Source organism: Patescibacteria group bacterium, from assembly GCA_034520665.1.
Classification (GTDB): domain Bacteria; phylum Patescibacteriota; class Patescibacteriia; order JAXHNJ01; family JAXHNJ01; genus JAXHNJ01.
The window spans coordinates 287,065-344,735 of the sequence record JAXHNJ010000001.1; the positions used below are offsets into that span (position 1 = coordinate 287,065).

A 57,671-nucleotide genomic window follows, 5' to 3' on the forward strand; every position below is an offset into this window, starting at 1 on the left:
CCCCTAAAAGAAAACACGGCTATTTTTGAATGGTTTCTTAATTTAAGCCGTCAGCCAATTTTGTTAGTCTTGATTGGAGCCGCTTTTACCGGTCTAATTCAAAGTTCTAGCGCTACTACCGGCTTGGTTATAGTTTTTGCTAAAGAGGGTTTGATTGGCTTGGAGGGCGCTATACCTTTAATTTTAGGGGCTAATATTGGCACTTGTATTACCGTACTTTTAGCTTCGATTGGTTCGACCAAGAACGCCAAGCGTATGGCCTTGGTTCATTTAGCTTTTAATGTCTCAGGGGCTTTAATTTTTTACCTGATTTTAAGCTGGTTTATACCGCTGGTGGAAATGACGGCTTCTACCTTAGCTCGTCAGGTAGCCAACGCCCATACTATTTTTAATATAGTTTCCACTTTAATATTAATCCCCCTGATTCCCTTGTTAATTAAGTTAGTCAAAAAAGTTATTCCGGGCCAGGAAATAAAAATGGATCATCGGACTAAATTTATTAGTAAATATTTGCTGGATACACCAAGCATTGCTTTAGGCGAAGCTTTTAAAGAAACCATGCGCATGGCAGATATTTCTCAGGATATGATGGAAAATAGCTACCAGGCTTTTTTGGATAACCAGCCTAAAAAAGTGGAAATGATAAAAAAGCAAGAAGAAGCGATTGATCATTTTTATGACAAGATAAATAATTATTGCCGCCAGCTTTCGGAAAGAAATCTTTCCCATGAAGAAACTGAAAAGCTTTCCATGATTGTCCATAATCTTACTGATATTGAGCGGGTGGCTGACCATGTTAATAACATTATCCATATTACCAAACACAAATACAAAGGCGAAGTTAATTTTACCGCCACTTCAGTTAAAGAATTAAACGAAATGTTTGAAAAAGCCATTGAGATTTATCAAGACGCTATTTGTTCCTGGAAAAATAGTGATCAGGAACTGGCCAAAAAAGTTTTGCATGAAGAAGGGGAAATTGACGCTATGGAAAAAAGATTTCGTTTGGCTCATATTGCCCGACTGGAAAAAGGCGAGGCTGATCCGGCTTCGGGGGTTTCCTTTGAAAGTTTATTGGAAAATTTGGAAAGAATTGGCGATCATTCGGACAATATTGCTTATTCAGTTATTCACGGCTTTTAAATTTTATTTAATAAGTGTTATTATAAATTAGTAATCATTAAATAATAATTTTATGACTATTGATTTTAACGACGATATTGTCGATCAAGACGGTTACATGAAACATTTTAGCTATAGTGAGCGTATGAAAAAACTTTATCCGATTATGAAAGAGGCTAAGCAAAAACACAAAAAAATGAAGGAAACTTTTAAGATTAACGGACGAACTATTCAGTTTATTGTGGATAAGGATGGCACTGGTGTGCTGCGCAAAAAACCAATGACGGGCTGGTTTTAGGAGAATCTTAAAAGCCGTAATAGCCGTAGAGCCATAAAAGCCTTAAAACCTTATTGAATAGGGGATAGCCTCTTATTTTTAGGCTGTTTTTATTATTTTTTTTGCCACTTGTTTAACTTTATTCATAATAAACTTATTTACAAGCCGAAGCTCCGAGCAAAGTGAGGAGCGAAGACTTGACGTTCGCCCGTTCGACCAGGCTCAGGACGATTTAAATATTAGACATTTGTATTTATTTAATTAATTTGGCTGTAAAATAGGTATTTTTTTAATATCTATTGACGTTCGCTTTTTGTTCGTGTATAATGAATATGGTTGTGGATAATTATTAATTTTTAAATCTATGGCGGAATTAACCAAAAAACAGCAAGATATACTAAATTACGTAGTCAATTATATTCAAGACCATGAATACAGTCCTTCTTTTCAGGAAATTGGCCAGAATTTTGGCCTGTCTTCCAAAGCCACGGTTTCAGCCCATGTTCACGCCTTGATAAAAAAAGGTTATTTAAGAAAGGTCAAGGGCTTAGCTCGGTCTTTAAACCTGACTAAAAAAGTTTATCAGCAGGGCCAGGCCGTGCAGCTGCCGCTTTTGGGCTTGATCGCCGCGGGTGAGCCAATTGAAGCTATTGAAGATAATGAAATGGTTTCTGTACCGGCCGGGGTGGTGCAGGACGCCAACTCTTATGTTTTAAAAGTAAAAGGGCAGTCCATGATTGAAGAAGGTATACTGGATGGTGATTATGTGGTAGTGGAAAGGAATTTTTATCCGCAAAACGGAGACGTGGTAGTGGCTTTGCTGGATAATGAATATGCCACCTTGAAAAAATATTTTCGTGAGAAAAACCGCATTCGCCTGCAGCCGGCTAATAAAACCATGAAACCAATTTTTGCCAAGAATCCGGCTATCCAGGGCATTGTCCGGGGCATTTACCGGGTCTTTTCTCATGCGTAAAGGAAATATAAAGGAAACAGGAAGTGGCAAGACTGAAAAGTATTATTAATAATCTTTCATGAAAAAATATAATCTTAAGAACCAAGTTCATTTCATCACTATTAATACATATAAAAAATACTGGCTTTTTAAGAAAGAAAATCTTTGCCAAATAGTAATTGATAATCTAAATTTTTACCGCCGTAAATTTAGTTTTAAATTATTGGGTTACGTAATTATGCCTAATCATCTACATTTATTAATCCAATTAAATAAAAAATATAATGATATTTCAAAGGTAATGAGGGATTTTAAGAAATTTACAAGTGTTCAAATTATAAAGCAGTTAATAAAAGAAAATGAAAAAGATTTACTTAAGAAATTTTCTATGACTGGAAAAATTTTTAATTATCCCTCTACTCTGGGTACTGCCCGATCCTCAGATCGGGCCGGCTTTCCAGCTGAAGGCCGAATCTGAGGATTCGGCCTACCCGACTAGTTTTAGAAAGAAGAGAAAATATTCAGTCTGGATGAATGATTTTTACGACTTTAACATCTATTCCGAGAATCTTCTACTCTGGGTACTGCCCGATCCTCAGATCGGGCCGGCTTTCCAGCCGAATCTGAGGATTCGGCTTACCCGACTAGTTTTAGAAGGAAGAGAAAATATTCAGTCTGGATGAATGATTTTTACGATTTTAATATCTATTCCGAGAATTTTCTACTCTGGGTACTGCCCGATCCTCAGATCGGGCTAGTCTCTCGGCCGAATCTGAGGATTCGGACTACCCGACTAGTTTTAGAAAGAAAAGAAAATATTCAGTCTGGATGAATAATTTTTACGACTTTAATATCTATTCCGAGAATAAACTAGAGCAAAAACTTAATTATATTCATAATAATCCAGTCAAAGCCAAGATAGTTAAAAAACCTGAGGATTATAAATGGTCTTCTTACAGAAATTATTATTTGGATGATGATTCAATAATAGAAATTAATCAGTTATTTTAAATAATTTAAATTCTTAAAATATGGTATTACTAAATATTATTTCTGGGTAGGCGAAAGCCCTCGCTTTTGCCATACTTTGATGCTTAAAACATTTTCTATGACTGGCAAAATTTTTAATTATCTCTCTACTCTGGGTACTGCCCGATCCTCAGATTGGGCCGGCTTTCCAGCCGAATCTGAGGATTCGGCCTACCCGACTAGTTTTAGAAAGAAAAGAAAATATTCAGTCTGGATGAATGATTTTTACGATTTTAATATCTATTCCGAGCATAAATTTAATAATAGAAATTAATAGACTATAAAAAAAACATGCACGAAAAAATTAACGAGCCAATAAAAGTTCTAGCTTCTTTTTTAAAAGGGCAGGTTAGTCCGCTTTCTTTTGTTTGGCAGGGCCGGCGCTATAATCCGACTAAAATTAATTTGGTTCATTCAGAGAGAAAAGGTAAAGGAAAAATTTATTATTTTTCGGTTTCCGATAATTCTAATTTTTACCGGCTGGCTTTTAATAATGAAAATCTTAACTGGCGCTTGATGGAAATATATTCGCAAAATTAAATTTTTTAGATAAAAAAAGACCCGGACAACAAACAGGTCTCATAATAATGAAAAGATTTGTCGTCCGGGTTCCCCACATCAAGAAAGAGAAAATATGAGGGGCAAATTTCCCGTGCCCAGCAGTTTATAGCTCGGCGAACGCCGGCTAAACACGGACGAAAATTCGCCCCCTAGCTCTCTTTCAATAAAAATTATTTTAAAAAGGGCAAAGTAATTTTATACAAAATAATAATTTTGTCAAGTATTTTTTGGCTACCAAGCTTATTTTTGGCTAATATTAGTTTATTAATATCTAAATTCTAAACAAATTTTAAATTACAATATTTTAAACTATAAATTATTTTGATTTTTCGAGAATAGAACCAAATACTTTCATAAGTTTTGTAGATTCGTTGATTAGTATATTTTTTTTCTCCCACTTGTTGATTTATAGGATTAGTTAACCTTTTTATTATCAACAAAAAGATATCTCAAAAATTATCTTACACATTGATATGAATAGCTATTTTGCTTCTTGTGAACAGCCCCGCACCACTTCTCTTCGGCGCTCAGAGTTGGATGCGGGACGAAGTTTAATTAATTTTATATTTTTATGACTTCGATTATCTTACATATTGACATGAACAGCTATTTTGCTTCCTGTGAGCAGCCCCGCACCAATTCCTCGTTTTACTCGGAACGATGCGGGACGAAGTTTAATTAATTTTATATTTTCATGACTTCGATTATCTTACACATTGATATGAACAGCTATTTTGCTTCTTGTGAACAGCAAGCTAATCCTTTTTTACGGGGTAGACCGGTCGGAGTTTGCGCTTATTTGTCAGAGCAGGGTTGTATTATTGCTTCGTCCATTGAAGCTAAAAAAAAAGGAGTGAAAACTGGCTGTCGCGTCAAGGAAGCCAAGCAGCTTTGTCCAGATATTTTTTTAATGGAAAACGAGCCGGCTAAATACCGCAGTATTACTAAAAAAATTTTCTCTATTCTAGCCGAATATACCGATAAACTAGAGCCTTACAGTATTGACGAGGCTTTTTTAGATCTCACTGGTTGGTCTAAAAACTTTAAACAAGCTAAAGAAAAAGCTAAAGAAATTAAAGATCGAATAAAGAACGAAGTCGGGGACTGGCTCAAAGCCTCGGTCGGTCTTTCTTACACCCGCTGGCTGGCCAAATTTGCTTCAGACCAGGCCGATAAAGATAGTATTTTAATAATAAAGAAAGATAATTTAGATAAATTTTTAAAAAGACCCTTAACCAGTGCTTGGGGTATTAATTACCGACTGGAGAGTAGACTAAAATCTTTGGGTATTTTTAATTTGCTCGATTTAAAAAAATATCCAGTAGCTAATCTAATGCAAGTTCTGGGTCGGCCTGGCTATTATCTCTGGGCTAATGTTAACGGTCTACCGACAGAAAAAGTAAAAAAACAAAAAGAGCCTAAATCAGTCGGTCATAGCTATTGTTTATACCAAAAATCAAAGGATATCGATTATTTATCTTCAGTTTTGCTCAAGCTTTGCGAAAAAACCGGCCGCCGCCTGCGGCTTTTGGAAAAAGAGGCTCACTCAATCAGCTTTGGCTTAAGATTTAAAAACGGCGGCGGCCTTCATCAGGTAAAGAGAATTAAAAATGGTCTTTTTACCACCAAAAGTATTTTTCGAACTGCTTTAAAGATTATGTCAAAAATTCATCTTTATGAAGAAGTTTCTTTTCTAGCCATATCAGTTTCGCACCTGTGGTCAATCAGCCGGCAAATGTCTCTTTTTAAAGATAATCTTAAAGAAAAAGAGATAAGCTTGGCTATGGACAAAATTAATGATCAATACGGCCAGTACTTGGTTTACTGGGGGAGTATGCACGGCACTGATAAAGTGGCCCGCGACCGCATTGGCTTTCGTAAAACTGTTAATACAAATTAAGAAGCGGGTAAACTTTAAATTAAAAAACTATCAAATAGGACATTTCTAAATAATTCAAAGTAGGACATTTCTAGCTCACCTTTACATGAGTATTATTTTTTCTTGACAAAAAACAAGGGAGTGATATAATTAAGTGGTAATCAAGCCGTCGGTAACACAATAGCCGTCGGATAAAAATAAAAAGAAAAATCAAAACATAAAAATTTGTCCATTAAAATCGGAGGAAAGAGAAAATTAGCTTAGCGCCGTCGGAATTAAGCGCCGTCGTGATAAAGTGTGGATAAATTTACTTATTATTAAAAATATTATGAATAACTTAAAAAAATTTATTATTTATATAATCACTGGTCTTATTAAAGACATTATATTTATTAACCAAACACCTCTTAATTTATAAAAGAGGTGTTTTTGTTTTTTAAAACAAAGTTGGTGGCTTAGCAAAAAGGAAAAAAATATGGATGTAAACAAAGTAACCTTGCTGGGTAATCTAACCAAAGATCCCGGCGCCAAGAAACTTTCATCTGGTCAAACAATTTCATTTTTTGACCTGGCCACTAACTATTCCTGGAAAGACGTTAAAACTAAGCAGAAAAAGGATTCTGTGGAGTATCATCATGTCTTAGCCTGGGGTAAACTAGCTGAAATTATTAAAAAGTATCTGAAAAAAGGCTCTCGAGTCTATTTAGAAGGCCGTTTGCAGCATAAGTCCTGGAAAGACAAAAAAGGTAATTTTCAAAACAAGACTAATGTGGTGACTGATAACCTGATTATGCTCGGTCATAACGGCAAGAAAGGAGCTGAAATGACTAAAGAAGACATTGATGTTGATGAAATAAAAGTGGATGAAGATTAAATTTATACGGGTCTGATGATTTATCATCGGACCTCCACTTCTGCACACATTGGGGCGATAAGCATTTTGCTCTTAAAAAATTAACAAATTAAGTTTAAGCCACCAAAATTTGTCTATAAAAATGTTTATTTGATTTTCCGTGTGTGCGGAGGTGGGGGGACGTTAGAGACATTATACATAATCTAAAAAATAATTAGCCGGCCTATGTTTGGCCACAAATCGCTCTTTAAACCTTATAAGGAGGTGTAAAATGGGAAAGAAGATAAAGCATGTTCCTGAAAATCTACTCGAGCAGGCAACTAATGATACCATGGGTGTTTCCAAAGATAACCGCGGTTATTGGAAGGGAACAAACACTGATACTGGTAAGACTGCCACTGGTAAATCAGCTGAAGAGATTAGCGATAAACTCGATGATTAATTCATTTCCTAGTTCCGGGCAGTTATTATTTTTTTAATTGCTGCTCGGACATTTTTTTAAAATAGTAATTTTAGTATTTTGTAGATTAACGTTTTTTATGCGTAATCTCTATCTTTTTTAAAAATATGACTAAAATACTATACGAACCCAAAAAAGACTTAAAAAATTGGCTAAGAATAAAAGATAAATATCCAGAAAGTTTTACAATTACAAAGCATTATCCTTTTGATAAAGATATTATTTTAAAAAAAGAAAATTTTAGGAAAATTTTATCTTCCATTAGCAAAACTAAAACAAAGTACTTTAATATTCAGGCAAAAATAATAAAAAAAACTTGGCAGACTAGAGAAGATAAAATTATTAATAAAATTACTGATTATTTAAGTTTTCCTTTTAGTAAAATTGATTTTAAAGCTAATTTAACCACAGCTTATTTAATGCCTTATGATTATAAAGATAAATGGTTTATGATTCCCACTCACAAAGGCATTGAAGATCAGATTCTATGTTTAATTCACGAACTTTTTCATTTATATCAGGTTAAAAAAAATCCAAATATGAACGAGGTAAAAAAAGAAAAAGAAGTAAAAGATTTTTTAAAAAATATTAGAAAAAGTGATCATTTCAAAAAATAAAAAAGAGGAAAGTGGCTATACAATCCTCAGCCTTTACGGCTCCACAATTCCTCAGGGGTTATGAGCCCCTACTATTCGAGTTTTTCTCCTTATAGGAATTGTTTTAGGTGGTTAAAAATACCTATTGGGTGAGTTAGAAAGCTGTCTGCACCTTTCTAATCTAACAAAGATTTATAAGCCACTTTCCATCTGGTTGTTCAAAGTGCCATTATTAATTTATATTTTTTGACTTATGTTGTCAAGTATAATTGAGGAGGTGATATCTTTGAACAAAAAAGACTATCTTATATTGATAGTCAATAAATTTCCTAGCTTGGGTAAGTATCTGTCTATTTACCCAAGCCAAATCATGAACCTTAGCTCTTTGAAAAGGAGGTGAAAAAAGATGAGACGCTTTATTTCACTTCTCATGGTTGGCTTGTTGTCATTTACTATGATGGCTAGTATCAGTTGCGAGCGGAGCGAGACGTCGGTGGAGGCGAAGTCAGATAAAGAGAGAAAAAAAGTTTCCATCCACTATGTAGGTAATGAAAGCCATGAAGATGTTTTAGCCAGTATTAGGAAAACAGAAAAATTGACTGGACATACTTTTTCCGATGAACAAAAAACTAAAATGCTGCAAGATTTCAGAGATTTTCAGTCAAAAAATAATCCTCAATCTTCTAAGCTTGCTACCAGTGTTATTACAGCCTACACTTGTTATTATGTCTATAATGGAGATAAAGATCTCAAACTTGAATTCAAGTGGTGGGCCGGACATCCTCGTTCTTATTACTTTACTACACCGAACTGGACTCTTTACTGGCTAATTAAAGTCTGTTATGGAGGAAATATTTTGAGCTGGACTTGGATGGAAGGTGGATACCAGAGAGTATCAGCTATTGTTGGGTCTTGCGTCTATCTTCCTTTAGGTTCTTCTTTTGTCCGTTCTTATCTATGGCTTGTTTATTATTAGCCTTTGTGTTAGGTAGCTTCTACTTTTACAAAAGTCAGGAGCTACCTAAATTATAATTACTCTATTATGTATATTATCAATATATCTCTTAAAAAATTTATAATAATAATTGGATCGTACATTCTTATTGGTATAATATTAAGTTTTATTTTTAAAGATGATCAGGCCAATAATTATTTTGATTTGTTAATTAACCAATTGCCATCAAGTTTACCAACTCTTTTAGTATATTTATTAGCTCGCTTTTTATACATATTATTTTGGCCAATAGGTATTTTGAGTTTTATATAAAGAATAAATCCGCGGTTTGGGTAATTTTCTGTCTATTTACCCAAGCCAAATCATGAACCTTAGCTCTTTGAAAAGGAGGTGAAAAAAGATGAGACGCTTTATTTCACTTCTCATGGTTGGCTTGTTAGTTTTTATAACTACGGCCAGTGTAAGTTGTGATCGGACGGAAACTCCAGTGAAGGCAAAAAATGATAAGACTGATATTTATCAGGACGAAGATTTTGTCTCACAGCTTGAAGAAATTCAGCTCTACATGAGTTGGGTGGATAAAGTAGAGCCTTATGTTACGCGCCATCAGGATATGACTTATTCAGTGGATTGGTCCGGATTTTACACCAGTATTAATAAAAATAACCTGACTAGTCAGGATAAAAAAATACTGGAAGATCTTGAAAAATCTGTGCCTATTGCCAATGAAAATATTCTGAATAGCAGTAATAAAGCCCTGCCAAATTCTACGCAGTCTATTTACGAAGTTTGGTACTGGTGGGGTAAAAAGCTCTGCTTTACTGGTGATGATGCTGTTTACTGGAGTACTGGCTTTGCTAATGCCGGCTGGGTTATTAATAAACTCGGTGTGCCTGGTGTAGTATTAGGCGCTTATATTGGCTGGGCCCAAATATTAACCTACCAGTGTGGTGGTTTTTGTCTGGTTAGTTCTTGGCTTTATCCGGCTGCTGTCTGGGTTTATTGCCCGTAAAACAACACGGGGGGAGAAAAAGAAAATTATTTTTCTTCCCCCAATTTTTTAAAATTTATTATTTAGATATAATAAAATTATGGATTATAAAATAATTTCTCTTATTAGCTTTCTATTTATTGCCTTAGCTTCAATTTTTTATGGTTTCTATAAAATTAAAAAGGAAAAAGTTTTAAAGAAACCAGTTTTAGCCTTTTTATATTTAATACAAATTATAATTTTTGTTGTTTTTATCTATATAGTGACTAAGAGGTATTTGGGTGGCTCGAATTTAACTAATAATAATTTTTTCTTTAAATTTGGACCTTTATTAATAATTATTCCAGCCGGGCTTTTTGATTTATACAAAGCTTTTAGCAAGAGTAAAAAAATATTTTATTGGCATCTGTTGGCTTATTTAGTCCTATTAGTTTTTATGTCACTGCTTTATTTAAACTTTAATTTAGCTATCTGGCAGGTACAGGTGATGTTTTGTATTACTTTAGTTTTAATTGTTTTTGTGGCTTATAAAGCTAATAAGGCTGAACAAGAACACAAAAAAAAGTCAAGAAAATAAATAAATTGTTCTTTTAACTTCCAAAAAAAGGAGGTCGCCTATGAAACAAAATAGGTTTGTCTGGACCACGTTAGTCGTGGCCAATTAATTCGTTTCGGTATTAAGTACAGCTCATCTTAAGTTTTTACATCTGTCTGCCTGTACTTAGTTACCGAAAAACTTGTTTGTTCTTTGAAAGAAAGAAGGTAACAAAAATGTTAGGCAAGATTTCGGTTTTTACGGTATTAATTCTTTTTGCCAGTTTCTTTTTCCTGCCTGCCTGCGATACCTTTGATGGGGATTCCGAGAATCCAGTGGGGGTAAATGAGGAAGAAGGTTCTTCTGAAAATCCAAAACCAGAAACCCTGGATTTTCCGGCAAGCCAATGGAATGAAAATGTAACTCATTCTGATGGTGACTCCATTACTGTTGAAGGGTCAAAAATGGCTGAGCAAAGAAAAATGCTTACTGGAGTCGGCCAGTATAATTCTTTTCCTTGGAGTTGGCACCTGCCTTTCAGAGGTTGTTGGTATATGACCTGTGGTTATGGTTGTGGCTATCACCAAGGTAATGATTATTATTCAACAGATTGGGCTGTAGGAGGAAATCCTTGCGGCTATGAAGTTCTGGCTCCCGGGGCTGGTTGGGTGCTTTGGGCTGGATATAAATCCGGTTATGGATATACGGTTTTAATTGAAGCTGGTCCAACAGGCCAGAGTAACGGAAATCGTTATATCTATCGTGTAGCCCACTTGAGTCGCATTGAAGTAGTGCCTGGCTGGTGGCTTCCCCGAGGATGGAGAATTGGAAGACATGGAAATACTGGAAATTCTACAAATTGTCATATTCATTGGACTGTTTATCGCGGACGTTATGCTGGGTATGGCAATGTTTATGGGTCCAGTTTTCCGCCCAGTTGGAGTTCAGGAGTTGATGGCTTTAATGGAAATTATGGAAGGTGGTGTTCAAAACAGTAGAGGACATTTTTGGGTGGAAAGAATACTTAATAAGTATTCTTTCCACCCTTTCTATTTTTTTTAATTAATTAATAAATTATATATAAATCCTATGAAAAAAACATCTATTATCTATCTAATTATTATTTTATTAGTAGCCACTATTTTTGGATACTTATTTTTTATTCGAAGTAAAACTAGTGTAAATGATGACAAAATTATTATTACGAATAAATCAAATAATAATAATATTAATAAAGTTTTAACAAATCAAAATACATATTTTAATAAAAAACTTGGTTTTAGGGTAGCGCTTCCGAGCTCTATAAATTTTTGGCAAGAGCAAGAAGGAACTCTTTCTCATCGAAATACTCAAAAAGAAGACCGAGTTACATTTTTATTAAATAATACATCCGGGGATGATTATTTTCTTGAGGATCCTTTTTGGGTTGTAGTTCATGTATTAAATTCTCAAGATAAAAATGCTGTTCAATGGGCTGAGTCTGGTATTGATGCTCCGAGAATATTAGAAGGATATGGTGAGCTTTCAAAAATTGTTGAAAGTAAAACTATTAAAATAAATAGTATAGAATGTATTGAACAAATTGAAAAAAGCGGAGAAGAAGCAACTACTTCCGCCTATCAGAAAATAATTTATTGCGTTAATAATAGCAGAATTTATGTAATTGAGGGTTATTCAAAATCAAAAGATGATTTTATGCTTTATAATGAAATATTTGCTAAATTTGTAGAAAATTTTGAATTTATATAAATATATGATTCTTCGGATATTATAAAAAGGAGGTGGCCTATGAAACAAAATAGGTTAACACGAGCCATGATAAACATGGCCGATTAATTCATTTCGGTATTAAGTACAGCTCATCTTAAGTTTTTACATCTGTCTGCCTGTATTTAGTTACCGAAAAACTTGTTTGTTCTTTGAAAGAAAGAAGGTAACTAAAATGTTAGGCAAGATTTCGGTTTTTACGGTATTAATTCTTTTTGCCAGTTTCTTTTTCCTGCCTGCCTGCGATACCTTTGATGGCGATTCGGAGAATCCGGTGGGGGTGACTTCACAGGACACGGAGATTTCCCATCAAGACGATCCTGGAATCAGTGATTCTGGGGAAGAGACGGGAGAATAAGAAGTTCTTATCTCCCTCAATTTTTTTACTAAAATTATGCCTTATCCCCATCTTAAATTTCGTAAGAATGCTAAAAAAGATTTTGAGAGTCTTTGTCTTTTTGTGGATGAAGCGAAATATAGTGAGGGTAGAAACTTAAACTGGGCTGTATTTGAAAAATATCCTCACTTAAAAAAATATTTTAATATAAATAAAGACTATAAAATAAAGAATCAGAAAATGTTGCAAAATTTTATTAAACAGAATTATCAAAGTAGAGGCAAGGGTATGGATAAAGCTTTGAAAAAACATAAAAGAAACTGGCAAAAAGTAGCCCCTAATTTTTTCTTTTTGGTTGATGAGATTTTTAAAAAACGCGAATGGCCTCAAGGAAAATATATTGCTTATGGTACCATCTGGCATCTCTATCCTCGTTATTTAGAAGATAAAACTTTCCAAATTCCTTTTTGGCATTCTAAAGCTAAATATATCTTAGTAGTAATAGCTCATGAATTGTTGCATTTTATGTTTTATGATTATTTTTATAAGAGGTTAGCAAAATATCATTCTCGTCGATATAATTTTTTTGTTTGGCATATTTCTGAAGTTTTTAATAATCTAATACAAAATTCATCAGCCTGGCTGAATTGTTTTAAAATGAGGTCGCTAATTTATCCCCAGCACAAGAAAATCGTAAACCATATTAAGTCTACTTTAGACAAAAAAAGTGAATGGAATCTTGATGATTTGGTAGATCTAATTATTAAGGAAGTAAAAAAAGAATTTAATAAAAAAAACATAAATTAGTCAAAACCCCACAACTTCGTCCAAAAACCAAACAATTTACCCGACCCAACCACCAAAAACCTTCACCTATTGACCAAAAACCAAACAATCAACCCAACCTAACCACCCCCACCTCTTCCATTGTCTTTTTTCCCAATATATGCTATAATAAAGACACAAAATAAAAATAAATAAACAATATTGTGTTTTTAGTTATTAAGCTAAATTTTAATATAATTAACAGGGGCGCTTTTCATTATACCTAGCGCTTTTTTTGTTATAAATATAATTTGGAAAAAATGAGTATACATATTTTATCTTTAATTTAAAATTATTAACAGTAGGCTAGAGTTAAATTTTAGTTTGTATATCTTCTCTTATCTAATAGAGAAGTTAAATAAATCATCATTTTTTTTGGCTGGGGTTTACTAGTTATATTGTTTTTAAGAAATAAATAATGATAGATGACATATAAATTATTACATTTTTTATTATCTCCGATATTTAAAAATTGGATTAAATCTGTAAAGGGTATAGAAAATATTCCGAAAAGAGGTGGAGTTATAATTGCTCTAAATCATAAAAGTTTTTTTGATTTTTTGTGTTTTACTGCTATTTGTCCTAGGGAAATAAATTTTCTGGCGGCTGAAAAGTTTTTTAAAAGTAAACTATGGTTTCCTTTAATGAAATTAACCAATCAGATAAGAGTCAACCGGGATCAAAAGGATAAAGCCGATGTTTACAAAAAAGTTCTTAGGGTTTTGGAAGAAGGAAAAATATTAGGAATATTTCCAGAAGGAACAAGATCCCGTAGTGGTAAAATTCAAAAAGCATATCCTGGAGTTGCTAAAATAGCTTTTTTGTCAAAGGTTCCCGTCATTCCAGTTGGTATAAAAGGTACTTTTAATATTTTACCTCCACATAGAAAAATTCCCAGATTGAAAAAATGTACGATTAAAATTGGTGAGCCAGTATACTTCAATAAGTTCTATAATAGAATAAAAACTGGCTCTTTATTTAGAAATATTTCGCATTTTTTGATGCATAATATAAGTGATTTGAGTAAAGAAGATTACAATCATTTTATTAGAAGAAATTTTTCTTTTTTAAAAAAAAGCTCATCTAAAAACGTAGTTTTCTTTGATGTAGATAATGTCTTAATAAAAGGCCAAAGTTATAGGCTATTTATAAATTATTTATTTAAAAATAAATTTATTTCTTTTGCGGATTATATTTATACAAATTTTTTATTTTTTATTTATGATTTAGGTATTATAAAAAATTCTGATTGGTTTAGGGAGAAACAATTTTTCGTACTAAAAAAAATTCATATAAAAAAAATTAAAAAAAATTTAAAAAATTATTTAAAAATAATTAAAGATAGAATATTTAAAGAAGCTTTGAAAGAAATTAAGGTACACAAAAAAAATGGCGATATTATAGTGTTGTTTTCTACAAACGTTAAGGATATTATTAAGCCATTAGTGGAGATGGTAGATGCGGATTTATTAGTTGCTACGGAGTTAAGTCTAAGGGGCGGCTATTATACAGGGAAAATTATTGGCTATTCGCCTCATGGTGACAGAAAAGTTTCAGTGGTACAAAATTTTATTAAAAAACATGATTTTGATCTAAGAAATATTTATGCTTATGCGGATCATATTACGGATTTAGATTTATTAGAATTTGTCAGATATCCAAATGTAGTAAATCCTGATAAAAGATTAAAAAGAATAGCTAAAAAAAGAGATTGGAATATACATAATTGGTTTAATTAAAATATTATGAATAAAAATAGAATTTTTCCGAAAAAATTAGTGGTTCTTTTTGATGTCGATAAAACATTATTTGATGAACAAACACAAAAGCTTTTTATTAAATTTTTATATAAAAAAGGTAAAATTAGTCCATTTAAATTAATAAAATTATTATTAACCTTCTTTCTTTACAAATTACATCTTTTGCCTTTTGTGGGTAATATTAGAGAAAAAGCTTTTGAAATTACAAAAGGATGGAATATTCAAGAAATTGAAAATTTATCAAAAGAATTTTTTAATAAAATATTACTTGATCATTTAATTAATAAATCTAAGGAAGAGATTATAAAACATAAAAAAAAGGGTAATATCGTTGTATTATTTTCTACATCCTGGGATATGATTATTAAACCGATTAAAGAATATTTAAAAACAGATTACCAAATTTCAACGGAAATTGAATGCAAAGAAAATATTTTTACCGGTAAGATAAAAGGTAAGGCTGTATATGGTTTAGATAAAGTAAAAATAATTAAAAAGTTTTTAAAAAATAATAATTTAGATAAAAATAAAATTATAGCATACGCCGATCATATATCTGATTATAATTTGCTCAGATTTGTTGATGTCCCTATAGTAGTTAATCCCGACTATAAATTAAAGAAAATTGCAGAAAAAAATAATTGGTTAATAAATAATTGGAAATAAATAATGAATCTTAATTTATTTGCAATCTCAACTCTTCTAACTGGTATTCTAAGTTTAGTATTAATTATATTTATTTTTGTTTCGAGAAAACGTTCTAAATTAACGAACATATGGATTCTAGTTAGTGCATGTGTATGTTTATGGAGTTTAGGGCTATTTGTTGTTTCTTCGGTTGAGAATGAACTAATAGCAGAAATTGCTCAAATAGTATTAGATTTTTCAGCTATTTTTATACCTGTCTTCTTTTTATATTTTGTTATACATCTTGTTGGTTGGGGTGATAAATACCGAAAGTTATTTAGAATTCTATTTGTTTTTTTTACATTTTTTGGTTTATTTAGTTTAACCCCTTGGTTTAAAATTGGGGTAGAAAACAAGCCCCCTTTTCAATATTGGGTAAAAGTTGGAGATTTCTATTTATTATTTCCAATATTTTTTATTATAATGGCTGCTATATCTATAATAATATTATTAAAATCATATAAAAAGACCTCGGGTTTAAAGAGACAGCAAATTAAATATGTATTAATCTGTGCTCTAATAGGTTTTGTGGGTGGTGCTACTAATTTTTTACCGCAATATTTGCCATTGTATCCTTATGGAAATTTTCTGGTAGTTTCATATGTTTTCATAATTGCCTATTCTATAATACGTCATAGGCTCCTCGATCTTCGTCTAGTTGTCTCCCGCTCCATTATCTACTTTTTCTTGGTTCTATTTGTAGCGGCTATGTTTACTGGTGTTACTTTTTTAACTGGTCACTTATTTGAAGAAGTCTTGGGGGTTAATACCTTTTTAGTTACTTTGGGCGTTTCTATTTTTATTGTTGCTTTTCTTGATCCGATTAAGCGCTGGCTGTCTAAGGCCACTGACCGGGTCTTTTTTAAGGCTAAGATTGAATATCCTGAACTTACCCGCAAACTTTCCCAGATTTTGGCGACTGAGATTGAAATTGATGATTTAATTGAAAAGTTTTCCAAGAAATTGGCCCAGGGACTGAAAATAGAAAAGTCTGTTTTGGTTTTAGAGGATAAAGGAATTTTTCATGTCCGAAAAATCGGTCATCCTCATACTAAACCCCTGGAGATGGATCAGAATAATCCTCTTATTAAATATCTAAGCCGGCACGACGAGATTATTATAACTGAAGAATTGCAAAGAAAAACCGAAGACGAAGCAAAAGTTAAAAAGAAAAAAGAGCTGAAAAAATCTCTAAATGAACTGAAAAAAATTAAAGCGGCGGCTGTGGTACCGATTAAAACTCAGGAAAAGCTGAACGCGGTTTTAGTGTTGGGAGCCAAGCTCTCGGGCGATGTCTTTAACCGCGAGGAAATAAGCTTGATTGAAGTGCTTTCGCCGCAGGTAGCCAGCGCTATTGAAAAGTCAAAGCTGTATGAAGAAGTTAAGTCTTTTTCTGAAACTTTGCAGCAGAAAGTGGAAGAGGCTACTCAGGAACTTTCCGAGCGTAACCGCTTTTTAATCTCTTTGCAAAAAGTGACTAATATGATTACCCGCTCGCTAGACTTGAAAAAAGTAACTCAGAATATTGTTAATTCTATCTCTGAAGAGCTGGGTTATATTGGCGGGCTCTTACTCTTTTTAGACCAAAAGAAAAAAGTGATTTATCCGGCGGCCATTACCGAAGCTAAACTGACCAATCAGGCCTTAAAGCTTTTACCAAAAAAAATGCAAGCATACTCAACCCCGATTAATAAAGACAAAACTCTGGATGGAATGGCTATTAAAGAGGCTCAGATAAAGTTTGGGTCCGGTTTTCAAGAATTTATCTCCCCGCCAGTGCCTAAAGCTGCCTGTCTGGGCATGAATAAACTTTTGGGCGTAAAAACTATTGTGGCTGTGCCGATTTTTTCGGAAGATGACGTCATCGGTGTCATTGATTTTGTTACCAAAAAAAAGAGAGAAGATATTTCTAAAAAGGAATTAGAAGCCATGAGATCTCTGGCTGACCAGACCGGTATTGTTTCCCGTAATTTACGGCTATTTGAGCAAATTCAAAAAACTAATAAAGAGCTGGAAGAAGCTAATGAACGGCTTAAGCAGTTGGATGAAGCCAAGACCGAATTTGTTTCTATTGCTTCCCACCAACTGCGCACGCCCATGACCAGTATCAAGGGTTATTTATCTATGTTAACGGCTGGTGACTTTGGCAAACTTAAACCTGAACATAATAAGCTTTTAAAACAGCTTCTGGATGAGTCCGAGCGAATGATTCGTCTGATTAATCAGTTTTTAAATGTTTCTAAAATTGAAGCCGGTAAGTTTGAATTATCCAAAAACAAAATTAAGCTTGAGGAGATGGTGGCTAAATTAGTTGATGAACTAAAAAAGCCAGCTGAGGAAAAAGGTCTTAAACTTATTTACAAAAAACCCAAGAAAAAAATGCCTCAGGTAATGGCTGATTCAGATAAAATAAGCGAAATAATTTTAAATCTAATTGATAACGCTATAAAATATACTGAAAAAGGTAAAATAGTGGTCAATCTGGAAAAAGAAAAAGATAATATTAAGTTTTCAGTTAAAGACACTGGCGTTGGTATTGCTCCGAAAGAGGCTAAAAATCTTTTTGGCAAGTTTTCGCGGGGGCCGGGAATTGCTAAGATTCAGCCGGACGGTTCAGGCTTGGGTTTATTTATTTCTAAAAATGTGGTCGAAGGTCATCACGGGAAAATTTGGGTGGAAAGTGAAGGCAAAGGTAAAGGCAGTCAATTTTGCTTTCTGTTGCCGATTAAGTAATAAGGACATTGGACCATGGACATAAGGACAATGAGGCTGAGGACTAATGAAATTAAAACTTCTTTATGTCAGATGTCTATGGTCTAAGGTCTTTAGATCAAAAAAAATGAAACAAACCAAAAAATTCCTGTTGGTTGAGGACGAAGATTTAACCAGGCAAATGTATGAAGATGCTTTTAAAAAGAAGTACTATTATTTATATTCAGTTAAAAATAAAAAAAAAGCTTTAAAAAAAATCAAAGAAATTAAACCGGGGGTGGTTATTTTGGATCTTTTGATTCCAGAAGAAAAAGAAAAGCTGGGTCCGCTGGATCTGCGCACACCAGTCGGGTTGGATATTTTAAAAACGATTAGAAAAGATAAGGATTTACCAAAAACCAAAGTAGTCGTTTTAACGGCTCTGGATAATGAGCAAATCAAAATGACTGCTCAGGCGGCCGGAGCTGACGGTTATTTTATCAAAACTGCTATGACTCCGGACGAATTTGCTGATAAAGTAATTAAACTGGCGGAAGCTGAAAATTAGGTGTCTAATTGATAATTTTTAAATAAAAAATAACTAGTATCTTTTTTTAGGATTGCTTTTATTTCACCATTTCGACCGAGGACGCTAGGACGAGTGGAGAAATCCTTTTATATTCTATAATTAAAGGATCTCTCGATTTTGCTCGAGATGGTAATAATTTGTAAAACCGGGCAAAATATTGTATAATAAGTTTAATATGAAGCTACAAGATATATACCGGCTTATCAAGGGATTAGAGAAAAAATACCAGATTTTTGCCCCGCAGGAAATTGATAACCGTCTTTTATTTGAAGAGCTAAAAAACCCTAAAGATTTTGATTACTCCGGCAAAATTCCGGAGAATTCTTTTAAACATATTCTTTTTCCAGATGGTCATGTTTTGTATGAATATGAGGGTACTAAAATAAAGCCAGTTAAATACAAATCACCAGACCTGGCTTTATTAGGTATGACTATTTTTGATATGAAGGCACTGGATTTTCTTAAACACGCCCTGGAAAAAGACCCTTATTTTCAGGCCCGAATCAGAAAAATGGTTGTTATTGGCCAGTCATACGTGCCTGAGAAAGGAGATTTTGCTGACGAAATTGAAAAAAATTACGAAGATAATGTTTTAGAGCACATTCAGTTTGATATTTTTATAAAGAGAGTGAATAAAGACAGATTCAAGCTTTACACCGGTTCGCAGAAGGGTCAGAAAATATTGGAATTTTTAGGGCTTGAGGACTATGAACATATTCAGTATCGCAGTCTGCTTTGTCATCTTGAGCCGGCCCAAACTAATAAAGAAAATATTATTAAAACTAAAGGTAAAAAAGTTTGGCAGACATGGGGCGACAAATGCCTTGGCTGTACCAAGTGTACGGTTAGTTGCCCGACCTGTTATTGTTATCAGCTTGAGCACGTGCCGACCGGTGAAAATAAAGGCAAAGTAGTGCGCCGCTGGTCCAGTTGTTTTATGGAAGAGTTTTCTGAAATTGCCGGCGGCCAGGTTTTCTTAGAAACCACCGGCGATAAAATTTATAACTGGTATTATCATAAACATGTACGTAATCATGATGAGCTTTGTATTGTCGGCTGCACAGGCTGCGGCCGTTGTGATAAGGTCTGCCCGGCTGGTATTAAACGCCTGGATGTTTTAAATTCATTGAAAAAAAATGAATAATATTGCCGGTGTAATAATTAAAAAGAATAATAAATATTTATTAGTTCAAGAAAAAAAGAAGAAAGTTTACGGTTTATGGAATTGGCCAGCGGGGCACATTGAAGAAGGAGAGACTCCGCAAGAAACGGCTATTCGTGAAACTAAAGAGGAAACCGGATATAAAGTAAAATTGATAAAAGAGATTAAAGATATTAAAACCAAAAAGAATATTAAAGCTTATCTCTATCAAGGAAAAATAACTGGAGGAAAAGAAGATTATCCAAAAAATGAAATATTGAAAATTAAATGGTTAGACAAAAAGGATATTGAAGAGATGAAAGATAAGCTAAGGCACTCGTGGGTATTAGAAGGCCTCAATAAATTAGAAAAATCTATTGGTAATTAAAAATAATTGTTTACAAACAAATAATTAATATGAAGAATTTATTTATACCCCAAGAAGTGAAAGTTCTAAAAGTAGAAAAAGATTCTATTGATACTAAGTTATTTACACTAGCTTTCGCTGATAAAAAGCAGCCAAAAGACTTTTCTTTTGAGCACGGTCAGTTTATGATGTTTGGTTTGCCTGGGTCTGGCGAGGCCGCTTTTGATATTTGCTCGGGTTCCAAAAATAATGAAAAGTTTTTTCAGCTCAACGTACGTCTAGTCGGTAAAGTAACTAAAAAATTACATGAACTAAAAAAGGGTGATCGGGCTTGGGTCCGGGGACCGTTTGGTCGGGGCTTTCCGCTCAATAAAATTAAAAATAGGAATTTACTGCTCATTGGCGGCGGCTGCGGCAGTGTCACTTTGCGCTCCCTTATTTTAGACCATCTGGACGGCCGGTTAAATCCGAAAAATAAAGTACAGGTTTTTTACGGCTGTCAGAATCAAAAGACTTTGCAGTTTACCGATGAATATAAGGATTGGCAAAAGAAAGTTGATTTAAATATTATTTTGGAAAAACCGAAAAAATCATGGTCTGGCGATAAAGGTTTGATAACCAACCTTTTTAAGAAAAAAGAGGTGGTGCCTGTTCCGGTGGCCATAATTTGTGGACCGCCGGTTATGTATAAGTTTGTTATTGCTGAGTTAAAGAAGCTGAATATTAAAGACGAAGATATTTATGTTTCTCTAGAACGGCGTATGTCCTGCGGCACCGGCACTTGTCAGCATTGCGCTATTGGCTCTAAGTATGTTTGCCAGGACGGACCGGTCTTTTCTTTGTCAGAAATTGGTGACAATTATATGATGGACGCTTATTAGAGAATGTATAATGTAAAATCTATAATTTATAATTTTCAGAATGATAAAGATCATTATTAATTATACATTTTAAATTGTAAATTAAAAATCGTGTGCTTTTCAATCCCCGGAAAAATTAAATCAAAAAAAGGAAAAAATATTTTTATTGAATACGATTTTGGTTTGAAAAAAGTAAAAAATTCTCTATGCCCGGTAAAAAAAGGGGACTGGGTCTTAGTCCAGTCAGATATCATTGTCAAAAAAATAAAAGCTGATCAAGCTAAAGAAATATTATCTTTAATTGGCTTATCAAATTAATCGAGAGGCCAAGCAATCAATATATTAAGTTATTAAGAAAATAATTAATTTAAAATAATTTTATGAAAAAAGGATATTTATTAGTCAGTTTAACCGCTTTAATTTCCGGATTTTCAATTTATTTGAGCAAATTCGGACTGAGTGTGGTAAACCCTTATATTTTTACCACTTTTAAAAATGTAGTGGTGGCTTTTTTCCTGCTTAGTTTAATTTTACTTTTTAGAAAATGGTCAAAAATAAAGGCTTTGAATAGAAAGCAAGTATTTAAACTTATATTAGTCGGTTTGATAGGCGGTAGTTTGCCTTTTCTTTTGTTCTTTAAAGGATTGACTCTTACTTCAGCCGTTCACGGCTCTTTTATTCATAAAACTATGTTTGTCTGGGCCGGTCTTTTAGCCGTGATATTTTTAAAAGAAAAGATCAACAAAAAATTATTTTTTGGCATTATCTTTTTGCTTTTAGGTACTGCTCTGGTGATGCAAATAAATCCCAGCCCCTTAAATCTGGGTGACGCTATGATTGGCCTGGCAGTATTATTCTGGGCTGGCGAGCAAGTTTTAGCCAAGCATTTATTAAAAAATATTTCTTCACTAATTGTTGGATGGGGCCGGATGTTTTTTGGCTCACTTTTACTCATTTTATTTTTATGGGGAAGAGGAGAAATTTCTTACTTAACCCAGATAAATTCTAGTCAATTAATCTGGACTTTAGTAACTGCTGGCTTGCTTTTGTTTTATGTTTTAAGTTGGTACGCCGGCCTAAAAAGACTGCCGGTTAGCACTGCTTGTTGCTTTTTAGCTTTGGGGGCTCCGGTGACTTTATTGCTTTCACTTATTTTTGAACAAAAAGTAATCAGTTTAGAACAAATCTTTGGACTGTCTTTAATCTTTTTAGCCTTTATATTAATTATTGATATTAGAAAAATAATTAGTTCATCAAAAATAAAAAATGTCTCAAAAAGGATTGAAACTAGCGGTTAAATATTCATATCGGCCCTTTATCCTCGGCTTTTGCGGCCCGCAAAAAAATCAGTATCATAAAATTCTCACTAATTATCTTTTAGGTGCGAAAGTTAAAAATGAGGCTATTGAAGCCATATTGCATCAATTTGTCGGCGCCTTTCCTTATTATGTTTTAATTGCCTGGAAAAATAATATTAAAGATGTTTTTGATCATCGGGTAGTTGAAGCTTATTGGCTGGGTAATTCACTCTTGTATAAGGTAAAACGGCAGGATATTGGAGTCATGATAATTACTTATTTTCTGCGCCTGGGCTGGATAGATATGAAACGAGCTAAAGAAATTATTAGCTCTATGCCCCAAGGAGTTAAACCGCATCACACTTTTCACGTCTTTTTTATGGGTTCGGTCACTGACACGATCCAAATAAAAGGTCGGGCGATTGACCGATGCCGTATTGGCTGGGGAGAAGTGACACAAGTAAAAAAGGAAAAATTAATGATCAAAGCTAATTCTTTAAGTAGTAAATCAAAACTGCGCCTGCAAGCTAAAGAAAAATTTCAATTACCTTATGAAACTAATTTTACCCAAAAAATTAAAAAAGGAGATAGAGTGACTTATCACTGGGGTATGGTCGTAGATAAAATTAATAAGCGTCAGAAAAAAAATTTAGAAAAATACACTAAACTTAATTTAAAACTTTATAATGCCAGTCAAAAAAAATAAAAAAATATTATCCATAATTTCTTTAACCTGCTGTGAAGGCTGTCAGTTTGCTATTTTAGATCTAGGTGAGAAAATGTTGAAGCTTTTTAAGCACTATGATGTCAGAGAATTTCATTTGATACAAGATGATAAAAAAGCCAAAGCAGTTGATGTGATTATAGTCGAAGGCACGCCGATCACTAAAGAAAATTTTAAGAAATTAAAAAAAGCCCGTCAGAAAGCCAAGTATTTAATTGCTCTGGGCTCCTGCGCTCATTTGGGTGGTATCCAGCAGATAAAAAATTACGGGGATAAAAAAAAGCACCTGGATTACGTTTATGATAAGCCGGCCGGTATTAATAATCCTGAGATAAAGCCGATTAGTCATTTTGTGAAGGTTGATTTTACTATACCGGGCTGTCCGATTAACAATAAAGAATTTTTAAGAGTGATGTATGACTTAGCTCAGGACAAAATCCCTCACATTGAAGACAAGGCGGTTTGCTGGGAGTGTCAGCTGCGCGGCAATGAATGTCTCTTGCAAAAAGGCCTGCCTTGCTATGGTCCGGTTTCTCTGGGCGGCTGCCAAGCGGTTTGCCCGACACACGGCTTTCCCTGTTACGCCTGTAGAGGTCCCATTAAAAAGCCTAATGTTAAGTCTTTGCGCCAAATATTTAAAAAACACGGATTGGAAAAAGATTTTGAAATTTTGATGCAGGAGTTTGGCGCGGCCGATGAAATATTAAAAAAAGAAAAATAATTGATATAATTTATTATTAAATTTAAAATTATGGAAAAAAAATCACATCAGGAAATTATAAATTTCCTTAAAAGTCAAAAAAATCTTTATCTTATGTGGATGATTGTACTGGTAGCTGAAATAGCCGCTTTGCTTTACACTGTCATCAATCTGATAGCTGTATTATCGGCTGGATCAGGCGAATTTAGTCAATCAGCTATTGGTTTTTCTATGGTCATCATTTCTTTTGCTTTGGTTATTCTGCTTTCAATAGTTATAATCTGGGGGATTTATAAAGTAGAGAAGTGGGTAATTTGGCTTTGGGTAGTTTCTCTAATAATTAGTTTAGGCTCTTTTGACTGGACTTGGGTTATACATTTAGCTTTGTTTCTAATTTATTATAAAGTGGTAAAAGAAGTTAATAAATTTAAAGAAACAGAAAAAAGTCCCACATATAAAGAGTCAGCTGTTGAATAGACATTTTTTTAAAGATTAATTTATGCGTATAAAAATAAATCACATATCAAAAATAGAAGGACACGCCGGATTTGAAGCTGAGCTTTATTCCGGCCGGATCAAAAATGCTTTAGTCGAAACTAAAGAAGGAGCCCGTCTGGTGGAAAGTATATTGCGAGGGCGGGACTATCACGAAGCTTTTGTGGTCACGCAGAGAATCTGCGGGGTTTGTCCAGTGGTTCATAATCTGACCGCTATTAAAGCCATGGAAAATGCTTTAGGTGTGAAAATATCTGCCCCTAACAAACTTTTAAGAAAAGTGTTGGAAAACGGACAGATTATTCAAAGCCACGCCTTGCACGCTTATTTTATGGCCGTTGGCGATTATTTTGGTTTAGACAGTGCTTTGGATCTGGTTAAAAAATTTCCGGAAATTTCTCAAAAAGCTTTAAAAGTTAGAGAGTTGGGCAATAAAAGCATTGATTATATTGGCGGACGGACCATTCATCCTTTAAGGACTAAAGTTGGCGGTTTTACTAAGTTGCCGGATCAGGAAAAACTTGAGTGGATTATTGATAATACCAGTCAAGCTATTGAAACTGCTTTAAAAATTGTTGAGCTTTATAAAAAAATAAAATTTCCAGAATTTGAAAGAAAGACAGAATTTCTTGCTTTAAAAAACTCCGAGGAATACGCTATTTATGAGGGTCATATTGCCACTACTGATGGCCTAAATATTCCAGTTGAAAAGTTTGAGCATAATATTAAAGAAATACAAATTCCTTATCAGATGGCTAAGCGGGCTCAGTATAAAGGAAAGCCGTACATGGTTGGAGCCATAGCCCGGATGCATTTGTCAAAAAATAAACTGCGGCCAAAAGCTAAAAAATTAATTAAAGAATTACCTAAATTTCCCATTTATAATAATTTTTACAATCTTTTTTGCCAGGCCATTGAAATGGTACATTTGCTTGAAGATAGCCAAATTCGTCTGAAAAAATATTTGAAAATGAAATCAGGTAAAGCTTCGGTTGATTTTAAAGTAAAAAACGGCCAGGGAGTCGGTTCAGTAGAAGCTCCGCGCGGTACTTTATACCATTATTATGAATTAGATAAGCAGGGTAAGATAAAGAATTGTAACATTATTACCCCGACCGTACAGATGCTATCTAACCTGGAAGCGGACTTGGCTCAATGGATACCGGCCATGAAATATAAAAAGATTGAAAAAGAAGAAAAAATAAAAATGCTAATCAGAGCCTATGATCCCTGTATTACCTGCGCTACTCATTAATCGTCGCTATCGCTAACGCTAGTTTGATCGCTTAGCTCGTTTAAATCGTTAAAAGCGTAAATTTTTAAAAAAATAATTATAAATTATAAATTAAACATTATAGACACATGCATGATTTAATGGTGGCTAAACAAATTTACGAACTTATTGTTCGCTATTCTCACCGCAATAAGTTTACTCAGGTCAAGAAGGTGGATATTGAAGTCGGTCAGGTCAAGCACGAAGATCATTTTGATGATATTGAACCGAAGAACTTAAAAAAGAATATTAAAATGATGGCAGAAGACCCGGAAACTAAAGGTATGGAAATTGAAGTTAAAAAAGTTAAGGGCCGTGGATACCGACTGGTCTCTATTGAAGGCGATAAATAGTATTTGACAAATAGTTAATTATTATTTAAGTTAAAATACTTAAAATTAATTTTTTGTTCTTTTAAGTTTCAGCACGAGGAGGTGTCTGATGAAACGCTGTTTTGTGATAATGTTGGCGGTGATAATTTTAGTACCGCTTTCAGTGAAAGCTGAAAAACCGGCTATGGGTCAGTGGGGCTTTACTTATGGCGTTTTCAACAACAATTTTGCCTGCCGTCAAGGGTTGAATGATTTTCACGTAATGGGAGCCCAATTCTATTTTCCAGTTAACCGGTATGTGGCTTTTGGTCCGAGCGGACTTTATAACGGTGTAGATTCTAGCTGGCCAGAGCTTTCCCATACGGATGGCTTGAATGTTGATTATTGGCAAACTAGCCTGGATATAAAAATATCCACTTTTCCCTATAAGTTGATTAATCCATTTCTTATTTTTCATCTGGGAGCTTACGATCTGGCTCTGGAAAATGAGGGTTTATCAAATATTCAGGTTAATGAGGGCACTCATACTTTTATGGCCGGTACTTTCGGCGTTGAATTTTCGTTGGATCAGTTTGTCTTGGGAGCCCGGGCTACGGCTATGACTTTTGAAAAAATAAAATTTGGAGTAAATCCAGGCACAGAAACAGATATAAATGTGATTTATCAAGCTTTTCTAGGTTTTCATTATAAGCTTTGATTTTTTCCTGCTTTCTTCTACTACCCCTGCTTTTTTGAGTAGGGGTTTTTTATTTTAATAATTATAAAACGCGGAGATAAATTTTTTACTTACGCAAAAATAAACATCTCTATCCGCGTAGCTGGAGATTTATCTCCAGATTCATCTTTTAAAGCCTATTAATTTTTCTTTTAGTCTCATCATTCCGATAATAATTACGATAACCTGAATATTTATAATCTTTGGGGTTTTTAAAGCTTTTATAAAAGACTCTATTATTTTATCCGCGAGAAGAACTGGTCCCCAGACCGGTTCTGACAATATATTTAATAAGCTCAGACTTCTTGGTAAATTAGAGATTTAATAATCTATTTTGCTCGAGAAGGTTGGATCTCCTGATCCAACCGAATAAGGTGACGCGGATCAGAAGATCCGCGCTTCTCGGGTAATTTTAAGGGCTTCCTTGGCAGTTTGTTTTATACTAGGTAGTTTCCAATGGCTTTTTTATTCCAAACCCACCACCAAAACCTTACTAGCTGCTATAACCATAACCAATTAGCAAAAAAGAGGGTTTTGGGCCGAGCCGCTAGTTTGGTTATTAGGCTGAGTCAATGGTTTTTTATTCCAAACCCACAACCAAAACCTTACTAGCTGCTATAACCATAACTAATTAGCAAAACATAAATCGCCGGATAAATCCGGCGCCAGGCTATTAAATAATATAAAATATAATTTGGTGCAACATTCATATGGCGATATTTTAAAAAAGGTTTTTTCGCGAGAAGAACTGGTCCCCAGACCGGTTCTGGCAATATATTTACTAAGCTCAGACTTCTCGGTAAATTAGAGATTTAATAATCTATTTTTCTCGAGAAGGTTGGATCTCCTGATCCAACCGAATAAGGTGACGCGGATCAGGAGATCCGCGCTTCTCGGGTAATTTTAAGGGCTTCCTTGCCAGCTTGTTTTATACTAGGTAGATGCGGTGCGGGCCATGACCCGCCTCTAGGCCTGGTTCATTAATATTAAAAATAAATTTAAACAAAAGCATAATATTTGAATATTTAATATATAGCGGAAATAAAGATTCCCGCCTAGGCGATTTTATTTAAACGCGAAAATAAATCTTTTGCCTACGCCAAAACAAACATCTTTACCACGTCGGTGGAGATTTATCTCTTTTTTAGGAAGAGTAAGGATTTTCACTGTAATATAGACAAAGATGGAAAGCTTGCTTGCCAAGCCTCTCTTTAGGTCACTACTTCAGAGGGTAAAATTCGCCCCAAATTATGAAAGGAAAATAGCTTACCGGCTATGATCTAAGAGCATATAAACAGAAAATCTTGCCTTCAAGCCGTAGTTTCCCGTAGGGAGGCAAGGCTTGACAGAATTAATATTTTGTGTAAAATAATAATTAATTAGTTTTTAGCGTTCTTTATAAAAAAGAGTTTTTATTATGATAAAATCATCAGCAAAAATTGGTAAAGATTGTATTGAAATAATAAATACTGATTTCGCTGGATTGGAAATTAATCTTAACCCCCAAAAAACAACAATTGGAAAATCCATTAAAAATAATATATGTTTAGATGATCCTTTGATTTCTGATAAACAGGCTGTTATTTTTCGGAAAAACAGAATTTTCTATTTGGAAGTTATTAATTTTGAAAATAAAGTTTTTGTTAATAATAATGTAGTTGATAAAAAATATTTATTAGCAAACGGAGATATAATTAAAATTGGTAAATTTGAATTATTATTTAAATCAATTTTTTCTTAGTTGTTAAATTGAAAGGAGGAAGAATGATTTTTATACGGGAGACATCCCCGTAAAGGTCACACGGGCCTAATTAGTACCTTATTGCCCTGAAATAAATAATTTCAGGGCAATTTTTTTATTTTTCTAATATAATAAAATATGTTATAATAAATTCTATTATGAGGCTAAAAACTTTTTCAAAAGCCAAGGTAAAAAACAAAAAAGTAATACTGCGCTGCGGTTTTGATGTGCCTTTTAGCAAAAAGGGAAAAATAGAAGACGATACCCGCATTAAACAAAGCCTGCCGACGATTAAATATTTAATTAAAAATAAAGCCAAAGTAATTATAATTAGTCATAATGGCCGTCCTGGGGGAAAGTATGTTAAAAGGTTATCTATGGATGAGATTGGGCAAAAACTTTCAAAATTTTTAAGAAAAAAAGTAAAAAAACTGGATGATTGTGTTGGCAGTAAAGTTAAAGAAAAAGTGGCTAAAATGAAGCCGGGGTCCGTAATTTTGCTGGAAAATCTAAGGTTTCACCAAGGAGAAAAAAATAAAGACCCGAAATTTATCCAAGCTCTGGTTGATTTAGGGGAAATTTATATAAATGATGCTTTTGCTAATTCTCATCGTGATCATGCTTCTATGTTTGGCATCACTCATTATTTGCCTAGTTATGCGGGTTTGTTAGTGAAAAAAGAAATTAATTTTTTACAAAAGTTTATAAAAAAACCAAAAAAGCCGTTTGTGGCTATTGTTGGCGGAGCAAAAATTTCCAGCAAATTAAAAGCCGTGGTTAGCTTATTTAAAAAAACAGACGCCTTGCTTTTGGGCGGGGCTTTGGCTAACACTATTTTAAAGGCTAAAGGGCTTCAGGTCGGTCAGTCTTTGATTGAGGATAATATGATCAAAAAAGTAAAAAAAATGAAATTAACTGATATCCGGCTAAAAATTCCCGTGGATGTAGTGGTAGCCAGAGGCAAAAAAGCTTATCAAAGGCCGGTCGGAGGAGTAGATGAGCAGGAAAAAATTTATGATATTGGTCAAGACACTATTACTTTGTATAAAGAAATAATAAAAAAAGCCGGGCAAGTGGTCTGGGCCGGACCAATGGGATTTTTTGAGGATAAACGTTTTCAAAAAGGCAGTTACGCCATAGCCCAGGCTATAAGTCGAAGTTCGGCGGTTTCTCTGGTCGGTGGGGGAGACACTCTGGATGTATTAAATGAATTAAATTTAAAAAATAAAATCAGTCATATTTCTACTGGCGGCGGGGCCATGCTGGAATTTTTAACCAAAGGCACTTTGCCGGCTTTAAAACCATTAATTAAAAAATAATATGAACCCAATAAAAAATATCAAAGCTATAGAAATTCTTGATTCACGGGGTAATCCGACCGTGCAGACAAAAATAACTTTAAAAAACGGAGTTTCAGCTAAAGCTTCAGTGCCCTCCGGGGCTTCTACTGGCGAGCACGAAGCGCATGAATTAAGAGACCAGGATCAAGAAAGATATAATGGTCTGGGTGTATTAAAAGCTGTTGATAATGTTAATAAAATAATGGCTAAAAAATTAAAGAACCAAGATGTCTCCAAACAAAAAGAAATTGATAAAAGATTGATTGAGCTTGATAACACTAAAAATAAATCAAAACTGGGGGCTAACGCTATTTTGTCAGTTTCTTTGGCTTGTGCCCGGGCTGGTGCCAAAGTCAAGGGTCAGCCATTGTATAAATATATTAGAGAAACCTATAATTTTAAAAAGAAAAAGAGATTTCCCATACCCATGATGAATATTTTTAATGGCGGTAAGCACGCTGATACCAATCTGGATTTTCAGGAGTTTATGATTGTGCCGGTTTTAGAAAAAAATATCGATGATAAAATAAGAGTCGGAGCCGAGATTTTTCACGTCTTAGGCCAGATATTACGGGAAAAAGGTTATGATACTGATGTCGGTAATGAAGGCGGGTATGCTCCGGATATTGATCATACTATCGATGCCTTGGATATGATTATGACGGCTATTAAAAGAGCTGGTTATGAACCGGGGCGTGATGTATTTTTAGCCACTGATGTTGGAGCTTCTATTTTGTATGATCAGAAAAAGAAAGAGTATATTTTTAAGCTGGATAATTCCTCTTTAAGTTCTGATCAGCTGATTGAGCTTTACTCTACCTGGCTGAAAAAATACCCCTTTATTTCTATAGAAGACGGCTTGGATGAAGATGATTTTTCCGGCTGGCAGAAAATGAATCATGAACTGGGAGATAAGGTGATGTTGGTAGGAGACGATCTTTTTGTCACTAATATAAAGAGATTAGAAAAAGGTATTAAAGAAAAACTAGCCAATGCTATTTTAATCAAGCCTAATCAAATCGGCACTTTATCAGAAACAATTGACTGTATAAATTTAGCCCAAAAAAATAAATTTAAAATTAATGTTTCCCACCGTTCCGGTGAAACCAATGACGATTTTATTAGTGATCTGGCTTTTGCTTGTGGGGCTGATTTTATCAAAGCTGGAGCTCCTTCTCGGGGAGAGAGATTGGCTAAATATAATCGTTTACTAGAAATCTATGAACAGGAAAAATAATAAAAAACCGACTCTTCTGGTAATTTTAGACGGACTGGGTCTGGCGCCGCCAGGACCAGGTAATGCTTTTCATTTGGCTAAAACACCCTTTATCGATTCTTTGTTTAAAGAATATCCCAACACTCAGCTCAAGGCCTCGGGTACTTCAGTCGGCCTGCCTCATGGCCAGCACGGCAATTCTGAAGCCGGGCATATGAATATTGGCTCCGGTCGGGTGGTTTTGCAGGACTCAGTTAAGATTACTAATTCTATTGAGAACAAATCATTTTTTGAAAACGCGGCCTTTTTAGAAAGTATTAAGCATGTTAAAAAGCATAACTCTTCCCTTCATATTATGGGCTTGATTTCGCGCACCCAAAGCCCTCATATGGATCCCAATCACTTAGAAGCCCTGATTAAACTTTGTCATCAAAAAAAAGTTAAAAAAGTTTATTGCCATTTTTTTACTGACGGACGTGATTCTCCGCAGTTTGCTGCTTTGGAAATAATAAAGAAAATAAAAAAGAAATTAAAACCAAATCAGAAAATAGCTACTTTAGCCGGGCGTTATTACTTAAATCGGAAAAAAGACTGGCCAGTGACGGAAAAAATTTATAACACCTTAGTATTGGGAGAAGATGACCTGTTTGATAATTCAGTCAAAGCCATTGTTCATAATTATAATCAAAGGCACACTGATGAATTTATTCAGCCGACTATAATCGCTAAAAATAATAAAGAAAAAATGGATTCAAGAATTGATGATAATGACTCGGTAATTTTTTATAATTTGAGGTCTGACCGGGCTCGTCAACTGACCAAGCCTTTTGTTCAGGACAAATTTAGAAAAATGAATCCAGGAGCTTTCAAAAGAAAAAAAATATTAAAAAATATTCGTTTTGTGGCTATGACCAATTTTGGTCCGGATTTGCCCGGAGTTTTAACCGCTTATCCGGCTGAATCTTTAAACATGACTTTACCCCTGACTTTAACTCATCTACAACAGCTTTATTTAACTGAGACGGAAAAATATGCTCATCTCACTTATTTCTTCAATGGGGGTCACAATGCCCCGATCGGTGGTGAAGAAAGGGAAGTTATTAATTCACCGAGCGTGCGAAATTATAAGGAAACACCTAAAATGAGTTCGCCTAAAATATTAAACCGTATTTTGGAAGTTTTAGAGAAAGACAAGTATCATTTTATCTCGGTTAATTTCTGTAATCCGGATATGATTGGGCATACTGGTAAATTAAAAGCGGGTATAAAGGCTATGGAATATCTGGACGGATGTTTGAAAAAGCTTGTGATAGCTGTTTTAAACAAGAATGGCACATTATTTATAACAGCTGATCATGGTAATATTGAGAAAATGACCGATCTCGAAACTGGTGAAGTCAATACGGAGCACACTTCTAATCCAGTACCTTTTATTATGGTTAATAAAAATTCCAATAAATATAAGTTTGATAAAAGTGGAGTTTTGGGTAATATTGCTCCGACCATCCTAAAATTTTTAGATATTAATAAACCTCAAGAAATGACTAAAAAATCTCTATGCCAGTTTTAAAAAACAGACCAGTCATGTTAGTTATTTTAGACGGCTGGGGTATAGCTCCGCCTTCAAGAGCTAATGCTATTAGCCAAGCTAAAACTCCGGTTATGGATAAAGTTTTAGCTACTTATCCGGCTTTAACTTTGCAGGCTAGTGGTGAGTCAGTTGGCTTGCCCTGGGGAGAAATGGGTAATTCAGAAGTCGGTCATATGAATATCGGGGCTGGTAAGATTATTTATCAGGATTTACCACGGATAAATAAAGCCATTATAGATAAAACTTTTTTTCAAAATAAAGCTTTTTTAAAAGCTAGTAAAAAAGTAAAAGAAAATAATTCTAAATTACATATAATGGGCTTGGTTTCTACTGGTAGTGTTCACAGTTCCTTGGACCACCTTTTTTCTTTACTGGAATTTTGCCAAAAAGAAAAAATTAATCAAGTATTTATACACTGCTTTTTAGATGGCCGTGATACACCGCCGGATTCAGGCAAAAATTTTATTAGTAAACTTCAAGCCAAGATAAAGGAACTAAAAGTAGGGAAAATTGCCAGTCTGTCCGGACGCTTTTATGCTATGGACCGTGATAATCGCTGGGATCGTACAGCCAAAGCTTATGAGGCCATAGTCAAAGGAAAATCTGAAAAAATGGGTGCCGATCCCATGAAAATGCTGGATCAATCTTATAAAAATAGTGTTTATGATGAGGAATTTGTTCCCAGTGTGATTACTCAGTCTGGCCAACCTATAGCTACGGTTGATAATAAAGACGCGGTTATTTATTTTAATTTCCGTTCTGATCGGGCCAGACAACTGACTAAAGCTTTTGTTTTACCGGGTTTTGAGAAGTTTAAAAGAGGAAAATATCTTAAGGATCTTTGTTTTGTCTGTATGACTGAATACGAAGATAATTTGCCTGTTGAAGTGGCTTTTCCGCCCGAAGAAATTAAAAATCCCTTGGGTAAAATTATTTCTGATCATAAATTAAAGCAATTGCACGCGGCTGAAACCGAAAAGTATGCTCATGTTACCTTTTTTATAAATGGAGAAAGAGAGGAGCCCTTTTTTGGTGAAGAAAGAATATTAATTCCTTCGCCCAAGGTATCATCTTATGACCAGAAACCGGAAATGTCCTGTGAAAAATTAACCAAGGAATTGATTAAAGCTATAGAAAGTGAAAAATATGATTTTTGTGTGGTTAATTATGCTAATCCGGATATGGTCGGCCATACTGGTAATTTTCCAGCCATAATTAAGGCTATAGAAGCTATTGACGAATGTTTAGGCCATTTAATTGACAGCTTATTAAATGTAAACGGAGTAATGGTTATTATTGCTGATCACGGTAATGCTGAGGAAAAAATAGATTTGCAAACTGGCTTTATTATAAAAGAACACTCTACTAATCCCGTCCCCTTTATTCTTATTGGTAATGAGTGGGAAAATCATCCCACTTCATTAGCTTTAGGCCATGATTTAAGCTCACTAACACCAAGCGGGCTTTTATCTGATGTGGCTCCGACTGTTTTAGCTTTAATTGGTCTGGAAAAACCAGATGACATGACTGGGCAGAATTTACTTAAATATATTAAAAATTAAAATAGCAAATTTATGAAAAAATACGATGTCGTTTCCATTGGTGGAGCTACTCGTGATATAATATTTTATACTGATCAGGGTGAAGTTATTTCTACGCCGCAGGATTTAACGCGTCAGAAAATGATCAGTTTTGAATACGGCGCTAAATTAATTTCTCGGGAAGTAAGATTTGGCACTGGTGGGGGCGGTTGTAATACGGCGGTCTGCTTGTCTCGCCTGGGACTAAAGACAGCTAACTTTGTGGCCATTGGACAAGACACTGAAGGAGAAAGAATTTCAGCTACTTTAAAAGAAGAAGGGGTGGAAACTAAGTTTATTGAAACCAAAAAAGAAGTTGGCACTGGTTTTTCTCTGCTAGTGATTGATGAAAAAAGCAAGGAACATGTCGCTTTTCTTTATCGTGGAGCCAATGATAAATTAGAGTTAAAAAATGATTTAGAAAAAGTTAATACTGATTGGTTTTATATGTCTTCTCTTTCTGGCAAAAATTGGCCGATGATTTCTGATAAAGTTATCCAACGTATTAAAGGAGACGGCTGCCACTTAGCCTGGAACCCGGGAGAAACTCAGCTTCAGGCCGGTATGAAAGCCATTAAAGATTTACTGGCTTATACCAAGGTGTTAATTCTTAATAAAGATGAATCTATTGAGCTGGTTTTAGAAAATAAAGGGAAAATTAAAGATATAAAGAAACCAGAAATTTTACTCAAAGAAATACAAAGCTGGGGACCGGATATTTTTGTACTAACTGATGGACGAGAAGGATCATACGCCTATGATGGTCAAAAGATTTATTTTTCAGAAATTTTAGATACTAAAGTTATGGACACCACTGGCGCTGGGGACTGTTTTGGTTCCAGTTTTGTAGCTGGCTTAGAAATGTTTAAAGGAGATATTGATAAATCAATTAAGCTGGGTATTTATAACACTTCATCTCTGGTTACTAAGCCCGGCGCTCAAAACGGACTCTTATACAAAAAAGATTTAAAAAAATATTATAAAAATTAAAGAAAGGATATTATTATGTCAAAAGATTCAAACACAGACGAGGCTACCGAAGCCTTGTTAAAAGAAGAAAAATTATACAAGCCTTCAGAAGAAGTTAAAAAGTTGGCTAATGTTAAAGATTATGAAGCAGTAGTAAAAAAAGCGTCAGAAGATTATGAGGGTTTTTGGGCCGAAGCCGCCCAAGAATTAGATTGGTATAAAGAATGGGACGAAGTTTTGGATGAAAGCAAAAAACCTTTTTATAAATGGTTTAAAGGCGGTCAGATTAATATTTTTCATAATGCTCTAGAACGTCATCAGAAAGACAAAAAAGATAAAGTGGCTTATTTTTGGGAGAATCAAGACGGGGACTCCAGAAAAATCACTTACGGTCAGCTTTATGATGAGGTTAATAAATTTGCTGGTATTTTAAAAAAACAAGGAGTGGCAAGAGGGGATAGAGTAGCTGTTTATATGCCAAATATTCCCGAAACCGCTGTGGCCATGTTAGCTTGTGCTAAGTTAGGTGCTATGCACACGGTAGTCTATGCTGGTTTTTCAGCCCAAGCCTTGCGAGAGAGAATCCACGACGCCGAGGCTAAAGTTTTAGTGACAGTTGACGGCGGTAAACGTCGTAAAAAAGATATTCCCCTTAAAGAAACTGTGGATCAAGCTCTGGAAAAAGATTGTCAGTGCTTAAAATCAGTCATCGTAGTTAAATACACCGGACTAGAGATTAATATAAAGGAGGGGAGAGATATTTGGTACCATGAGATTATGAAAGAAGAGGTTGAAATTCCAGAAACTGAAAAAATGAAAGCTACTGATCCTTTGTTTATTCTTTATACTTCGGGCACCACCTCCAAACCCAAAGGAGTTATTCATGTGCACGGCGGTTATCAGGTCGGTATTTCAAGGACACTTAAATGGGTTTTTGATATTAAAGACAAAGATGTTTATTGGTGTAGCGCTGACCCAGGCTGGATTACCGGCCATAGCTATATAGTTTATGCGCCTTTAATTTTAGGGGCCACTAGTGTCATGTATGACGGAGCTCCGGACCATCCCGAGCCGGATAGGCTTTGGCAGGTAATTGAAAAATATAAGGTTTCTATTTTTTACACGGCACCAACCCTTGTTCGCTTAATGATGAAATATGGCAAGGAATGGACAGAAAAATATAAAATGGAATCTTTGCGCCTTCTTGGCAGTGTTGGTGAACCGATTAATCCGGAGGCTTGGCGCTGGTATTATGAAAATATTGGCAAGGGTCGTTGCCCGATTATGGATACCTGGTGGCAGACCGAAACCGGTGCTTTTATGATTACGCCTTTGCCGGTTTTGCCGCTTAAAGCTGGCAGTGCTACCAAGCCTTTCCCCGGTCTTCAGATGGAAATAGTTGACAAAGATGGTGATCCAGTGCCAGAAGGAAAAGGCGGATTTCTGGTTATAAAAAATCCTTGGCCTTCAATGTTGACCACTTTATTTAATAACCCAGAAAGATATAAAAAGACTTACTGGCAGAAAATTCCAGACGTTTACACCACAGGTGACCTGGCTACTAAAGATAAAGACGGCTATTTTTGGATCCAGGGACGATCTGATGATGTTTTGAAAATAGCTGGGCACCGCATTGGCAACGCGGAAATTGAAAGTGCGCTTGTGGCACACAAAGCAGTAGTGGAAGCGGGAGTTATTGGTGTTCCAGACGAATTAAGAGGAGAAGTAGCTAAAGCTTTTGTTATTATGAAAGAAGGAGTGGAAAAAACCGATCAATTGAAAGATGATCTAATAAAAAAAGTTAGAGAAGTTTTAGGGCCGGTTGTGGTTTTTAAAGAAATTGAATACACTGATAAACTACCGAAAACCAGATCCGGTAAAATTATGCGCCGGGTTTTAAGAGCTAAGGAATTAGGCGAGGATCTCGGTGACACCAGTACTCTGCAGGAATAGTTTTTTTCTAAATTCAAATAGCAAAGCATAAAATTCAAAGTATAATTAATTTATGAAAAAGAAAATTAAATGGAGTCTTTTAGTTACTCGCGAGGCTTGTCTTTTGGAACGGTATTTAAGGGTTTTGGGCTATAGAAAAAAATTATTGCCGGTAACAGAAGTGGGAGTAGAAAATTTGCTTGGCCTAGGTATCAATAGTCTGGTGAAAATTTACTATGATCCAGAAGACAGAGAAAAACGTTTAAGAATTATTAGACAAGAATTTAGTTATCCGGGAATGAAAAAAAGAAGAGATAAATATTTCTGGGAGGTAATAAAAAATATCAGAAAAACCCAAAAAGAGTTAAATGTTAAAAAAAATTTAAAAGCCTTAAAAGAATTTATTAAATACTATACTTATTGTCGGGCTATTGTTTGGTATGCTTTAGAAATAGGCCAGGCGGTCAATGATCAAGGCTTGATTATTTGGGCTGGAAAATGGCACCAAAGAGCTGAAGAAGAAAGTTGTTGGGCCTGGGATCGACTTAATCCTTATTTTAAAGATTTGTCCAGAAAAACGGGAGTGCCCATAAATGATATATTTTTTTATACAGCTCCTGAGTTTTTTAATTTAGTAAAAAAAATTAAAAAAATAAAAAAGCAAATAATTGAACAAAGAAAAAAGAAATATGTTTTACTTTGTTTGGATTCAAAAATCAAGGTTCTAATTGGTAAAAAATGTGATCAATATATCAAAAATAATTTACCTCAAAGAAAAATACCTAAAATAAATATTTTAAAGGGAAAGTGTGGTAATAAAGGCCAGGTTAAAGGAAGGGTTTGCCGAGTAGTTAAGGTGGAAGATATGAAAAAAATGAAACAAGGTGATATTCTAGTCACTATTATGACTTCTCCCCGTTTAGCCGGCGTTTTTTCCAAAGCTAAAGCCTTTATTACTGATGAAGGCGGTATTACTTCTCACGCGGCCATTGTTTCCCGGGAGATGAATATTCCCTGTGTTATAGGCACCAAAATAGCCACCAAGGTTTTAAAAGACGGTGATAAAGTTTTAGTGGATGCGGATAAGGGGATAATTAAAAAGCTTTCCTAAATGAAAAAAGTACTAGATAAAATATTAACTCATACGGCTACCTTAAGTGCTTTATTTGGCTATTATCAAGGTATTTCCAAGATAATGAAAAATAATCTTGGTTTTGGATTTAGCAAATTCATATTTTATTATAAAAAAGGCTCCATGACTGAATACCGTTATGGTAGTCATTTATTAAAAAAAATAATTTTAAATATTTTTAATAAAAGGCCTAAATTTGAAAAAAAGTTGTTGGATACTTTTCCAAGTGATTATAAAAAACTGGAGGAATTATCTGATCATTCAAAAAGAATAAAAAACGATAATGAGGCAATTAATAAAATATTTGAATTTGAAAAAACTTTTCAGAATATTTGGACACCGGTTATGTATATATATTGGTTACCAATTTTTTTAGAAAGTGAGAAAGTAAATAAAGAACAAAAGAGAAGAATTGATAAAATCATAAAAATAAGGAGCCAAAGAGACCGGGAATATGTTCTAGCCCAGTATTTTTATGATCATCTATGCCTTTATTTAAGAAATAAATTCAATTATTTAAAAATGGATTTTACCTTATGCTCGCCAGAAGAGTTAATAGATAGCCTAAGAGGAAAAAAATTTGGGCAAAATAAAATAAAGAAAATAAATTCTAGAGAAAAAGGTTGTATTATTTTTCGCGACCAAATTTATTCGAACTTGAAAAAAGTATCAGAAATAAATGAATTTTTATCCGAGTATAATTTGATTTTAGAAAAGGAAGAAAAAGTTAAAAAGGTGAATAAAATAAAAGGAAAATCAGCCAATCCCGGTCAAGCCAAGGGGAAAGTAGTGCTATTATTTTCAAAAAATGAAATGAAAAAAGTTGATAAAGAAACTATAATAGTTTCACCGATGACCACACCTTATTTAAACCCAGCTTTAAAAAAATGTAAGGCAATTATTACTGACGAAGGTGGTATTACCTGCCACGCCGCCATTATCGCCCGGGAATTAAAAAAACCCTGTATCATCGGCACCAAAATCGCTACTAAAGTTTTAAAAGACGGGGATAAAGTTTTGGTGGATGCGGATAAGGGGGTAGTGAGAAAGATATAATAAAAAAAAGGCCCAAAACGGGCCTTAGAGTTATTCAGTCCAAGAATCTCCAAAAGAGACTTTTTTAATGAGCTGGCCTTTTTCCATAAGATAGAGAGAGGTTGAATAAGCCTCTTGGCCTAAATAGTGGATGACAGGCCGTCCTGTGCAGACCAGGGTATTGGGAGACAAACTTTTGAAAAGGGCGATAAGGCCTTCTCTCATACCAACGCGGCCAAGCTGTTCTCTTCTCACTTTTGCTCCAGAAGTTAGATAAATATAGCGATGATCAGAATCATCGAGCTTGGTGCCATCTCCTAGCAGGTGATTGAAAAAGTTAATTTTCAAACCAAGAAATCCGGCTATTTCGATATGTCTTTGACCTAAGCCGGTAATAACATTATTTATTGAATTTGCCGGCAAATAATCTTGTATTTTTAATATTTTCTCCTTTCCTTGTTCTGAATGCCAGGGATCAGGTTGTCCAATAACTGTTTTACCATGAGTGACTATAAAAATAGGTCCATAAAGGTCTCTTAATTCTTTTATTAGCATTTCACACTCCTTTTTAAGGTACCATGAATTCAATAAAACTTAACAATTAATTTATTTATTGTCAAGATTTTTATATTATAGTATAATTGAATTATGAAAGAGGATTATTCTATATTAATTGGCGGGGCTGCTGGTCAGGGTTCTCGAAGGGCCGGTTTTATTATTGCGCGGCTTTTATCACATTATGGTTATGAAACTTTTATTTATGATGATTATCAGTCTTTGATTCGAGGCGGTCATAATTTTTCTAAGATAAGAGCGGCCAGTGAGAAAGTCTTGTCACATCGGAAAAAAATAGATTTTCTTTTGGCTTTCAATGAAGAAACAGTGGAAAAACATAAGCAAAATTTGGATAAAAATGGCCTTATTATTTATGACAAAGATAAATTTGAAGTTAAAGATAAAAAGGCGGTTGGTATAGCTACTAAGGAAATTATTGATCAAACAAAAGGCAAACCGATTATGAGCAATACCGCTTTTGTGGCTGGTTTTGCCAAAAATATTGGTATTAACTGGCAGACTTTAAAAAATCTTTTAAAGGAAGAGTTTGAAAAATATGAGGCCATGAATTTAAAAATTGCTAAGCTGGCTTTTGAGAAAGCGGATCAGCAAACACAGATTGAAAAAATCGGTCAGAAAAAAGACCAGCCTCTTTTAACCGGTAATCAAGCTTTGTCTTTGGGGGCGGTGAAAGCCGGACTTGATTTTTATATCGCTTATCCGATGACACCTTCTACTGGTATTTTACATTATTTAGCCCAGAGAAAGCATGATTTTAATATAGGCGTGGCCCAGCTAGAAAATGAGATTGGAGTGATCAGTAGCGCTATTGGGGCCGCTTACACTGGTGCCAGAACTATGATCGGCACTTCGGGGGGTGGCTTTGCTCTGATGACAGAGTCTTTTAGCCTAGCCGCTATGAATGAAACACCTTTAGTGATAGTGGAAAGTCAAAGAATGTCTCCGGCCAGTGGCGTGCCCACTTATAATGCTCAGGCTGATTTACTTTTTACGGCTAACTCGGGCCATGGTGATATTTTAAGATTTATTATTGCTCCAGGAGATGCTGATGAGGCTTGCTTTTGGGGCGGACAAATCCTGAATTTATCCTGGCAGTTTCAAACCCCGTCAATTTTACTGATTGATAAAGAGATTTCTGAAAGCACTTTTACTTTTGATAAAAAAGTTTTGGATAAAATTAAAAAAGAAAAGCCAAAACTTTGGTCAAAAAAAGGCAAGTATTTACGCTATAAAGAAACCAAGGACGGTATTTCACCTTTGGCTTTTCCTGGTGAGAAAAACCAGGTTATTAAAGCTAACAGTTATGAACACCAAGAAAACGGATTAACCACTGAAGAGCCCGGACCGATTAAAGATATGCAGAACAAAAGATTGAGAAAATTTGAAGCCATGAAAAAAGAAGTTAATAAATTACCAGCTGTAAAGGTTTATGGAGATAAAAAGGCTAAAAAGGCCTTAATTGCCTGGGGTTCAACCAAGGGACCGGCCCTGGAAGCGGCTGAAAAGCTGGGCCTTAAATTAATTCAACCAATAATTTTACAGCCTTTTCCAGAAAAACAAATGAAGCAAGCTTTAAAAGGAGTACAAAAAGTTTATTTAGCTGAGACCAATGCTACGGCTCAATTAGGTCGTATATTAAAAGGTTATAATATTAAAGTGGATAAACAAATCCTTAAATATGACGCGCGGCCTTTTATAGCCGAAGAAATAATCAATAAAGTAAAGTAAATTTATATGCCTGCTAAGAAAATAAATTTAAATACTAAAGCTAAAAACACCTGGTGTCCTGGTTGTGGTAATTTTACAATTTTAGCGGCTTTTAAAAAAGCCGTTCAGGAGTTGATTGATGAGGGAATAAAAAAAGAAAATTTTGTTATCACTAGTGGTATTGGTTGCTCTTCAAAAATTATCGATTATATAAATCTGAACAGTTTTTCCGCTTTGCACGGCCGGCCAATAACTTCAGCTGAAGGTATAAAAATGGGCAATCCTAATCTTAAAGTAGTTGCTTTTCAGGGGGACGGTGGTTGCTATAACGAAGGTATTTCACATTTAATTCACGCGGCCAAGCGAAATATTGATATTACAGTTTTGATTCACAATAACCGCAATTTTGCTTTAACTACCGGTCAGTTTACTGCTACCTCGCCCCAGGGCTTTGTCGGCAAATCAACCCCCGAGGGCAGTATTGAAAAGCCTTTTAATCCCTTAAAATTAATGTTAGACTCTGGCGCTACTTTTATTGCTCGCGGCTATTCCGGTAAGATAAATCATCTTAAGAATTTAATTAAGCAGGCCGTTAAACACCAAGGATTTTCCTTTATAGATATTTTACAGCCTTGTGTTTCTTTTTTTGACACCAGAGAATTTTATAATAAAAAAGTCTCCTTAGTAAAAAATAATAAATTATCTGTTAAAAAACAAGCGCAGAGCTTAATTGAAAAATGGGATTATCAAAAAGATAATGGCCAGGCTAAGATTCCGGTGGGCTTATTTTATAAGTTAAAAAAATCCACTTATGAAAAAGATTTGCTCAAAGACTTAAATCCTTCAAAAAGGGATAAAATTCCGCAAATTAAAATTTAATAGTTTTTAAAAAAATAAATGGGTGGCTTTAAAACCACCTTTTTTATTTGTCTTTAAAAGATAAAAATGATAAAATTATTCTAACATGAAGAAAAAATGGAAAATTTTAGACAAAGCACCAAATAAATTTTTTAGCCAGTTTCCGGAAATTGACCCGATTGTTTTACAGTTGCTTTATAATAGAGAGCTTAAAACACAAAAAGATATTGATGGGTTTTTAAATCTCGATTATGGAGAAGACCAGCATGATCCTTTTTTATTTAAGGATATGAAAAAGGCGAGCAAAAGAATTTTTAAAGCTCTAGAAAAAAAGGAAAAAGTGGCTATTTATGGTGATTATGACGCTGATGGTGTTACTTCTACGGCCATTATTTACAATGTTTTAACTGAACTAGGTTTTAAAAATATAGAGGTTTATATTCCGTATCGTATGACTGAAGGTTATGGAATAAATGAAAAGGCGGTTAAAGAATTTGTAGATAAGAATATTGATTTGATGATTACGGTTGACTGTGGTATTGCCAATAAAGAAGAAATTGCCTTAGCCAATAAAAAGGGTATTGATGTAATTATCACGGATCATCATCACGAACCCTTGAATCCGCCGGATAAAGCCTTTGCTATCATCAACCCTAAAGTTAAGGAGGAAAAATATCCCTTTAAAGATTTAGCTGGGGTGGGAGTAGCTTTTAAATTAGCCCAGGCTTTAATAAAAGAGTCCAGAAAAAAAGGGCTTGATATTCCTCGGGGTTATGAAAAATGGCTGCTGGATTTAGTGGCTATTGGCACGGTTACTGATTGTGTCGGTCTGATCGGCGAAAACCGCACTTTAGTCAGATATGGTTTAGTAGTTTTAAATAAAACTAAAAAAATTGGCTTAAGAAAATTAATTAAAAAGTCTCGTCTTAATTTGGGAGAATTAGAAGCTTGGAATATTGCTTTTCAGCTCGGACCGCGACTTAACGCCGCCGGCCGGCTAGACCACGCTTCAACTTCTTTTAAATTACTAATCACCGGGGATAATCAAGAAGCTGAAGAGATTGTAGAGGGTCTGGAAAAAACTAATAAAGAAAGGCAAAAAATTACTGAGAAAATGGTTGGTGAGGCCAAGGAACAGATTGATGAGAAAAAAGCCAAAGGATCTATTATTTCAGTTCTTGGTCAAGATTGGTCAGCTGGTTTAATCGGACTAGTGGCTGGACGTCTTTGTGATCAATTTTACCGGCCGATTATAGTACTTAGCCAATCAGAAAATGAAGTCATTGCTTCAGGCCGGAGTATTCCGGAATTTGATATTATTGAAGCAGTTGAAAAATTAAGAAAACATTTAAAGGATTACGGGGGTCATGCGGCTGCTTGTGGCTTTACTTTAAAAGCCAGGGATAGACTTGATGAATTTAATAAAGAATTATTGATATTAGGAGAAGAGCGATTAAAAGACCTTGATCTTTTTCCAAAAATAGTGATAGAAAAAAAAGTCAAACTAGAAGAAATAACCCATGATCTTTTGCATGAATTGGAGGAGTTTAAGCCTTTTGGTCAGGGCAATAAAAAACCCTTATTTTTATTAGAAAATTTAACAGTGGTTAATTTTGATCTGGTTGGTAAAAACACTAATCATTTGCGTTTGATGGTTAAACAAGATGACCATACGGTTAGAAAATGTATTGGTTTTTATCAACAAGAATTAGCTAAAAATTTAAAAAATGGTCAGAAAATAGATTTAGTTTGCGAGGTAAGTTTTAATGAGTGGAATGGGACCAAAGAAATTCAACTTAAAATTATTGATCTAAAAATAAAAAAATGAGTAATCAGAAATATCAAATTTATACTGACGGCGGCGCTCGGGGTAATCCCGGTCCGGCTGGTCTTGGCGTGGTTATCTGGCAGGGTCATAAATTAATAGGACAATATAAAAAATATATTGGTAAAGCCACTAATAATCAAGCTGAATACCAGGCCATCCATTTCGGCCTGCAAAAAGCCAAGGAGGTTGGCGCCAAAAATATTGAATGCTTTCTTGATTCAGAGCTAGTGGTAAATCAGTTGAATATGGAGTTTAAGATTAAAAATAAAGAACTAGGTCCCTGGTTTATTAAAATTTGGAATCTACGCCAGTCTTTTGATAAAGTTACTTTTACTCATATTCGGCGTGAAAAAAATAAAGAAGCCGATAAATTGGTAAATGAAGCTATTGATGAAGCAAAATAAGTGAATTTTTTATAAGGTATTTAATCTTGACAAATACCTTGTTTTAGGTTAAAGTATTAAATGCCTAAGTAAACCGGATGATCACTCTTCAGTCTTTTGGCTGGGGGGAGGAAAGTCCGAACACCTCCCGCTTTCGCCCTTTGTTTAAACTTCGGGCTTCCGTGGGCAAGGCCTCTTATTTACTAATTTATGATGTAGGGGCTATGCCCGACGTAGCTCAAGTGGAGCGCAGAGCGAAGGCGGGGAAAAGGATAGTTCTTAACAAGAACCAGGGTAATCATAAAGTCAAAAACGCTCGCGCGAATTTTTGACCAAGATTATTCTCGGGCCAGTGCAACAGAAAGTATACCGCCTATTTTTCAACTTATCCGAAAATAGGTAAGGGTGAAATCGTAGAGTAAGAGCCTACGCCTTTATTTGGTGACAAATAAAGGGTGTAAACCCTATCTGGTGCAAGACCAAAAAGTTTCCCATTTTATAATGTGGGAAGGTAGGTCGCTTGAACCCGGTCGCAAGATTTGGGTCTAGATAGATGATCATCTCCGTCTTCGCCCTGTGTTTAAACTTCGGGCTTCGGCGGACAAGTCCCAAATTTAATATTAATTATTTTTTTAGAAATAAAGGGGCCTGTCCGCCGAAGCTCAAGCATCGAGCGCAGAGCGAAGGCGGAACAGAATTCGGCTTATAGGTTTGCTTGGGCTTTAATATTATTTTCTTTCTTATGAAAAAATCTGAGCTAATATTCTCAGCTATTTTAATACCAGTAGATTATTTAATGTTGCTTACCGCTGGTTTATTAGCCTATTATTTGCGTTTTGAAACCGCTCTGACAGATATCAGGCCGGTTTTTTATGAAATGAGTTTTACGGGATATTTGTTTATAATTTTAGTGGTTAGTCTTGTGTTTTTGATTGTTTTTACCCTGTCTGGTTTATATAATATTAAAGGTACTCGTCGGTCAGTCGATGAGTATGCTAAGGTTTTTGTCGCTTGTTCAGCGGCTTTTATGCTTTTACTATTAGTCACCTTTTTTCAGCGTGAGCTATTTTCTTCTCGCTTTATTATTTTAACCGGTTATATTTTTAGTATAATTTTTGTTTCTATAGGCCGTTTCTTTGTCCGCTTAATTCAGAGATCATTATTTAAAAAAGGCATTGGTGTTCATAAAGTTTTGGTGGTGGGTCAAGATAAAGAAGCAGATAATATTGTTAAAGAGATAAATTTATACCCTAATCTTGGTTATCGGATAGTGGCTTGTCTTGATAATTTTTCCGAGGAAAATTTGGCAAAAGCAGAGAATATAATAAAAGAAAATAATATTGATGAATTAATTCAGGCTGAAAGTAATCTAGCAAAGGAGCAGGTTTTAAATGAAATTGAGTTTTGTAATAACCATCATATTATCTTTAAATACGCCGCTGGTCTGGCCGAGGCCCAGCGTGTACACTTGGATGTTAATGCTATTGGGGGAGTACCTATTATTGAAGTCAAAAAAACTCCTTTAGACGGCTGGGGCAAAATTATAAAAAGATTTTTTGATATAGTTTTATCATTTTTGGCTCTAATAATTTTATTGCCCTTATTTTTGATAGTAGCTTTGGCGGTTAAAATAGATTCAAGGGGTCCGGTTTTTGCCAGACTAAAAAGAATTGGAGAAGGGGGGCGCAGATTTACCCTTTTTAAATTTCGTTCCATGATAAAAGGAGCTCATGCTATGAAAAAAGACTTAGTAGCCATGAATGAAAGAAAAGATGGCCCTTTATTTAAAATAAAAAATGACCCCCGAATAACTAGAGTTGGGCGCTTTATCAGGAAAACCAGTTTGGATGAATTACCACAACTATTTAATGTATTAAGAGGTGAGATGAGTTTAGTTGGTCCCCGGCCCCATGAACCCGAAGAAGTGGCTAGTTATGAAAAACATCATCGAAAGCTTTTGGCTATAAAACCAGGTATAACCGGACTAGCTCAGGTTTCTGGCCGTTCGGATTTGCTTTTTGAAGAAGAGGTTAAACTTGATATCCATTATATTGAAAATTGGTCTTTAAAACTGGATTTACAAATTATTTTAAAAACACCTTTTGTAGTCTTATCCACTAAATCGGCTAATTAATATGAAAGTAGCTCTAATACATGAACATTTAGCTCAGGACGGAGGAGCCGAAAAGGTATTAAAAGTTTTCCAGGAGATTTATCCAAAAGCCCCTACTTATACTTTGGTTTACGATAAGAAAAAAGCAAATAAAGTTTTTAGAAATAAAGATATTCGCACTTCTTTTATTCAAAAATTTCCTTTGGGAATAAGAAAATATAAGTGGTTTTTAATGTTTATGCCTTCAGCTGTAGAAAGCTATGATTTAACGGAATACGATCTTATTTTATCTTCTTCCTCGGCTTTTTCTAAGGGGGTAATTACTTTACCCAAAACAGCTCATATTTGTTACTGTCATTCTCCCACTCGGTATCTTTGGTCTGATACTCACAGTTATGTCCAGGAACTCTCTTATAATCGCCTGATTAAGAAGATTTTACCTTTTTATCTGACAAAGTTACGTTTATGGGATTTTTCCGCAGCTCAAAGGGTTGATCAGTTTATTGCTAATTCAAAATGTGTAGAAAAAAGAATAAATAAATATTATCGTCGCTCTTCTAAAATTATTTATCCACCAGTGGAAACCAAAGAATTTTATATATCTGATAAAATAGGTAATTACTATTTAACCGGTGGCCGCCTGGTTGCCTATAAACGCTTTGATATTACAGTTCGAGCCTTTAGTCGGTTGGGTATTCCTTTAAAAGTATTTGGAGTCGGTCCAGAAATGGAGAAATTAAAGGAAATGGCTAAGGATAATGTTGAATTTTTGGGTAAAGTGAGTGAAGAAGAATTAAAAAAATTATACAGTCAAAGTATTGCTTTTATTCATCCTCAAGAAGAGGATTTTGGTATTACCCCTATTGAATCAATGGCTTCTGGTCGCCCGGTTATTGCTTACGCGGCTGGCGGAGCTCTAGAAACAGTAAAGGCAGGGGAGACCGGAGATTTTTTTGAAGATCAGGAATGGGAGGCTTTAGCTGATAAAGTTATTAGATTTAAACCAAATCAATTTAACCCACAATTAATTAAAGAACACGCCCTTAATTTTGACACAGTCCGGTTTAAAGAAAATATTAAAAATTTTGTTAAAAACTATTATAATAAATATATTAATAATTAAAAAATAAAAAATGGAATTAAAAGAATATTTAAAAATTGTTAAAAAACATTTAATTTTAGTTATTGCCTTGATACTGCTTATTGGAGGCGCTGCTTTTCTATTTAGCTATTTTCAACCTAATACCTATGAAGCCTCGGTTTCCTTTGCTGTTAACCGGATAAATACCAAAGAAACACAAGATTATCAGTTTGACGGTTATTATGCCATTCAGGCTTCAGACTTAGTTTCACAAACAGTGGTCAGCTGGTTTTCCACTCCTTCGGTAGTTCTGGAGATTTATGAAAAGGCAAATATTAGCCCCCAGTATAATTCTTTAGAGGAATTTGCTACTTTTTTTAATACCAAAAAGTACTCAGCTCAAAATATTAATGTGAAGTTTAAAGAAAAAACCCAAGAAAAGGCTGAAAATATAGCGGCGGCTACTATTGAAGTAATTAATGCCAAAGTTAAAGCCTTGAATAAAAGTTCTGATTCTGATTCATTATTTGAAGCCCAAGCCTCTTCGCCAGTGGTGGTGGAAACTACCCCTAATCTTTGGCTAAATACAATCATTGGCTTAGTGGTAGGATTAATTTTGGGCTTATTTTTAGTTTATCTTGTAGATTATTTTAAGAGTGAAGAAAAAAAGGAAATTTATTAAAATATGAGAATTGGCATTGATGCTCGTTTTTACGGGCCAAAAGCTAAGGGTTTAGGACGATACGCAGAGAAATTATTACAGTATTTAGATAAAATTGATCAGAAAAATGATTATATAGTTTTTTTAAGAAAAGAAAATTTTAAGAAATTTCAACCTTCTTCAGATAATTTTAAAAAGGTGATAGCTGATTTTAGATGGTATTCGCTAGCTGAACAGATCAGGATGCCGCTTTTAACCAGAAAATATAATCTCGATTTAATGCATTTTCCTCACTTTAATGTTCCTTTGTTTTATCAAGGTAAATTTATAGTCACTATTCATGATTTGATTTTAACGCGCTTTCCTACAGAAAGAGCTTCTACCCTGGGTCCTTTTCTGTATAAGATGAAACACTTGCTTTATAAGCTGGTTATCAGACAGGCTATAAAAAAGGCGCAGAAAATAATTACAGTTTCTAATTTTTCTAAAAAAGATATTGAAGATAATTTTCCATTGGCTAAAGGTAAGGTATCAGTAACCTATGAAGCCACTAGTGATTTTAAAAAAACAATAGCTAATATAGATAGTGAGGCTTTTTTTCAAAAATATAAATTTAAACCGCCTTATATTCTTTATGTGGGTAATGCTTACCCCCATAAAAATTTGGAAAAATTTATAAAAGTTTTTAAATTATTAGAAAAAAAAGGAATAGCCCCTTATTTTGTTTTGGTCGGTAAAATGGATTATTTTTTTCAGCGTTTGAAAAAATACGTCAAAGAGTTAAAATTAAGTAAGAGAGTAAAATTTTTAGGGTATGTTAGTGATGAAGAGCTTAAATTCCTTTATCAAAAGGCGAAACTTTATGTTTTTCCCTCATTAATTGAAGGCTTTGGCCTGCCTCCTTTGGAAGCTATGAGCCAAGGTTTGCCAGTTTTATCCAGTAATCAATCTTGTCTGCCTGAGGTTTTGGGCCATGCGGCTGAGTACTTTAACCCTAAAGATCTCGATAATATGGCTGAAAAACTGGAATATTTATTGAAAAACAAAGAAACTAGAGAAATGATGCGAGAAAAAGGCTATCAACAAGTCAAAAAATACAAATGGATTAATTTAGCTCAAAAAACATTATCAATATATGAATTAAATAATTAGATAAATGGCAAAAAATAAATCAAAAAGTACAAAAAATAATCTAAATATTCCGTCGGATAATATTATTGATCTGAGAAAAGTTTTAGTCGAGGAGGAAAAAAAACAAAAGCAGGAAAAAAAGAAATTTTTTGATTATTTTTATTTTACTAAAAAAGCAAAATCTAAAAGTAAGCCTAAAAAAATTAAGTCTAAAAAAGGAAGACCAATTAAACAATATAAGTTTGAAATTAAATGGTCCAAAATTGGAGCTTTCTCTATAATCTGCCTTTTTTTGATCGTCCCTTTATTTTTATTGGCTGGTTATCAAAATATTGATAAAGTAAAAGGCCGTGTTTTAGGAGTTTCTGTGGTAGCCATGGAAAATTTAAAAAGCGCTGGCACGGCCGCGGCTGACTTTGATTTAGAAAAAGCTCAGACAGGATTTGTTAAAGCTGGAGAAAAGTTTGAAGAAGCGGAAAAAGAACTGGGCCAAATTAACGGATTTTTACTTTCTCTTTTAAAATTAGTGCCAATTAAAGGCAAAACTATTACTTCGGGTCAGCATCTTTTAAAAGCCGGGAAAGATATGGCTGAAATCGGCCAGCTGATTAGTGAAAAAATTAAGCCCTTAACTAGTCAGACTTCTTTAAACAAAAATAAGCTTAATCTGGCTGAAAGCCTGATAAATCTAAATAGTAATATTAAACGTATAAATTTACTTTTTAATGATTTAAAAGGCCATTTAAATAAAGTTGATGCTGATAGTTTGCCGCCTGAATACAGAGAAGAGGTAAAAAGAGTGCAGAATATATTACCGGAGTTTGATGGCTATATAAGTAAAATGAATAAAGTTTTTAATATAGCCAGCGGTTTTTTAGCGCCCGAGGGCCAAAAAGAGTACTTGTTTCTTTTTCAAAATAATTCGGAAATTAGACCAACCGGCGGTTTTATTGGTTCTTTAGCTCTGGTAAATGTTAACCGAGGTCAGATTAAAATACTAGAAGTGCCCCCCCGGGGTCCTTATGAAATTAATGATGATTTTCAGGAAAAAATTATTCCCCCCAAGCCTTTGTGGCTGATCAATAACCAATGGCAGATACAAGACGCCAACTGGTTTGCTGACTTTCCCACCAGTGCCGAAAAGATTAACTGGTTTTATGAAAAGGCCAGAGGATTTTCAGTTGATGGTATAGTAACCTTGACTCCGGACGTAGTGGTTAACTTACTAGAGATAACCGGCCCTATCACTTTAGATAAGTATGAAACGGTTATCACTAGCGATAATTTTATAGAGCAGACCCAAAAACAGGTTGAGCTTGAATATGATAAAGAAGTTAACCAGCCCAAGCAAATTATTGCTGATTTGATACCCTTACTTTTGGAAAAGATTTTTAATACCCAAAATAATAAAATAATTGATGTCATTAACACTCTACAAAAGTCCTTAAAAGAAAAAGATATTTTGATATATTTTGAGGATGAAGACTTACAAAATAAAGTTGAAAAATTAAACTGGGGCGGCCAAGTTCAAAAAGCAGAGAGAGATTATTTAATGGTGGTCAATACTAATATCGGCGGTGGTAAAACAGACCGAGTGATAAAGCAAGAAATTTACCATCAGGCGGAGATTAAAGCTGACGGCCGTGTTATTGATACTTTAACCATTCAAAGACGGCATAATGGCAATCCGGAAAATTATTTTACCAAAATAAAAAATATGGATTATTTAAGGGTTTATGTGCCACCAGGCAGTCAGCTGATTGAAGTTAGTGGTTTTGATCAAATTGATAAAAATTTACTAATTTATCCGGAAAAAGAAGCAATTGAAGATTCATTTTTACTTTCCCAGGAAAAAGATCCTATAATTCATGAGCGAAGTAATACTCGGATAACCCAGGAATTTAATAAAACAGTTTTTGCTAATTGGATCGGTTTAGAAGTAGGGGAGAGCCAGACAGTCACTATAAAATATAAGCTACCTTTTAAAATAAAGGATAAAAAAGACCTTTATTCTTTATACATACAAAAACAGCCCGGCGCTAAAAACAGCTTCATAAATACCAGCTTAACTCTGGACCAAAATTATCAGGTTATTGATCAAACTGATCAGAATACTAACAAGGCCGAAAACATAATTGAGTATTCTGATAATCTGGATACAGACAAAGCCTATGGCGTTATTTTGGAAAAAAATGGCCAAAATTAGCCTATAATAATTTATATTTTACCTAATATTAGCCCAAATTCTTACAAGGCTGTGGATAAAGCCCTTGACATAATTTAAAGCTTGATATATGATGACTTGTTACAGTAGAAAAATAGTGATTAAAGGAAAATCACTCTTTGACAACTAAATAAGTGGAGAGAGTCAAGAAAGAAATTTCTTGTCAACCAATATAATTTTTATAGTTGAATTAATTCAATTAAAATAAAACCTTTTATTATAAAAAGAGCTCTCTCTAGAATAAGATGAGAGTTCTTTTTGTTAAAGACTTTTATTTTCAGAAACAAATATTGGGGGGTAGTAAGGATTATCTTACAAAGAATAAAAGCTTTGAGGATGATCTGAGGCCACCTGAGAAAATTAGGTCCGGCCTAAACTGGACTTAGATTTTCGGAAGCTGGCCAAGGTTAATTTCTTTTAAAGAATATTAGCTGTCCGCTACTGCCCAGTATTTGTTCCTGAAATTTTAGGAAAATAGGAGGGGCGGAGACTTCATGTTTCTTAGCCCCTCCACCAGTAATTTTCTACTTAAATATTTAAAGTCTGGCCAAAGGAGGGAAGAAAGATTATGGGGTAACATAATGATGTTTATATCCGGAGTTATCTGGGTTATCCATCAGGTTACCTTTTAAGGCCTTCTACTTGCAGTAGAAGTGACCAATTAATAATCTAACCTCCTTCTGCTAGACTTTAAGAGGAGAATTCTCTAGTCGCTACCAAAATTTGTACCTTATATTATTTTTATAGCACATTATCATCATATCAGGGGAAGGCTTAATTTTCTGTTGAATATCTAAATTATATCTACATATTCATAAGATCCAGCCTTCCCCTTCTTTTTTAAGCCAGTGATTTAAAATAAATGATTGTCTTAAAAAAGTTCATTTTTCCCACATATTTTCCTACCGAGGCCAGTCACCCGCTGGCCTATCCCCACATCAAAAGGAGAGAAGAAATAAACACTTTTTCTCTCCTTCCTTCCTGAGAAGGTTAATTAAAGCTTAATTTTTTCAGGAAGGAAAGTTAGTTCTTTGAAACGTCTAAAAGAAAGGGGAAGTAATGCTGCATAAGTTGAATATAATGTTTATTACGGCAATTGAAATAAATATTATTCTTGCTATTTACTTAATCTTTAAGGCTTATAGTGGTCTGTCTGGAATAATATTTATGGCTGTTGCAATACCGTGTGATATGTTTCTTTCATATCACACGATTAGTAATTTAAAAAGACCTTTTGGCTTTTCCCTTTAAACTCAGGATAGTTAAAGGGTCTGATGAGTTTTTGAGACTTCTCTTTATAAAAAGTCTCAATTTTCCCAAAAGCATTATAATTTAGTGCTTTTAGGAAAGTTAGTTCTTTGATAAAAATAATATATTTACCAGTCCTGGTTCCGGCGCTTAGTTTCAAATTTAAAAAAGTATTTTGAGATTGAGCGCCGGAACAAGGCACGTCCGAGAGGGCAGCCGTGGGAGTAAAATCTCCTTCACGGATTATTTAGCAAGGAATTTTTTTCCTTGCAAGTTCAAAAATTTGCGTTCTAGCCGCAAAAAGAATTTTATAATCCGTTATACGAATTGCTAGGATTCGTATGAGAGAAGGAGGAAACATGGCTAAGAAAGTAATAGAATGGCCAGATAGATTTGAATCCCAGGTAATGAAAAAAAAGGTGGCAAAATATATAACTTGCCACCCCTGGGAAATAGAAGAGTACATATTCAAATATGTACTTAGAAGATTTAAACATCCAGATTATGACCCCGTAAAGTTGGTGGTCGACGTCTTTAAAACCCTCTGCAACAGGGGGTTGTTAATAAAAGAAGATGTCTGGTCAAGTGGGGCGGGGTACCCCGTCTTGACAGACACCAACCTGAGAGAGATAAAAAAATATCTCTCTCCCAAGGTGAAAATAATCATTCGCCATGAGCTTCATAGTGGCGACTATGGAGAAGAGTTTGTGTCCTGGACTAAACTCTTCCCGCTTGAAAAATCTAAACTGCTGGGACAGCAGTTTAGAAAAAGTGCCCCGCGATTCACTCGCAGTGGGCTTGCCAAGGCGAGTGACGTGGGAGAGGAACACTTAATTTCCCTTTACAGGATGAAGACGGGGATAATGGGTGACAAGGCCGTCAGATTCCTGTACACCACCGACGACCCCCACACAATCTGGTTCGATGATAAAGATAAGGATGATCATGTCCGAATCAAGGTGATAGGGGCCGAGGAGGCGAGCAAGTTTTTAAGGGACAGGATAAAACCTTAAATCTTGCCGCTGGCAAAGGATGCAGAACCTTTGCCCTTGTACATTAATTTTTAGAGGGACGATTTCACTTTTCAAAAGAATAGATCGTCCCTCATTTTCCCAAAAGCATTATAATTTAGTGCTTTTAGGAGAGAAAATAAAAATCCCATAACAGATATGTTATAGGATTAATACAAAAAGTATTTTGAAAATTTAATATTCTAATTTAACCTTAGTTTTTCGGGCAATTTGATGGATTAATTCTTCTAGTCGGGCCATTTCCTTGTAGAGAGCGCGGTCTAACTTAGCTTCAATACGAGAAGTCTTTGTTTCAAGATTTTCTGTTTTTCCTTCTAGTTTACCCATTTTACTTTCAAATTTATCCATTCTTTCTACAAGAGACTTAATATTCTGTTTAGTGGCAGTTTCTGATTTTTTTGCGGTTTCAGAAAAGCCTTGAGAAACCATGCGTGCCAGCTCATTTAAAGTAATTTGTTTTTTTCTTACTTTTTTCATAATAATTGATATTCCTTGTAAGCCATCAAAATTTGTCTCTTTATTGTACTCTATGTTTTTGACAAAAGTCAAGTTAAAACACTTTAAATATAGTGTAATAAGTTAGATTATATTATTGAGCGATTTGAGTCTTTACCCATTTTCCCAAAGGCATTAAGCAAATTTTAGTGCTTTTAGGAGAGTTAGTTCTTTAATAAGTTGGTTTTTAATCGGTCGTTCGGCCATTAAAAGAAAGGAGCGCATTATGAAGCGCTTAGTTTTTTTCTTAGTTCTTGTATTATTTTCGATTTCCATCCAGGCGGCTCCGCCGGTAGAAATAGTGCAGAATAACAATAAAATTCTGGAGGCTTCCGGAAAGTTGTCTTTTCGCGAATGGGTGCGTTTTGGGGAACTCCTAACTTTTTTCTATCTGGATTCTGATAAATATAGTGTTGATACAACCACTATATTTAAAATCTATGAGTATGGAAGAGAAGTTTATAACGGGCCATTTTCAGAAAAAGTTGAATCCATAGTTGAAGAAAGGAAAGGCCGGGGTATGCTACGCACTGTTGTGCTCGGGAGATTCAATTATGAAATTTTTTTTATAGAAGAAATTTGGTTGGATTTATATCCAGCCATAGACCGCTAAGACCAATTTTTTAGAAAGACGATTTCACTTTTCAAAAGCATAGATCGTCCCTCATTTCCCCAAAAGCATTATAATTTAGTGCTTTTAGGAGAGTTAGTTCTTTGATAAATTGTTTATTTTGAAAGTTTGCCTAAAAAGCAAATAATGAAAGGAGAGGAAATGACTAGTGCCTTAGTCATAGTGTCTGTAGTTGCCTTTTTAGGTGCCACCAAGTTTGTCAGGTGGTACTTGAATGGTTGTATTTCGGGTGAACAGGAACCAGTCTTTGTTTTCGGGCATGTTATGGGAGGACTGGTTTTTATAGCTCTGGTTCTCCAAACGGCAATAGCCTGGGGCTTATGGAGACTGCTGATGAATAAGAAATTCGGTATATTCTGGCAGGTCATGCCAGAGCAGCCGGTGATAGCTATTCTTTTCTTTCTTGTCCCCTTGGTTGTCTGGATATTACTTTATTTACGGGCGGCTGATAAGAATGAAAATTTAAGGATTGCTGAAGGCAATCCCGTGTTATATAGGAGAAAGTAAAAACTTTTTTGGGAGCGCTTAATAAGATAGACAAATATTAAGTGCTCCCCCAATTTCTTTAGTTTTTAAATTAATTAAAGGTTGAAGAAATTGTTCATTAAATATAAAATCATAGCTGCCATCTTGGAGGCGAGAAAGCTTGGTTATTTTAGCCAGGTCAATCGACTGGAGATAATTTAAGTCATTTTAGCCGGAGTAATCTGGTATTGGCTTAATTGTCTTCCTTAATAAACCCTTAACTTTTTTATTAGTTTTGGGAAACTAAACTTATTTATCTCGCCTCCAGCCTGGTGGCTGTGATGATAGATGATAGAAGGCGGTGAGTTAATTTTAGATGCTCCTTTTTTAAAAAAGGAGCCTAAAAAGAAAGGAGGGTAAATCTTGAATAACAAAAGATTTACTCTGATTGAGCTGATGATCGTGGTAGTACTTTTCGGTATTCTGGCGGCTATTGCGATCCCGAATTTCATTAATAAGGACCGGGACGCCAAAGTCAAGGCCAACTGCTATACTTTACAATTGGCCGCTGAGGATTTTGCCACTCAGAATGGAGGGAATTATCCGATGAATTCCAGTGATCAGACATCCACAAGCGACAGTCTGATTGATTTTCTGCCTGAAGACCAATATCTTATCAATCCCTTCACGCAGAAAAGGACGGAGCCCAGTAGCTGGGATGACATCTATCTTGACCATTCCCCGGGATCTATCTCTTACACGCCATGCCCTTTAGGCGATGACTATGGATACATAATTAGGGGCTATGACCATAAGGGTGATTTGCTGATTTTCCTCTCTTCCATGGACTAGCTCAACTGTCATTTCGGGAATCTCTTTTTCATCTTTGATGAATGAGAGATTCCTACTTTTTTCCTAGAAGATTAATAATTTAGTCTTTTTAGAAAAAGAGTTCTTTAAAATTTATTGGTTTTATAAAAAGAAAGTTAATCATGAATTTTCTAACAATGTTTCCAGTGATTTTAGTTTTAGTTTTGATGATCAGACAGGATTTCAGTCAAAGAATAATCAGTCATAAGATTAAAGCCTGTTTAACAGACTTATCACTTATTAATATGATGAAAGCCAATGACAAGGTTACCCGAATAATTGTGGCTTTGGCACTTTTTATCATTTTTTATCTGGTAAATTATGCGGCTAAAAGAAGGCTGAAAAAAGAAATAATAGGCGGAGCTAATTTACTATTAATAGCTAACTTATCTTTGCTTTTTGGCTCAATTGTCTTCCTTAATAAACCCTTAACTTTTTTATTAGTTTTTGGGAAACTAAACTTATTTATCTCGCCTCCAGCCTGGTGGCTGTGATGATAGAAGACAGTCTATTTAAATGTCCTTAAAAAAGAGCCTGATAAAACCATAAATTAAAGGGTGCATTTAACTGATAATTCAAAAAAAATCGCCCTTCCATTTCAGAGCTTAAAAAATATCTTTTAAGACTTGAGACGGATCTTTAAAAAGGGTTGCTGTTTACCTACGAAAACAGCAATAAAAAGGAGGATACGGTGAAGAATTTTTTTATCGTTTTCGTATCAGTTCTTTTCATTGCCTCGCTTTGCCAGGCAGAATGTTTGAAAACCTGTAATTCTCAGACTCTCGATAGCCTAGAGAAGACAATCAGAAATGAAAAGTTTTATGGGGAAGCCTGGTCACAGGTCATAGCCCGTGGTACCTGTCATATTGATATTTGTGAGACCACAACGATCTATTCAGAAGTAGAATGGATAATGTACACAAATACCGATGGCTATGTACAGATGTATTTCAACGCGGCTTTTCCGAGCGCTTTCGAGGTGGAGATAGAATTAACCAAAGACAGTCTCGACCGCTCTTGGAAAGTAGAAGTGTTCAGAGACCAGGCCTATACTTGGAT

Annotated in this window: 59 protein-coding genes and 1 other RNA gene (2 of these 60 only partly in view); 58 read left to right on the forward strand and 2 right to left on the reverse strand. The window is 34.6% G+C overall.

Going from position 1 to position 57,671, the window contains the following annotated elements; translation table 11 throughout:
- The 42 genes from U5L76_01485 to U5L76_01690 form a co-directional block, all read left to right on the forward strand.
- Positions 1 to 1,143 carry the 3' portion of a Na/Pi cotransporter family protein gene (locus U5L76_01485; protein ID MDZ7798271.1) on the forward strand. Its footprint begins 465 nt before the window's first position, so 1,143 of the gene's 1,608 nt are visible here — the last part of the coding sequence; its start codon lies beyond the left edge, outside the window; the stop codon is at positions 1,141 to 1,143.
- 52 nt (positions 1,144 to 1,195) lie between these two features.
- Positions 1,196 to 1,420: a hypothetical protein gene (locus tag U5L76_01490; protein MDZ7798272.1), complete on the forward strand. Its 225-nt coding sequence runs from the start codon at positions 1,196 to 1,198 to the stop codon at positions 1,418 to 1,420.
- Between the two features lie 343 nt (positions 1,421 to 1,763).
- Positions 1,764 to 2,375 carry a transcriptional repressor LexA gene (gene lexA / locus U5L76_01495; GenBank protein ID MDZ7798273.1) on the forward strand — a complete coding sequence of 204 codons (612 nt, stop codon included), beginning with the start codon at positions 1,764 to 1,766 and terminating at the stop codon, positions 2,373 to 2,375.
- A gap of 58 nt (positions 2,376 to 2,433) precedes the next feature.
- Positions 2,434 to 2,832, forward strand: coding sequence for a transposase (locus U5L76_01500; GenBank protein ID MDZ7798274.1), 399 nt, complete (start codon positions 2,434 to 2,436; stop codon positions 2,830 to 2,832).
- 350 nt (positions 2,833 to 3,182) lie between these two features.
- Positions 3,183 to 3,365: a hypothetical protein gene (locus tag U5L76_01505; protein MDZ7798275.1), complete on the forward strand. Its 183-nt coding sequence runs from the start codon at positions 3,183 to 3,185 to the stop codon at positions 3,363 to 3,365.
- A gap of 97 nt (positions 3,366 to 3,462) precedes the next feature.
- Positions 3,463 to 3,657, forward strand: a complete 195-nt coding sequence (locus U5L76_01510) for a hypothetical protein (protein ID MDZ7798276.1) — start codon at positions 3,463 to 3,465, stop codon at positions 3,655 to 3,657.
- 17 nt (positions 3,658 to 3,674) lie between these two features.
- Positions 3,675 to 3,923 carry a hypothetical protein gene (locus U5L76_01515; GenBank protein ID MDZ7798277.1) on the forward strand — a complete coding sequence of 83 codons (249 nt, stop codon included), beginning with the start codon at positions 3,675 to 3,677 and terminating at the stop codon, positions 3,921 to 3,923.
- Positions 3,924 to 4,638: 715 nt separating this feature from the next.
- Positions 4,639 to 5,844: a DNA polymerase IV gene (locus U5L76_01520; GenBank protein ID MDZ7798278.1), complete on the forward strand. Its 1,206-nt coding sequence runs from the start codon at positions 4,639 to 4,641 to the stop codon at positions 5,842 to 5,844.
- Positions 5,845 to 6,298: 454 nt separating this feature from the next.
- On the forward strand, positions 6,299 to 6,697 hold the full coding sequence (gene ssb, locus U5L76_01525) for a single-stranded DNA-binding protein (GenBank protein ID MDZ7798279.1): 399 nt from the start codon (positions 6,299 to 6,301) through the stop codon (positions 6,695 to 6,697).
- Between the two features lie 250 nt (positions 6,698 to 6,947).
- The gene (locus tag U5L76_01530; GenBank protein ID MDZ7798280.1) at positions 6,948 to 7,118 is read left to right on the forward strand and encodes a hypothetical protein; all 171 of its coding nucleotides are present in this window, start codon (positions 6,948 to 6,950) and stop codon (positions 7,116 to 7,118) included.
- 125 nt (positions 7,119 to 7,243) lie between these two features.
- Positions 7,244 to 7,753 carry a hypothetical protein gene (locus U5L76_01535; GenBank protein ID MDZ7798281.1) on the forward strand — a complete coding sequence of 170 codons (510 nt, stop codon included), beginning with the start codon at positions 7,244 to 7,246 and terminating at the stop codon, positions 7,751 to 7,753.
- A gap of 385 nt (positions 7,754 to 8,138) precedes the next feature.
- Positions 8,139 to 8,708: a hypothetical protein gene (locus U5L76_01540; GenBank protein ID MDZ7798282.1), complete on the forward strand. Its 570-nt coding sequence runs from the start codon at positions 8,139 to 8,141 to the stop codon at positions 8,706 to 8,708.
- A 379-nt stretch (positions 8,709 to 9,087) separates the two neighbouring features.
- On the forward strand, positions 9,088 to 9,699 hold the full coding sequence (locus U5L76_01545; protein MDZ7798283.1) for a hypothetical protein: 612 nt from the start codon (positions 9,088 to 9,090) through the stop codon (positions 9,697 to 9,699).
- A 79-nt stretch (positions 9,700 to 9,778) separates the two neighbouring features.
- Complete coding sequence (locus U5L76_01550; GenBank protein MDZ7798284.1) at positions 9,779 to 10,255, forward strand: hypothetical protein; 477 nt, start codon at positions 9,779 to 9,781, stop codon at positions 10,253 to 10,255.
- Positions 10,256 to 10,449: 194 nt separating this feature from the next.
- On the forward strand, positions 10,450 to 11,211 hold the full coding sequence (locus U5L76_01555) for a M23 family metallopeptidase (GenBank protein MDZ7798285.1): 762 nt from the start codon (positions 10,450 to 10,452) through the stop codon (positions 11,209 to 11,211).
- 91 nt (positions 11,212 to 11,302) lie between these two features.
- The gene (locus U5L76_01560) at positions 11,303 to 11,962 is read left to right on the forward strand and encodes a hypothetical protein (protein MDZ7798286.1); all 660 of its coding nucleotides are present in this window, start codon (positions 11,303 to 11,305) and stop codon (positions 11,960 to 11,962) included.
- Positions 11,963 to 12,155: 193 nt separating this feature from the next.
- The gene (locus tag U5L76_01565) at positions 12,156 to 12,338 is read left to right on the forward strand and encodes a hypothetical protein (GenBank protein ID MDZ7798287.1); all 183 of its coding nucleotides are present in this window, start codon (positions 12,156 to 12,158) and stop codon (positions 12,336 to 12,338) included.
- Positions 12,339 to 12,374: 36 nt separating this feature from the next.
- A complete protein-coding gene (locus U5L76_01570) occupies positions 12,375 to 13,124 on the forward strand; it encodes a hypothetical protein (GenBank protein MDZ7798288.1) in 750 nt (249 codons plus the stop codon).
- Positions 13,125 to 13,567: 443 nt separating this feature from the next.
- The gene (locus U5L76_01575) at positions 13,568 to 14,881 is read left to right on the forward strand and encodes an HAD-IB family hydrolase (protein MDZ7798289.1); all 1,314 of its coding nucleotides are present in this window, start codon (positions 13,568 to 13,570) and stop codon (positions 14,879 to 14,881) included.
- A gap of 6 nt (positions 14,882 to 14,887) precedes the next feature.
- Positions 14,888 to 15,568, forward strand: coding sequence for an HAD-IB family hydrolase (locus U5L76_01580; protein ID MDZ7798290.1), 681 nt, complete (start codon positions 14,888 to 14,890; stop codon positions 15,566 to 15,568).
- Between the two features lie 3 nt (positions 15,569 to 15,571).
- Positions 15,572 to 18,322 (forward strand): ATP-binding protein, encoded by a 2,751-nt coding sequence (locus U5L76_01585; protein ID MDZ7798291.1) that lies wholly within the window; start codon positions 15,572 to 15,574, stop codon positions 18,320 to 18,322.
- A gap of 106 nt (positions 18,323 to 18,428) precedes the next feature.
- Positions 18,429 to 18,848 (forward strand): response regulator, encoded by a 420-nt coding sequence (locus U5L76_01590; GenBank protein ID MDZ7798292.1) that lies wholly within the window; start codon positions 18,429 to 18,431, stop codon positions 18,846 to 18,848.
- Between the two features lie 196 nt (positions 18,849 to 19,044).
- Entirely contained in the window at positions 19,045 to 20,013 is a 969-nt protein-coding gene (locus U5L76_01595; GenBank protein ID MDZ7798293.1) for a 4Fe-4S dicluster domain-containing protein, read from the forward strand.
- Positions 20,006 to 20,398: an NUDIX hydrolase gene (locus U5L76_01600; GenBank protein MDZ7798294.1), complete on the forward strand. Its 393-nt coding sequence runs from the start codon at positions 20,006 to 20,008 to the stop codon at positions 20,396 to 20,398. Before U5L76_01595 ends, U5L76_01600 begins: the two co-directional genes overlap by 8 nt.
- A gap of 29 nt (positions 20,399 to 20,427) precedes the next feature.
- The gene (locus U5L76_01605; GenBank protein ID MDZ7798295.1) at positions 20,428 to 21,258 is read left to right on the forward strand and encodes an FAD/NAD(P)-binding protein; all 831 of its coding nucleotides are present in this window, start codon (positions 20,428 to 20,430) and stop codon (positions 21,256 to 21,258) included.
- Positions 21,259 to 21,348: 90 nt separating this feature from the next.
- On the forward strand, positions 21,349 to 21,555 hold the full coding sequence (locus tag U5L76_01610; GenBank protein ID MDZ7798296.1) for a HypC/HybG/HupF family hydrogenase formation chaperone: 207 nt from the start codon (positions 21,349 to 21,351) through the stop codon (positions 21,553 to 21,555).
- Positions 21,556 to 21,617: 62 nt separating this feature from the next.
- Complete coding sequence (locus tag U5L76_01615) at positions 21,618 to 22,535, forward strand: DMT family transporter (GenBank protein ID MDZ7798297.1); 918 nt, start codon at positions 21,618 to 21,620, stop codon at positions 22,533 to 22,535.
- Complete coding sequence (locus U5L76_01620; GenBank protein ID MDZ7798298.1) at positions 22,504 to 23,241, forward strand: DUF6390 family protein; 738 nt, start codon at positions 22,504 to 22,506, stop codon at positions 23,239 to 23,241. Before U5L76_01615 ends, U5L76_01620 begins: the two co-directional genes overlap by 32 nt.
- Positions 23,222 to 23,980, forward strand: a complete 759-nt coding sequence (locus U5L76_01625) for a hydrogenase (protein ID MDZ7798299.1) — start codon at positions 23,222 to 23,224, stop codon at positions 23,978 to 23,980. The genes U5L76_01620 and U5L76_01625 overlap by 20 nt, the downstream gene beginning before the upstream one ends.
- A gap of 30 nt (positions 23,981 to 24,010) precedes the next feature.
- Entirely contained in the window at positions 24,011 to 24,436 is a 426-nt protein-coding gene (locus U5L76_01630; protein MDZ7798300.1) for a hypothetical protein, read from the forward strand.
- Positions 24,437 to 24,458: 22 nt separating this feature from the next.
- Entirely contained in the window at positions 24,459 to 25,709 is a 1,251-nt protein-coding gene (locus tag U5L76_01635) for a Ni/Fe hydrogenase subunit alpha (GenBank protein ID MDZ7798301.1), read from the forward strand.
- 107 nt (positions 25,710 to 25,816) lie between these two features.
- The gene (locus U5L76_01640) at positions 25,817 to 26,080 is read left to right on the forward strand and encodes a hydrogenase/urease maturation nickel metallochaperone HypA (protein MDZ7798302.1); all 264 of its coding nucleotides are present in this window, start codon (positions 25,817 to 25,819) and stop codon (positions 26,078 to 26,080) included.
- A gap of 88 nt (positions 26,081 to 26,168) precedes the next feature.
- Positions 26,169 to 26,756 (forward strand): hypothetical protein, encoded by a 588-nt coding sequence (locus U5L76_01645; protein MDZ7798303.1) that lies wholly within the window; start codon positions 26,169 to 26,171, stop codon positions 26,754 to 26,756.
- 1,435 nt (positions 26,757 to 28,191) lie between these two features.
- A complete protein-coding gene (locus tag U5L76_01650) occupies positions 28,192 to 28,515 on the forward strand; it encodes an FHA domain-containing protein (GenBank protein ID MDZ7798304.1) in 324 nt (107 codons plus the stop codon).
- Between the two features lie 158 nt (positions 28,516 to 28,673).
- Positions 28,674 to 29,834: a phosphoglycerate kinase gene (locus U5L76_01655; GenBank protein MDZ7798305.1), complete on the forward strand. Its 1,161-nt coding sequence runs from the start codon at positions 28,674 to 28,676 to the stop codon at positions 29,832 to 29,834.
- Position 29,835: 1 nt separating this feature from the next.
- On the forward strand, positions 29,836 to 31,092 hold the full coding sequence (gene eno / locus U5L76_01660) for a phosphopyruvate hydratase (GenBank protein MDZ7798306.1): 1,257 nt from the start codon (positions 29,836 to 29,838) through the stop codon (positions 31,090 to 31,092).
- Entirely contained in the window at positions 31,076 to 32,641 is a 1,566-nt protein-coding gene (gene gpmI / locus U5L76_01665) for a 2,3-bisphosphoglycerate-independent phosphoglycerate mutase (GenBank protein ID MDZ7798307.1), read from the forward strand. Before eno ends, gpmI (U5L76_01665) begins: the two co-directional genes overlap by 17 nt.
- Positions 32,629 to 34,224, forward strand: a complete 1,596-nt coding sequence (gene gpmI, locus U5L76_01670) for a 2,3-bisphosphoglycerate-independent phosphoglycerate mutase (GenBank protein MDZ7798308.1) — start codon at positions 32,629 to 32,631, stop codon at positions 34,222 to 34,224. Before gpmI (U5L76_01665) ends, gpmI (U5L76_01670) begins: the two co-directional genes overlap by 13 nt.
- A 12-nt stretch (positions 34,225 to 34,236) precedes the next feature.
- On the forward strand, positions 34,237 to 35,232 hold the full coding sequence (locus U5L76_01675; protein MDZ7798309.1) for a carbohydrate kinase family protein: 996 nt from the start codon (positions 34,237 to 34,239) through the stop codon (positions 35,230 to 35,232).
- Positions 35,233 to 35,247: 15 nt separating this feature from the next.
- On the forward strand, positions 35,248 to 37,164 hold the full coding sequence (gene acs, locus U5L76_01680) for an acetate--CoA ligase (GenBank protein ID MDZ7798310.1): 1,917 nt from the start codon (positions 35,248 to 35,250) through the stop codon (positions 37,162 to 37,164).
- 52 nt (positions 37,165 to 37,216) lie between these two features.
- Positions 37,217 to 38,254, forward strand: coding sequence for a PEP-utilizing enzyme (locus tag U5L76_01685; GenBank protein ID MDZ7798311.1), 1,038 nt, complete (start codon positions 37,217 to 37,219; stop codon positions 38,252 to 38,254).
- Entirely contained in the window at positions 38,255 to 39,331 is a 1,077-nt protein-coding gene (locus U5L76_01690) for a PEP-utilizing enzyme (GenBank protein ID MDZ7798312.1), read from the forward strand.
- A 30-nt stretch (positions 39,332 to 39,361) separates the two neighbouring features.
- Here the strand turns inward: U5L76_01690 and U5L76_01695 are convergent, their stop codons facing one another.
- Entirely contained in the window at positions 39,362 to 39,865 is a 504-nt protein-coding gene (locus U5L76_01695) for a hypothetical protein (protein ID MDZ7798313.1), read from the reverse strand.
- Between the two features lie 93 nt (positions 39,866 to 39,958).
- On the opposite strand from U5L76_01695, the gene U5L76_01700 reads away from it, so the two are divergent.
- The 11 genes from U5L76_01700 to U5L76_01750 all read left to right on the forward strand — a co-directional run bounded on the left by U5L76_01700 (position 39,959) and on the right by U5L76_01750 (position 54,133).
- Positions 39,959 to 41,614: a 2-oxoacid:acceptor oxidoreductase subunit alpha gene (locus U5L76_01700; protein ID MDZ7798314.1), complete on the forward strand. Its 1,656-nt coding sequence runs from the start codon at positions 39,959 to 39,961 to the stop codon at positions 41,612 to 41,614.
- A gap of 6 nt (positions 41,615 to 41,620) precedes the next feature.
- On the forward strand, positions 41,621 to 42,472 hold the full coding sequence (locus tag U5L76_01705; protein ID MDZ7798315.1) for a thiamine pyrophosphate-dependent enzyme: 852 nt from the start codon (positions 41,621 to 41,623) through the stop codon (positions 42,470 to 42,472).
- An 85-nt stretch (positions 42,473 to 42,557) separates the two neighbouring features.
- A complete protein-coding gene (gene recJ / locus U5L76_01710) occupies positions 42,558 to 44,279 on the forward strand; it encodes a single-stranded-DNA-specific exonuclease RecJ (GenBank protein MDZ7798316.1) in 1,722 nt (573 codons plus the stop codon).
- Positions 44,276 to 44,683, forward strand: coding sequence for a ribonuclease HI family protein (locus U5L76_01715; GenBank protein MDZ7798317.1), 408 nt, complete (start codon positions 44,276 to 44,278; stop codon positions 44,681 to 44,683). The genes recJ and U5L76_01715 overlap by 4 nt, the downstream gene beginning before the upstream one ends.
- A gap of 65 nt (positions 44,684 to 44,748) precedes the next feature.
- An RNA gene (rnpB, locus tag U5L76_01720) (RNase P RNA component class A) lies at positions 44,749 to 45,384 on the forward strand.
- A 20-nt stretch (positions 45,385 to 45,404) separates the two neighbouring features.
- Positions 45,405 to 46,796, forward strand: a complete 1,392-nt coding sequence (locus U5L76_01725) for a sugar transferase (protein MDZ7798318.1) — start codon at positions 45,405 to 45,407, stop codon at positions 46,794 to 46,796.
- A gap of 1 nt (position 46,797) precedes the next feature.
- A complete protein-coding gene (locus U5L76_01730; protein ID MDZ7798319.1) occupies positions 46,798 to 47,898 on the forward strand; it encodes a glycosyltransferase in 1,101 nt (366 codons plus the stop codon).
- A gap of 10 nt (positions 47,899 to 47,908) precedes the next feature.
- Positions 47,909 to 48,538 (forward strand): Wzz/FepE/Etk N-terminal domain-containing protein, encoded by a 630-nt coding sequence (locus U5L76_01735; protein ID MDZ7798320.1) that lies wholly within the window; start codon positions 47,909 to 47,911, stop codon positions 48,536 to 48,538.
- Between the two features lie 3 nt (positions 48,539 to 48,541).
- Positions 48,542 to 49,669, forward strand: a complete 1,128-nt coding sequence (locus tag U5L76_01740; protein MDZ7798321.1) for a glycosyltransferase family 1 protein — start codon at positions 48,542 to 48,544, stop codon at positions 49,667 to 49,669.
- 4 nt (positions 49,670 to 49,673) lie between these two features.
- Positions 49,674 to 51,854 carry a DUF4012 domain-containing protein gene (locus U5L76_01745; GenBank protein MDZ7798322.1) on the forward strand — a complete coding sequence of 727 codons (2,181 nt, stop codon included), beginning with the start codon at positions 49,674 to 49,676 and terminating at the stop codon, positions 51,852 to 51,854.
- Between the two features lie 1,607 nt (positions 51,855 to 53,461).
- Positions 53,462 to 54,133 carry a hypothetical protein gene (locus U5L76_01750; GenBank protein MDZ7798323.1) on the forward strand — a complete coding sequence of 224 codons (672 nt, stop codon included), beginning with the start codon at positions 53,462 to 53,464 and terminating at the stop codon, positions 54,131 to 54,133.
- A gap of 192 nt (positions 54,134 to 54,325) precedes the next feature.
- Here the strand turns inward: U5L76_01750 and U5L76_01755 are convergent, their stop codons facing one another.
- The gene (locus U5L76_01755; protein ID MDZ7798324.1) at positions 54,326 to 54,628 is read right to left on the reverse strand and encodes a hypothetical protein; all 303 of its coding nucleotides are present in this window, start codon (positions 54,626 to 54,628) and stop codon (positions 54,326 to 54,328) included.
- 244 nt (positions 54,629 to 54,872) lie between these two features.
- Here U5L76_01755 and U5L76_01760 point away from each other — a divergent pair, with 244 nt between their 5' ends.
- The 5 genes from U5L76_01760 to U5L76_01780 form a co-directional block, all read left to right on the forward strand.
- The gene (locus U5L76_01760) at positions 54,873 to 55,259 is read left to right on the forward strand and encodes a hypothetical protein (GenBank protein ID MDZ7798325.1); all 387 of its coding nucleotides are present in this window, start codon (positions 54,873 to 54,875) and stop codon (positions 55,257 to 55,259) included.
- A 159-nt stretch (positions 55,260 to 55,418) separates the two neighbouring features.
- On the forward strand, positions 55,419 to 55,784 hold the full coding sequence (locus U5L76_01765) for a hypothetical protein (GenBank protein ID MDZ7798326.1): 366 nt from the start codon (positions 55,419 to 55,421) through the stop codon (positions 55,782 to 55,784).
- Positions 55,785 to 56,165: 381 nt separating this feature from the next.
- Positions 56,166 to 56,594 (forward strand): type II secretion system protein, encoded by a 429-nt coding sequence (locus U5L76_01770; GenBank protein MDZ7798327.1) that lies wholly within the window; start codon positions 56,166 to 56,168, stop codon positions 56,592 to 56,594.
- 140 nt (positions 56,595 to 56,734) lie between these two features.
- Positions 56,735 to 57,106: a hypothetical protein gene (locus U5L76_01775; protein ID MDZ7798328.1), complete on the forward strand. Its 372-nt coding sequence runs from the start codon at positions 56,735 to 56,737 to the stop codon at positions 57,104 to 57,106.
- Positions 57,107 to 57,261: 155 nt separating this feature from the next.
- A protein-coding gene (locus U5L76_01780; GenBank protein ID MDZ7798329.1) for a hypothetical protein crosses the window boundary here: on the forward strand, positions 57,262 to 57,671 show its 5' portion. It continues 139 nt past the right edge of the window; 410 of the gene's 549 nt are visible here — the first part of the coding sequence; it begins with the start codon at positions 57,262 to 57,264; its stop codon lies off the right edge, out of view.

Coding starts and splice junctions, on each gene's coding strand:
- U5L76_01700 (MDZ7798314.1), top strand. CDS start 39,959: ATGAAAGAGGATTATTCTATATTAATTGGCGGGGCTGCTGGTCAGGGT.
- U5L76_01740 (MDZ7798321.1), top strand. CDS start 48,542: ATGAGAATTGGCATTGATGCTCGTTTTTACGGGCCAAAAGCTAAGGGT.
- gpmI (MDZ7798308.1), top strand. CDS start 32,629: ATGCCAGTTTTAAAAAACAGACCAGTCATGTTAGTTATTTTAGACGGC.
- U5L76_01695 (MDZ7798313.1), bottom strand. CDS start 39,865: ATGCTAATAAAAGAATTAAGAGACCTTTATGGACCTATTTTTATAGTC.
- U5L76_01555 (MDZ7798285.1), top strand. CDS start 10,450: ATGTTAGGCAAGATTTCGGTTTTTACGGTATTAATTCTTTTTGCCAGT.
- U5L76_01640 (MDZ7798302.1), top strand. CDS start 25,817: ATGCATGATTTAATGGTGGCTAAACAAATTTACGAACTTATTGTTCGC.
- lexA (MDZ7798273.1), top strand. CDS start 1,764: ATGGCGGAATTAACCAAAAAACAGCAAGATATACTAAATTACGTAGTC.
- U5L76_01745 (MDZ7798322.1), top strand. CDS start 49,674: ATGGCAAAAAATAAATCAAAAAGTACAAAAAATAATCTAAATATTCCG.
- U5L76_01490 (MDZ7798272.1), top strand. CDS start 1,196: ATGACTATTGATTTTAACGACGATATTGTCGATCAAGACGGTTACATG.
- U5L76_01615 (MDZ7798297.1), top strand. CDS start 21,618: ATGAAAAAAGGATATTTATTAGTCAGTTTAACCGCTTTAATTTCCGGA.
- U5L76_01575 (MDZ7798289.1), top strand. CDS start 13,568: ATGACATATAAATTATTACATTTTTTATTATCTCCGATATTTAAAAAT.
- U5L76_01535 (MDZ7798281.1), top strand. CDS start 7,244: ATGACTAAAATACTATACGAACCCAAAAAAGACTTAAAAAATTGGCTA.
- U5L76_01725 (MDZ7798318.1), top strand. CDS start 45,405: ATGAAAAAATCTGAGCTAATATTCTCAGCTATTTTAATACCAGTAGAT.
- U5L76_01600 (MDZ7798294.1), top strand. CDS start 20,006: ATGAATAATATTGCCGGTGTAATAATTAAAAAGAATAATAAATATTTA.
- U5L76_01505 (MDZ7798275.1), top strand. CDS start 3,183: ATGAATAATTTTTACGACTTTAATATCTATTCCGAGAATAAACTAGAG.
- U5L76_01540 (MDZ7798282.1), top strand. CDS start 8,139: ATGAGACGCTTTATTTCACTTCTCATGGTTGGCTTGTTGTCATTTACT.
- U5L76_01570 (MDZ7798288.1), top strand. CDS start 12,375: ATGCCTTATCCCCATCTTAAATTTCGTAAGAATGCTAAAAAAGATTTT.
- U5L76_01730 (MDZ7798319.1), top strand. CDS start 46,798: ATGAAAGTAGCTCTAATACATGAACATTTAGCTCAGGACGGAGGAGCC.
- ssb (MDZ7798279.1), top strand. CDS start 6,299: ATGGATGTAAACAAAGTAACCTTGCTGGGTAATCTAACCAAAGATCCC.
- U5L76_01590 (MDZ7798292.1), top strand. CDS start 18,429: ATGAAACAAACCAAAAAATTCCTGTTGGTTGAGGACGAAGATTTAACC.
- U5L76_01510 (MDZ7798276.1), top strand. CDS start 3,463: ATGACTGGCAAAATTTTTAATTATCTCTCTACTCTGGGTACTGCCCGA.
- U5L76_01580 (MDZ7798290.1), top strand. CDS start 14,888: ATGAATAAAAATAGAATTTTTCCGAAAAAATTAGTGGTTCTTTTTGAT.
- U5L76_01765 (MDZ7798326.1), top strand. CDS start 55,419: ATGACTAGTGCCTTAGTCATAGTGTCTGTAGTTGCCTTTTTAGGTGCC.
- U5L76_01655 (MDZ7798305.1), top strand. CDS start 28,674: ATGAGGCTAAAAACTTTTTCAAAAGCCAAGGTAAAAAACAAAAAAGTA.
- U5L76_01530 (MDZ7798280.1), top strand. CDS start 6,948: ATGGGAAAGAAGATAAAGCATGTTCCTGAAAATCTACTCGAGCAGGCA.
- U5L76_01685 (MDZ7798311.1), top strand. CDS start 37,217: ATGAAAAAGAAAATTAAATGGAGTCTTTTAGTTACTCGCGAGGCTTGT.
- U5L76_01595 (MDZ7798293.1), top strand. CDS start 19,045: ATGAAGCTACAAGATATATACCGGCTTATCAAGGGATTAGAGAAAAAA.
- U5L76_01550 (MDZ7798284.1), top strand. CDS start 9,779: ATGGATTATAAAATAATTTCTCTTATTAGCTTTCTATTTATTGCCTTA.
- U5L76_01560 (MDZ7798286.1), top strand. CDS start 11,303: ATGAAAAAAACATCTATTATCTATCTAATTATTATTTTATTAGTAGCC.
- U5L76_01675 (MDZ7798309.1), top strand. CDS start 34,237: ATGAAAAAATACGATGTCGTTTCCATTGGTGGAGCTACTCGTGATATA.
- U5L76_01760 (MDZ7798325.1), top strand. CDS start 54,873: ATGAAGCGCTTAGTTTTTTTCTTAGTTCTTGTATTATTTTCGATTTCC.
- U5L76_01605 (MDZ7798295.1), top strand. CDS start 20,428: ATGAAGAATTTATTTATACCCCAAGAAGTGAAAGTTCTAAAAGTAGAA.
- U5L76_01645 (MDZ7798303.1), top strand. CDS start 26,169: ATGAAACGCTGTTTTGTGATAATGTTGGCGGTGATAATTTTAGTACCG.
- U5L76_01775 (MDZ7798328.1), top strand. CDS start 56,735: ATGAATTTTCTAACAATGTTTCCAGTGATTTTAGTTTTAGTTTTGATG.
- U5L76_01630 (MDZ7798300.1), top strand. CDS start 24,011: ATGGAAAAAAAATCACATCAGGAAATTATAAATTTCCTTAAAAGTCAA.
- U5L76_01635 (MDZ7798301.1), top strand. CDS start 24,459: ATGCGTATAAAAATAAATCACATATCAAAAATAGAAGGACACGCCGGA.
- U5L76_01750 (MDZ7798323.1), top strand. CDS start 53,462: ATGAGAGAAGGAGGAAACATGGCTAAGAAAGTAATAGAATGGCCAGAT.
- U5L76_01755 (MDZ7798324.1), bottom strand. CDS start 54,628: ATGAAAAAAGTAAGAAAAAAACAAATTACTTTAAATGAGCTGGCACGC.
- U5L76_01690 (MDZ7798312.1), top strand. CDS start 38,255: ATGAAAAAAGTACTAGATAAAATATTAACTCATACGGCTACCTTAAGT.
- U5L76_01735 (MDZ7798320.1), top strand. CDS start 47,909: ATGGAATTAAAAGAATATTTAAAAATTGTTAAAAAACATTTAATTTTA.
- U5L76_01520 (MDZ7798278.1), top strand. CDS start 4,639: ATGACTTCGATTATCTTACACATTGATATGAACAGCTATTTTGCTTCT.
- U5L76_01545 (MDZ7798283.1), top strand. CDS start 9,088: ATGAGACGCTTTATTTCACTTCTCATGGTTGGCTTGTTAGTTTTTATA.
- recJ (MDZ7798316.1), top strand. CDS start 42,558: ATGAAGAAAAAATGGAAAATTTTAGACAAAGCACCAAATAAATTTTTT.
- acs (MDZ7798310.1), top strand. CDS start 35,248: ATGTCAAAAGATTCAAACACAGACGAGGCTACCGAAGCCTTGTTAAAA.
- eno (MDZ7798306.1), top strand. CDS start 29,836: ATGAACCCAATAAAAAATATCAAAGCTATAGAAATTCTTGATTCACGG.
- U5L76_01715 (MDZ7798317.1), top strand. CDS start 44,276: ATGAGTAATCAGAAATATCAAATTTATACTGACGGCGGCGCTCGGGGT.
- U5L76_01515 (MDZ7798277.1), top strand. CDS start 3,675: ATGCACGAAAAAATTAACGAGCCAATAAAAGTTCTAGCTTCTTTTTTA.
- U5L76_01500 (MDZ7798274.1), top strand. CDS start 2,434: ATGAAAAAATATAATCTTAAGAACCAAGTTCATTTCATCACTATTAAT.
- U5L76_01625 (MDZ7798299.1), top strand. CDS start 23,222: ATGCCAGTCAAAAAAAATAAAAAAATATTATCCATAATTTCTTTAACC.
- U5L76_01585 (MDZ7798291.1), top strand. CDS start 15,572: ATGAATCTTAATTTATTTGCAATCTCAACTCTTCTAACTGGTATTCTA.
- U5L76_01620 (MDZ7798298.1), top strand. CDS start 22,504: ATGTCTCAAAAAGGATTGAAACTAGCGGTTAAATATTCATATCGGCCC.
- U5L76_01650 (MDZ7798304.1), top strand. CDS start 28,192: ATGATAAAATCATCAGCAAAAATTGGTAAAGATTGTATTGAAATAATA.
- U5L76_01565 (MDZ7798287.1), top strand. CDS start 12,156: ATGTTAGGCAAGATTTCGGTTTTTACGGTATTAATTCTTTTTGCCAGT.
- U5L76_01705 (MDZ7798315.1), top strand. CDS start 41,621: ATGCCTGCTAAGAAAATAAATTTAAATACTAAAGCTAAAAACACCTGG.
- gpmI (MDZ7798307.1), top strand. CDS start 31,076: ATGAACAGGAAAAATAATAAAAAACCGACTCTTCTGGTAATTTTAGAC.